The following is a 57,671-nucleotide window of genomic DNA, read 5'->3' on the forward strand; positions in this document are numbered from 1 at the left end:
GCAATTCATGCATCTAGACTATTTATCAAGGGAAAGATTAGCTGCAAAACAATCAAAAATCTTTTGTCTAAATATTTGACACCTATTCGTCCAAACAGAAAAGCAATCCGACGCAAGAAGAAAGATCGTTCTGTTATGAGTTTTAATTATAGATTGTCTTAATTCAACTAATACATATCTGCAACAGGCAGGGGGTATATTCCTGCCTATTTTGCATGTCCAAAAATATTTTTTCCGTACAATCATCCTCCTTACCATCATTAAAAACTTTGATTTTTGTAAGAAATACTCTAAAGTTAATGACATTGCGTTAGAGCGCGCCCATGGCGCGCAAACCTAATAAAGGCTCAAGATATTTAATTCTTGAGCCTTTACTTACATTTATGCTGTGTTAGCCTAATTCACGAACTTCTTAATCAGCATATCTAGTCCACTTTTATTTACAATGGTAACAATAAACCTCTTAATTGCCCCTTTAATATTACCATTTCCATATTTCTTTATCGCATTTTTATAACCATTAGTCTCATATTCATCCCAAAACAAATCATATTTATCACTCTTTACAGATGGTTTTTGCATATTAGCTTGAATATATTTTTTATAATCTGTCTCTATACACTCACAAGAATTTCTAATTGACTCAAATAGCTGCTTGCCCTTTTCTGTATTAAGCTGCATATAAGAAATGCCCCACCCATCGTTATTTATTTGTTCATTTTTAGGATAATAACAATCTCCCAAACTAATGTCTGCTACTCTGGCAACATTTGCATATTTGCACTCAAAGCAAGATGGTTTTAAAATCAAATTTTTAAAGAAATGATGATAGAAAATATCTTGGTTTGTTGATACAGCTATATACTGTTTACCATTTTCAAAATCAACAATAATATTTTGCCATTTACCTGGCATTGGTTTTCCTCTAAAATTAAATTTGATAATTTTAGATTTATATTTCTTTTCTAAACTCTTCTTATAGTCATCAAAAAAACGTGGACTTCCCACACCGTGGCATATTATGTCCTGGGTTATCAACTTTTTTGTATCACATTTTTTTCTATTTAAATAATTTATTAAACCTGAGACCTGGCATGCTGTTCCTGAAAAATATACATAGCGATCGTTTTTTAAATCATCTAAAACTTTTGTATATATATCTCCTATAAAGCTTTGAACATACTTTGAGCCACGGAAGGCTTTTAATTCCTCTGCTCTTTCCGCTCTTCCATGAACTATGTTCATCTGCTCGTCATACATTGCTCCATAAGCTGTACCACCTAATTCTACAACTTTTTTTGCCAACAAAATAAACATTCCACCGGATGAACTTTGTTTTCTATCTGATATCTCATTTTTTGCCAAATAAGTTAAAATGGGTTCATTATATTTGATATCATTTACATTATTCTCTGGACAAGTTTTTACACATAGTCCACACTCCACACATTTTGTAGTGTCTATATGTGGAACAAAAAAGCCTTTAGAAGTCTTTTGCATTTCAATTGCACCTTTGGGGCAAATTGAAATGCACGCAGCACAACCAGTACAATTTGTTTCACTTATTAATTCCATAGTTCCTCCTAGGTTTTTAGTTATATCTTCCCACCTCTATCAAATCACATATATCCTTCATGAGGCAAGAATAACGTTCGACATATTCAGCAATCACATAATCAGGACTAATTTCATCTAATAAATTAGCTTTATAAAAAGATCGGTGTAGAACATAAACATCTTCAAACTGTTCTCTCAATTCTGGAATCATGGAACTCCTAAATGAATCTCCTACCAGCAATATTGTTGACTTGTTTTCAGCATTATCATTATGAAAATGTGATACTTGTTCTGTCTCTTGTTCTTCCTTAAAAGAAGTCCAATCTACAGGAAGTGTTCCTTCAACTTCATACTCCACATCATCTGAAAGAACAGCTTTTAATCCTGCCAATTTTGCCAAGTCGTCTTCGGCACAGTAATGATAATTCTCTTTAAGCGGCTTCGATGTAATTTTTCGTTCAGTCAATTCAGGAATACTAATATCTAAGGCAGCTAGCGAGTCTCTTACTCCTATATAAGCACCTAATTGATTCCAATGAGTATCATAATGATAGTATAATTCCTCAACCAAATGATCATTTAAAAGATTATTTTTTGGTGATACAACATTTATGCCTTTACTTTTTAAATTATCAATCAAAATATCTGTACTTGTTACTTCTGCCTTAGTATAAGTATTTGGCATATATTCTGAGTATACATTTTCCTTATTAGGAGCTACCATAATTGTAAATTTAATCCCGCGTGCTTCCATTTCCTTTTGAACTAATAACGCAGACTCAGTTATATTGTTTATTTCATCCTGACTATATCTATTTGTTCCCTCATAATCTGCTATAGAATCTCCATCAGACTTAGATTTATAGAACAACCATCTATCATTACCTGAAAACACTTGAACTGATGATACTTCTCCTAAAACTGAATATGTAACTAATGAATCAACATTACTGAATTCCGAATTTTTATAGAGAGACCATTTTGAATCAATCTTATCTACGATTTCATCAAACTTATTACATTTTCTATCTATTAGTTCAAATATACTTTGCTTTTCAACCAGTTCTTCTCCATTAGAAGAATTAGTAGTGTTACTGGCAGCCATAGTAGTTGTATTTGTTTTTGCGCTCTGTTTCTGTTGAACTTTTCCTCCAATACGTATAGCGGAATAAATCCAAGAAGCTATTGATATTATTAAAATTGTTAATATAAGAACATAAATATACCAGTGATTTTTTTTCGCATTTATTTTTTCCATGACAAATCCCTCTCTAAAAATTACCATAAATATATGGTGTGTATGAAGAATTCATAGCTCCACAAATTGTTAAAAACACAACCAGAATTATAGTGACACCTCTAAGTACTACAAACCACTTTTTTTCTGCAATCCTTGATAAATATTGATTCCAAGGGAAACATAAAATAACTGCGATTATTACTAAAGGTAAAAATCTTACAGCCTTATTTTCCAACATACCTGATCCACCACCAAACATACCTCTTATATAGTTGAATGTAGTTGTAAGATTAGATGCTCTAAATGGAACCCACAACAAGTTAACAAAAAACAATGTATAAATATGTCCCTTAACTCCACACGCAAACTTTCTTAAAGATTCACTGTTCTTCTCTACAACAAGGAGAATAAAATAACCTATTCCCCATAATATAAATGACCAATCTGCGCCATGCCAAAGACCTGTAAGGAGCCATACTATAAGCATATTTGTAATATGTCGTGCCTTTGAACATCTATTGCCACCTAATGGAATATATACATAATCTCTAAACCACTGAGTGAGAGACTTATGCCAACGTTTCCAAAAATCAGATATACTTTGAGCCTGATATGGTTTATTGAAATTCTCTCTAATATCAAAACCTAACAGCTGTCCCATTCCAATAGCCATATCCGAATATCCAGAAAAATCAAAATATAACTGCAATGTATATGCTATTGAACCAATCCATAGTCCAGCTACTGAATAGTTTCTTCCACTGGCCACTCCATCAAAATAATAATCTGCAAGTACAGAAATCTTATCTGCTATTAGGATTTTCTTACTTAAACCAATTGCTATCCTTTCAACAGCTTCTGCAATATCAAAAGAATATGATGAACAATTTAATCCCTGCTCAAATTCATTGAATCGGATAATAGGACCAGATGTTACAGTAGGAAAGAACGTCAGATATAGATATGTGTCTATAAGTGATGGCCTTTTTTCAAGCTTATTCTGCTTAAGATCAACCAATAATGAAACAGCCTCAAATGTAACAAATGAAATACCCATTGGAACAATAATTTTAGACGTAGTAAAATTACTTCCTATAAATGAATTAAGTGATTCAATAACGAATCTCGTATATTTAATAAATAACAAAGGAGTTACCGCTAAAATCAAGCTTATGGAAAATATCCAATTTTGCTTAATCTTGGTAATCAATAAAGAAAAACACCAAATAACTACTGCGTAGAATAACAGCATTAAATAAGAAGCTAATCCACCCCATATTAAGAAAATACTGTTTGCAACAGCAAATAGTATTCTCCTACTCAATGTGTTGTTAGCGCATACCTTTCTATATAAAACGACAAACCAAGGTAATATTCCAATTAAAAAAATACCGCTTGAAAAGGTCATAACTTACAATCTCCTTTAATTATTTTATTTATAAATACATCAACAAATAATAAATTATCTTATCAATTATTTAACCAACCCAATAAAATCCTCAACTCAAAAACAGTAGGTACTGAAAAAGTACCTACCATCATACTTACTTCTTCAAACTAAGAATCTTAGTCTTTAAAAGTTTAAATTCATCTGTCTTCCAATATCTTACTAAGTAAACTATATTTACAATTATTACACAAACTAATGCCTTAATAATCCAAAATACTATATTGCTTCCATCCATATATTTCATTGGAATAAAACATAAACAAATACAAACTGCTAATATTAATGTATTAAATAGATACTCTAAGAAATAATTCTTTGGACTCACATTAAATACTTTTTTAAATAGAATTTGTGGCTCATACCAGAAATATGTTGATATCTTAGAAATTGAAGTAGCAAATAAAATACCGCTTATTCCTAACCACTTACCAAGTACAATAGATAGTATTAAGTTTAACAACGCAGTAACAAACATGATATATCTAATCTGTTTATACATACCTGTACCTTCTCTGAATGTCCATACAGGTCTCATGCATGTAGAGAAGAATATATTTAATACAATTGCTATGACAGTCAAGTTGTCCAAACGGTATTGGGCACCTACCCAAATACCTATAAAATCCTGTACAAGAAAGAGAATGCAAACAGCTACATTGCCACAAATCCAGAAGCTCACCATCTGCATTGACTTAAATGTAGAGTACCTTTTCTCACTTCCTGTTGTAGCAACAAGATTTCCAATGCTAGCAGTAAGTGAATTAAATAATAAAGCTATAAGCGTCTCTAATGTATTTGTAATAGTAAAGTAGTTTGAGTAAAGACCTACATAAATTGTTCCAACAATTACCGACATCAAAATATTGTCTGTTCCATTTAGCAGGCTCCATGCAATCTTATACAGAAATACTGAAGAAATATCTCCAAAAAGATTCTTCTTCTCTTCCTTCTCTAATCTAACAGTCTTATCAATAAACTTATACTGCTTGTCAGTCAAAGCTGAAATTATTATATTCTGAGCTGCTATGGCCAATACATCCAATAAGATAAAGCATAGGTAACTCTTTAACAGCCATACAACTAATAACTGCAAAACAATCTTAGAGAAGTTAACAACTATCTCTAAGCGATTAATCATATAAGTCTTTTGGTCGGCCCTCAGCAGTGAAGACTTATATACTAGCAAGTATGATACTGTGTTCTTAAACACAAACACCATATAATAAATGTAAAGATGTGGAATCGTTGAATCCATATTGACCAAATATTTCAAGAATGGAATCAAGCCTAACCCTATAACTGTAACAGCTAGTGCTATCATCCTATATATATACTTGAAATAATTAAGAAGTCCTGATATCTTACGATAATCATTCTCGGCAATTGGCTTATATAAGCTTACATTCATTGCTATGCCAATTCCCAAATCAGCCATACATAATAATGTCAAAACATTACTAAACAGACCATTGATTCCAAGATACTCAATACCAATATACTTAATAAAAAGTTTTCTACTAACAAATGTAAGAACGAGAAGTGCAATCTTGTTAGTAATCGCAGTTACAGCGTTTTTACCAGCACTCTTTGTTCTAGTTTCGCTATTTAATCCCATTTTTTTGCTCCGTCATTATTCACTAGCCAACAGAAATAGACCATAATTTTCTAATTTCTCCTAAACATACTTTTGTAAAAAAGCTTCTATTTCATTTCTAGTCGTTTTTACAAAATTATCTTTATCTATATTACGGTACTCTTCATCTACTGCCTTTTCAAAAGCTTTCATTGTATCCGAAACAGTTGAATTTGAATAATCAATAAATCTTTCAGGATATCCTATTATTTTACCAAACATTCTCTGCTTTTCATTCCATACGATTCCAATCGAAGGCACACCGTATGAATACGCAATGATACTAGAATGAAGTCTTGCACAAATCAATGCATCAAACGAACATATAATTTTACATAGTTCTTCGACTGTTGTAGGACGATTTGCTACTTCTGCGTTTACATTCAATGTTATCTCTAAATGTTTCTTCAATTTTTCAGCAAAAATCTGATCTGCCCCTAAACCATTAGTATAAATAATTGGCTCATAGCCTCTACTCTTGATTTCCTGATACAGAGAAGAATAAAGTGCAATCAATGCATCCTCATCAGCGTTAATTCCATTATCTACAAATAATCTACCGCGAACAACGCCTAATCCAACACGTTTATTCTTTGTATTTTTAATTTTATGAAGTCCGCTTATTACGCAAGCTGGGTCAGCAACCAACGCTGTTTTAATTGTGGCTGAGTCGACATAATTATTTGATAAACATTCTATATCATCTCTTGTTGTTATTACTTTTACACAATCAGAATTTATAACTTTTTTAAGTCTTTGACACTCAACATCATTCTCATCGTATCCTTCAATACCAACACCACAAAACATAACCGGTACATTATTTTTGTTAGCAAAATCAGTAATCATTTCAATTGCTCTTGAAAAGATTAGCTGATATTTATACTTAATAAGGCCTCCACCAGTAAAGATAATACATTTAGTATCTTTAGAAATATATTTCTCACAAAGTTTTTTTAAACGTGCCAGTTCATATTCATTTGGACCATATTTCATTCTGCGAATATGAAATCGAACCTTATCTACTAAAATATTTGAGTTGTTCTCAATTTTCTTTCGTCCATATAAATCAATTTTATCAAGAACAACATCTTGATTTTTCAAGCTGTCCTTAACTAAATACTCTGTTGATTCCGCAATTGCTTGATCACCTAAATTAGTATCAAAAAACAAACCTGCTAATACTATATTTCCCATTAATAATCCTTTCAAAATTATCATCTGGATAACAATCAATCCATTATGACAATACTACATATTCTAAATTTCTTTGTTCTGTTCTGACATGTAGCTAATAAGTTGCTGATACATTTCCTCTAATCCAGTCAACGGAGACCAACCAATGCTTCTAAGCTTTGCTGTATCCAAATTCATATGAAGTACCGGCGCATAGCCAAACTTAGACTCATCATCTATTTCAATACGAACTGCTATATCATTAGCACTTACTTTGCTGACAAGCTCAGCCATTTCATAGATACTACAATAAGTATCTTCGTTGGCTGCATTATATGCATTTCCATTTTCGCCATTAAGTAACACTGTAACAATTGCAGAAACAGCATCACCTGTGAAAAGATAATTTCTCTTTGTCTCACCCTTAGTGTGTAACACTATGTCATTACCTTCGATTGCATTTCTCGCGAATTCGGCAAATACTCTTCCATCATTGTAATTAACACCTGGGCCAAAAGTCTGTGTCAGTCTGATTACTCTCACTGGCACACCATACTCTGAAAAATAAGATGCACATAATGACTCACACATTCTCTTACTTTCAGGATATGAGTTTCTTGGACTCATTGTATTTAAGTCACTAGAATGTAATTCATCAATTTTCTCATCTGTCTTTGGAGCACCATAAACCTCCATAGTTGATAAGAATACAAGAGAGCTAACATTCTTTTCCTTTGCAACATTAAGGATATTTGTAGTTCCCTTTAATGCTGTGTTAATTGTCTCTACAGGCTCTTCCATAAATGCCTTGCTTGATGTTTGATTTGCACCATGAACGATATAATCAACTTCACCAGAAATTTCGATTTTATCTGTCACATCGCAAATAGCATATTCAACAGAATCACCAAATAAAGCTTCTGCCTTGGCTCTGTTTCTAACAACAGCTACAACCTTGATTGGGCATTCTAAATGCTTGCTAATCTCAACCAAAGTAAGTACAACGCTGCTTCCAATTAGACCTGTTGCACCAGTAATAGCTACTCGCTTGCCAGCCAATTTAGCTACATCTACTTCTTTATTATTAAGAATATAATCACTATATTTCTTTACTGTGTTTAATAAAACTTCTCTAGAATCCACTTCATTATCCTCACAAAAAATTAATCATCCAAACCATAAATCTGAGCATCTTCTCTAACCTGAAGAATTGCTCTCATAGTATAGAAATCATCTGGAGTAGTAATCTTGATATTCTCATAAGGACCATCAATCATGTGAAGATCGTAGCCATAATGCTGCATCATTGTACATGAATCAATGAAATTAGTAATATTCTCAGAAAGAGCTTTTCTATGAGAAGCAAGGATTTCATCTAACCAGAAACTCTGAGGTGCCTTTGCAACTCTTGAATGAGCTCTATCAGGGACCATAACTATCTTGCCTTCATCATCAATCTCAACAATTGTCTCTTTAACGATTCCGCTTGTAATACATGAACCATACTTTTCAACTGACTTGATATTTTCTGTTAAAAGCTTTGAGTTAATTAAAGGTCTAACTCCGTCATGAATGAGAACTACAGACTTTTCACCATTTGCAACTTCCTCAGCTGCACAGAGACCATTGTAAATAGATAACTGACCAGATTCACCACCTGGAACAACCTTTACTACCTTTTTTAATCTGTACTTATATACAAGCTCGTTAAAGAAATCAATCCAGTCCTTAACACATACAACAACTATCGCATCAATGTTTTTGTTCTTCTGGAAATACTCAATTGTATGCACAATAATTGGCTTGTTATAAATTTCCAAAAACTGCTTTGGGCGATCCTTGCTATGCATTCTTGCACCAACACCACCTGCAAAAATCAATCCTATATTCATATTCATATCCTCCCTAAAACCAATACTATTTTATATACAAATCAAACTCATGAGGAGCTACTCGTTTCTCCTCTGGTGGCAACTGCATGTAGTCACCATACATCTGCTTGAGGTACTGATCGTAACCAACAGGTGCCTGATATACTCTATCTTCAAAATGCATATCCATTGTCTTTTCAAAAGTCCAACGTTCTATTATTTCCTTTTCAACTCTGACACCAAATGTGCTTCCTACATACGCAGACTTGTAAAAATCATACTTTAAAGCTTTTTTGAGCAGTGAGTTATATGATTTTTTTCTACCTATAACAGTGTAAAGAATTTTCACTAGTTTTGTAGAAAACTTTAGTTCATTCCATGGAAGATATGCTCTTCCTATTCTGCACCCTGTATCGTTGATATAACGGATCTGATTCTTAGCTTCTTCTAAGTCATCACCAAAGCCATCCATAGGAAAGATATCTATAAACAAACCTCCCTGCTCTTTATTACCAACCTTTATTAAGGTGTTATTATGTACAATTTTGGCAAAAGGAATACCATAACCATCATCTCCAAATTTTACAACTGAAAGAAATCCGAAAGCTTCTTTATTATCTGTATATAAAGACAATAGCTTTTCATAATCTGGTCTAGGCATAGCAAGATCCACATCATCATCCCAAGGAATAAAACCCTTATGTCTGACAGCTCCTAACAAAGTACCACCAGCCAAAAAATAAATAAGATTATTGTCTTTACATATTTTGTCAAACTTATCCATCATTTCAAGCTGTATATTATGTAATTCTTGAATGTTCTCAATTTTCTTCATTAATTTCCCCTTCGTTTCCTAGAGCAATCGCCCATATTATTCCCAAAATTGATAAAAATATTCTATTATAAGAAATCTCTACGGTTGATATAAAAATAAAAATATATATCAAAATAATAAATGGATATATGACTTTTCTAATACTTTTATATTTATTTGCAAATGCAAACATATATGTCATAAAGCCAATTAAAAATATCGTGCCAATTACTCCAACTTGTGACATCCACTCAACTATTCCATTTTGTGAATCCGCGTATCCTGTAAAAAACATATAAACAGTATATGTTGTTCCAAACCCATACCCAAACCAAGGACGTTGGAGAAGAATTAAAGGTAACAACTCATAGATGTTTACTCTTCCAGTAAGTGTAAGACTACGCCCCAAATATTCTGTAACAACCTTTTGAACTAAAGCAGAATTCAAAACAAAGGTATAAGTGAAAGCAAAAGAACCACATATCAGCAAGAACAATAAATATACCCATTTGTTTCCCAAAATTGTGTATGCGTTTGTGAAAAACATATACATAACAACAAAAATGAAAGTACCAACAATTCCTGTTGCGCAGGAAATCCACAGACACAAGACTACCATGTATGACATAAATAAAGCGATTGTGCCCCACTTGATATTCTGTGTATCATGTAGATAAAGATAAAGCGCAATCCAAAACAAATGCCAATATACCACAGCAAATTTAGTTCCAAGAAGAAATGTAATATGATTATATCCACTTATAAATGCAATAATGTCATTACATATAAGAATACCAAACAAAAGTTTATAAAAAACATTTATAAAACTCTGCAATTTACCCTCTATGACTAAAAGATTTAACATCGCATAAATTTCAACTAGTGACAATGCATACTTTAACGAAGCCATAAAAATATCTTGATTTTGATATTCTACTCTGTGAACATATGAGGTCCCTATTGTTACTGCACAAAATAATGAAAGCAAAATCCACATCACATAACTGGTTTTTTTAACCAATTTAGGAATCATAATTAAAACATAAAGACCGACAATTATAATCAGCATTTCACGTATACTCGAATACTTCGGCACAAAAGATAGTGAGATTAGAGTGGCAAAAATCATCAATATTGACATTATATATGTCATGTCTATCTTTATATATTTACTCATAAAAAAACCTCACTACTAAATATGCTTACTACCTCTAACCAACAAAAAATATACAATATCAAAAAATCTTAAGCGCATCATTAATAGTAATACACTTTTGCCTAGACGCTTAAAATTAAAACCACCATGCTTTAAAGCCCTTTGACATTCATCACTTTTTATGCACTTTACAAGCATTTTTCTTTTTTCAATAAAACTTGCGTTATCAGCTGTTACAACCATTTTTAATGCAGCTATCATGAAAGAACTGTATAAGAAACATACACATTCTTCAATCAAAGAACCATAATTATATTCTTCTACTTTGCTTAATGTTTCTCTTAAAAAATAGTTAATTTTATCTATTCTGTCTGGTCTATACACATGTGTTAACGAAGCATCATTATCACAATAAAAATACATTGGCTTATCAATTATAGATACTACATTTACTGCTCTATAATACTGAAGCAAAGAATACACATCCTCAGCTATGATCACTCTCTCAGACACAAATTCCCAATTAATAGAATCTATCGTAGCCTTCTTGTACATACAGCACCAGGCACTCATCCAAAGTCCCGATACTGTTTTTCCTTTGCTAGCTAGCAATGCTGGGAGAACATCGTTTTTTATTTCCTCACCAACATAATGCTTCTTCTCAGACTGTGGCACATTACTCTTGTATACATTTCCATCTCTATCGACCCTAGAAAAGCCATATAATACCACATCAGAATCCTTTTCTTCCTGAATCCTCAAACATGACTCTACTAAATCTTCACTAACATAATCATCGCTATCTAAGAAGAATACAAACTCTCCATTTACATATTCAAGACCAGTATTTCTAGCCTCTCCCAAGCCAGCATTCTGCTTATGAACGACCTTGACTCTAGAATCTTTTTTTGCCCAATCTTCACACTTCTCAGGACAAGAATCTTTTGCTCCATCATCAACCATTATTACTTCTATATTTTTATATGATTGGTTTAGAACCGAATTCATACATCTATCTAAATATTTTTCCACATTGTAAATTGGCAAAATAATAGAAACCAGTTTCTCCAATGTAATCCCTCCATCTATTCCAGATTATAAATCCAGAGCTTTAACATGGCTTTCAACCATTCTTTCAATACTATATTGACGACTCTTATTAATAAGATACTCTGAATAATCTCTGATATCTGATCCTAAGATTTCTCTTATACCATCCAAAATTCCCTTATAGTCATCACTTTTAAATAAGTATTTTTCATACTGTGGACTCAGAAATTCTACTGCTGCACCACTACCTTCGGTAGAAATAATTGGTGTTCCGAATGAAGCCGCCTCATTAATTACAAGCCCCCAGCACTCTTTTCTGGATGGTAACAATAGAACTGCTGCCTCTTTATATGCTTTATTTAAATCTTCTTTCTGTAAAAACGAAATGACCTCTACGTTGGCCAAATCACCAACATGCTGCTCACTAAGGAACAGATTTGTTCGTTTACCCATACCTACGAATTTATATCTAATCTTTTGATCAAGCATGGCAATCTTAACTGCTATATCAAGCCCTTTATAATCGAAATACTGACCAACGACCAAAACATAATCATCTCTGTCTTGTTGTTCTACATCACTTTTGATTTCTGTTTTATCAAATGAGCTAAAGTAATATGGATAAACAGATTTATTACCGACAAGTTTTCTTATATTAGCTGCTGACACCTCTCCAGCTGTAAGATATTTTTCAGCACCCTTTATGAAAAACTTCTTAAGTTTGTTTTTAAATCCAGTCTCTCCAACAAATATCTCTCCATCAAAACTCAGAGTATATTTCATTCCCATCATCCTCATGTAAAGCATTGCCATGAGCTGAACTGGACTGTTAAAACAGCTGATTATTATTTCATCGTACTTTTTACTCAAATATCTGAAAATAGAAAGAGAAATGACATTTTCATTTTTATAATTCAATCCATTAAGATAGATTTTCTTATAATTTGTATCAATGCTTTTCGACCATTCCTCATTTCTGTTTCCAGACTTTTGACGTTCGTAAAGTACTGTAAGCTCAGACTTCTCTGCCAACTGATTAAAAAACTTTACTTTATATGGAACTTCTATATTAGTTATATAAAGAATTTTTTTCATATTAATTCAAAACCCTCGTCACTTTGCTTTGGCAATACATTCAGTAATAAAGCCAATTGCCTCCTTCTTCTGCTCTTCTAAAACTCTAGCGGCTTGAGTATAATCAATATCATTTTCAACATACATGATATTGTTCATATCTAATTCCCTATCTGTAATTCCAACAAGTTCTAGAAGTTCTTTTGAACGATTATTAACACTCTTTCCATTGTCTAACTCTATTGCAAACTTCTTCTTAAATAGAATAGAAAAAACTGTGCCATGGAATGAATTAGTAACAAAATATCTTGAATAATAAATCCAAGCCATAAAGTCTGCTGGAGAGCATTTTGCAAAAAACTCAGCACTCTTTTTTGCATTTATAATCTTGCAACCAGTCTTCTTAGATAACTGCTCTGCATAATTCAATAAATCCTTTGGCTCACGAATGTTATATACAAAAATATAATCTTCCTTCATAGGACGCTCGCCAACAACAGTCTCCCATTCCTTAGCACTTAATAGCAATGTGGGATCAACAACCACTCGGCAATCTTTTCCTGCAAATTCCTTGATTAATGTTTTTCCACTCTCTTCTCTAACTGAGATTCCAGAAAAATCGTCAAGTAACTTTTCGTAGTCAAACTTGTCATAATCTGGGCGTTTTTCGAAGCCAAAACTTGCAGCATACGCATTTTTCTTTTTACCATCAGACACAAAATCCAAAAAGTATGCTTCGTCTCCATCAGTACATGCATAATTCCATACCTGATCGCTACCTGAAAAGAAACAATCATATTTGTTATCCGCTTTTGCTATATCATTCGAAGTATATTCCTCTTCTGAAAGAGAAATATACTTTTTAATGAATGAATTAAATGCCTTGTTCTTTCTAATTCTAAAAAACATCTGAATAAACGACTTTATCCAATTGTCTCCGTTACGAAAACCTGCAAAAGGAGATACAACGTTTTCAATTTTGTCGCATTTATAATCAATTATGTCACAATCATGCCCCATATCCTTAATAGATTTATTCAAAGCATATGCCTGAAGAACTGCTCCATAATTTACTGCTCTATGAAATGTTAGTATTCCTATTCTCATCATTTATCCTCGTTATTTACTCATCTGTGCTGCGATATCAGCATCAACGATTTCTTCACCAGTCTTATCCTTAAGCTGCTCCATAGAAGCTGCTGAAAGACCGTTATTTACTGTTGCACACATATCACATGTACTGCACTTATCAAGATCTTCCTTTGAAACTTTACCATCGCGAAGATCACGAACGATCTTATTCTCATACATACTGTACTTCTTCTTTGTCCAGAACTTAGCCTTGTGACGAATTACCCACCAGAGTGGTACCCAGATGTACTTATGCATTGCTGGTGAAACTGAACCAATCATCCAGCAATCACGGTCACAGCATCTAACCTTTGAACGAACAGCCTCTGCCTCTGGAGAATTCCAAAGCTCATCCCATGACTGGTTATTAAGGTTACCCATAACCTCTTTGTCCTTTGTTCCGTTACATGGCATTACATCACCATATGGATCGATGAAGAATGTATCAAATGACATATCACATGGAAGAAGTCTCTTCTGTCCATAGATGTAATTGATAAGTCCATGGTTGAAGTAAGCTCTGAACCACTTCTTAGGGCTCTTGCTTGCAAGGAGCTCGTTAACAAGGTTCTCGAAGTTCTGAGCAACCATTGGACGATCCTTGATAATGTTCTTTGCCTCTACGAAATAGAAGCTGTTGTGAAGAGATGCTGTAGCAAACTCCATACCCATCTCATCAGAAAGCCTGTAAAGAGGTACAAGGTCAGGAGCGTTCTTATCTTGAACTGTCATACCAAATCCAACGTCTGTCATACCCATCTCACGAAGCTTCTTAAGTGTCTGGTAACCTCTCTGGAAACCATTCTCAAGACCTCTGATTTCGTTGTTTGTCTGCTCAAGGCCCTCGATTGAAATACGAATACCAATCTGTGGGAACTCCTTACAAAGATCTACAATACGATCTGTAAAGAAACCATTTGTAGAAATAACGATACGATCTGACTTCTTATAAAGCTCACGAACGATATCTTTGATATCTGTTCTGATGAATGGCTCACCACCTGTGATGTTTGTGAAATACATCTTTGGAAGCTTCTTGATTGTCTCAATTGAAATCTCTTCCTCAGGCTTAGATGGTGCCTTATATCTGTTGCACATAGAACAACGTGCGTTACATCTGTAAGTTACAATTACGGTTCCGTTTAATTTCTTCTCTGCCATTTCTAAACTCCTCTTTTCCCTATTTTTAAATAACGTGTTGGATAAACAATAAAATCCAAAGGTTTTATCTTTTCCAAAATAATCATTGCGACTATTGGGCCGCAGAAGCTTATAACCAATCCCATAACAATATGAATTGCTGGATTGCTAATACCCATCTTCGTTAAGACACTTCTAAATGGTGCTGCAAACATTGTATGCATCAAGAAGATTGGCATAGTATATGTAGCAAAAAACTGCCAATATTTATTTTGAACACCATCCTTAAAAGATGTGTGAACAATACTAATTAAAGAATAACAAGCGGTAAGCCCCAATAAAAAACCAATAATATCGTTATCAATATCTCTTAGCTGAACAAACAGACTTCCAAAGCAAAACAGAGCAAATAAAGTTATTCCAACAATCCGATTACACAGCTTACCAAGGTCATAAGCTAATGTCATTCCAAATACAAACCAAAACCAATTTGCAAGTACATTATCAACAAGAAATATCTTTTCTACAGAAGCTAATACACCGATACAATTAAGAATTTTCAATATCCCTGCAAGCGTTAACATTACTAGCTGACTTTTTAAGGTTCTTGTAGTTAATGTTATAACGAAGAGAAAAAACAATACATATAAATACCAGTATGGTGCACCTGGATGAACAAACAAAGTATCAACCAAATTTCCTGTTTCTTTGTTAACAGATGATGAGAACAAATTTTTCAATATCCATGTGATGATTGAAAAAACAAAGTATGGTACTCCTAAAGCAACCACTTTTTTCACAACATTTACTTTCCATGACTCAAAAGAAGACACTTTTGAGTATTTTTGGTACAAAAATCCACTACATATAAAAAATAGAGGAACATGGAAATAATAAATTGTATTGTTAAACCAATAAAACAAAATCGTTCTTGATATTATCTCCGCCTTTGCCATTGATTGAAAAAAATGTCCTAAAACGACTAGTATACATGCAACTACTTTTACATTGTCTACCCATACATCTCGAAGCTTTTTGTTACTATGGTCTAACATCCGTAAATCCTCAATACTTTCTCCAAATATTCATCTATAGTATCGAAGCTTAATTCTTTACAATTCTCATGCATATTCATTGCCTTATTATCATCCTGCCAGATAGTATGAATTGCATCACAAAGCTGATCAACATCTCCACTCTCATAAAGCAGGCCTGTTTCTTCTACTTTTATAAGCTCCGGAATACCACCTATATTAGCTCCAATAACAGGAGTTCCATACATCTGTGATTCCATTACAGAGAATGGGCAGTTCTCATACCACTCTGAAGAATACACTGACATCTTTGCCTTACGAATAAGATTTGCCAAATCATCTCCACTCTGGAATCCAACATTCTTTATGTTATCGATTCCCTTAAGCAAATCCTCAAGAGGACCCTTTCCTGCAAAAATGAAATTAACCTCAGGCATTCTCTTTGCAGCCTCAATAAGAGTACGAATGCCCTTTTCCTCAGAATATCTGCCAAAATAAAGAACATAATCTTCCTTCTCTGCCTCAATCCAAGGAATAGACTCTATAAAATTGTGAACAGCAACTGTCTTAGGTGCAAAAAGTGGATTGCTATCAAGCTTACTCTTCATAAACTCACTGCAGCAAATAAACTTATCAATGTACTTATATGTACCTTTAAGCTTCCAGAATGTAGCCTCAAGTGTACCGATGAAGCTCTTTGCTGTGCTACCATGAATACATTTGCCCTTTGTGCAATTCATAAAATGACCACTCAAGCACTTTTCGCAGTTCTCATGAGTGTTTGGATTGTTACACATGTGGTTTGGACAAACAAGCTGATAATCATGAGCAGTAAAAACAATCTTACAACTATGTCCTGTCTGCTTTCTCCACTTCACAATCTCCAAAATCATTGAAGGTGTAAGCTGATAATTGAAATTATTAAGATGAACAACATCTGGCTGGAAATCATCCAATACCAATCTAATCTTTTGACGTGCTTCCTTTGAGTAAATTGTTTTCAAAGGATATGTCATTTTTTCAAATTTACTTGCATCATGGAAATCCATATCCGAAGTGTATGCATCGACATTATTCCCAACGCATCTGCCTTCATGCTCCATTCCAAAATACTGAACCTGGTGCCCCTTAGCCATAAGTGCTTCACCAAGCTTAAAAATATATGTTTCTGAACCTCCATTTGGGTAGAGAAACTTATTTACCATAAGTACTTTCATAACAATCTCCATTTAATTTTTTGTATAGAACCCGTAAAATGCCATACTGTAAAATTATACAATTCCAATAGTAATGTTGACAATTGCTGATTAGTAAAAATAAGTGTCGTTTTTCCCGTTTAATTATGTAACTTTTCACAATTCTGTCACATTTTTAATAAATACAACATTTTTAATTATATTCCCCTCATTCACAATCTATGTTTAAATATTATAATTAAAATAAAAGTAGCCTGACAAACAATGCCAGGCTATGTACGCTATGCACTAAATAAAGTTTTAGTACTACTAAAACATTTTTGTAATCTTTTGTGAATAAACATAGAGATAACAGTTGATACTCCAATTATAACCACATACCAGATGATTGCAGGCATACTACTCCAGACATTGTAAAACTTCAAAATCTGAAACAATCCTACGTGTACCAAATATATCTCTAGTGACATCTCCCCATAGAATTTTAGCACATTGGTAATATAAACATTTTTCATCTTGGAAAGGATAACAGCAAGCAAAAACGAACTTGCCAATCCAAGAGCGGCCACTACATATCTATATGTAGCTGCTATAATAAAATTAGAAGCTATAGCAACCAAAGATATCACAACCACTGAAGTAATTATTATTATCTCCCAAACAGAAAATTCCTTCTCCTTTTCAATACTCCCACATAGAATGCCAAGCATAAACGCTGGTATTCTGGAAATAGCTATTTCGAAAAAAATCAATATATTATCATTTGAACTGTGCATATAAGGAGCAACCGCCAACGCCGCAAATAATATAATAATTGTACTAATGTGCTTAGTATATTTATCCATCTTAATCAATAGAGGAAATAGTAAATATGCCACTACAATAAATGACATATACCAAAATGGATACAATTCATTCTTAAACCAAAAACTAATAGTAAATACATCTAGAAAATAAAGCCACAAAGATTGTTTGTATATGACAAAATCATAAACAATAAAATACGGAATCGATATAAGAAAATATACTGGAAGTATTCTCCTAGCTCTTCTAACATAAAAATTCATAATACCATTTCCCATATTCGAAAATGTGAGTCCTAATGCTGAAAGGAACAAAAAAACATCTACTCCTGCATTTCCAAGCGCAAAAACCCTAGTTATCGCATGTCCAATCGGACCAAGATAATTAAATCCCACATATTTATTTATGTGATATAACATTATCGCTAACGCAGATATTCCAAATATTTCATTTCTATGATTTAGATAATTTTTCCATTTAATATTTGTTTTTTTCATAAATCTAACTTCCTTTTATTCACACATAAGTTAAAATACCATACATGTCCATGATATATATCATATAAAAATAGGGATTTGTACTTTTGTTATAGCAAAATCTTATTTACCCTGTTCATTATTCTGATAGCTAATATGTGCGTTACCATAGCAAATACTATTGTAACTACGATACTGACAAGTATAAACATACCTGAAGATAATAAATTATTTGACAGTTTTTCTACTAATCCAAAAACCATCCCATGGAGCAAATATATTTCAAATGAGATACTCCCAAGAAACTGGTTCACCTTATTCCCATAGCTGATTTTCACATTCGAAATAATAATGAACAAAGTGATACTAAATCCCAGTATTATTTTCAATAAATAATCCCCGAAAAATGGTACCGGCTTAAACATCAAATAAGATATGCCAAAAAATAGCGAAACACCACAACTAACAACAAGTTTTATCATCCACTTATCCTTAAAAAACTGATAAATCTGTGAATAAAACCAGGCCAATAAAATGCCCCAGATAAAACCATAGCACTCTGTGGACCACACCGTTTTAGTATATCCCCCCATAGAATGCATGTAATAAAAAATAAAACTAAATGCTATAACCAGTGTAAAAATCAAAAAATTGCATATAATCTTATTTTTCTTAAACACAATATGTGCTACCCAGAAAAATAAATAACAAGCCAAAAGCCATCTTACCCAAAGATCTATTTTTAGAAGCGAAAAAAATCCAGTGGAACTGCCGCCAATCAACAAAAAAATGATTGCATACATAATATTTATTACCCAGCATGTGATAACCAGCTTAGGTAAACGTCTTTTCCAAAAAGATTTTATGTTATCTGGCTTTTTCTCCATACTCAATGATAAGCCATATGCAGAAGTCATAAAAAAGAAGGTAACGCCTATGTACCCAAAGCTGCTAATCAAATCCTGAATTCTATTTCCATAGGTTGCAGGTATATGGACCAGAATGACTACCAAACACCAAAACCCACGCATAGCGTTTGAATTTTTTTTGTCAAAAAAATGTTCTCCTGTTTCATCCAACTTTGCCTTGCCAGCCATAATATATATCATGAACAAAACCAAAAGAAGCATGATTATATCAGTCATAAAATTCCCCTTCTATGAAAATAGCTAGGTAGTCAAACCAGGCTACCTAGCCATATACACCTTTAGATTATTTATCTAAAACAATATTTTTTTCTAAACAATAATCCTTAAAGCTTGCGTTAACCTTATCCTTATCAGATAAAATCAAATCTTCTTTTGTCATTCCTTCAGGAATAGGCCACTGTACATTGATATCTGGATCATCAAATGCAAGACCACCCTCATCATTTGGATGATAGAAATCTGTAACCTTATAACAAAACTCGGCGAAATCACTTACTACTAAAAATCCATGAGCAAATCCCTTTGGAATAAGGAACTGCTTCTTATTCTCAGCAGAAAGAAGGATACCATAATGCTTTCCAAATGTAGCAGAACCCTCACGAAGATCTACAGCGACGTCATAAACCTCACCTGAGATTACGCGAACAAGCTTATCCTGTGCGTAATTCTTCTGGAAATGAAGTCCGCGAAGAACACCCTTCTTACTTGCTGACTGATTATCCTGAACAAAGTCATAGTGAAGGCCTTCTGCCTCCATGTCATTTTTATTGTATGTCTCTACAAAATAGCCACGGTCATCGCCAAAAACCTTTGGTGTGATAACGCATAAGCCTTCAATACCATTAACATTTTTCTCTACTGTAATAGCCATTATAATCCTTTTGAAACCTCCACTAAATATTTACCATAGTCTGTCTTCATAAGTGGCTCAGCAAGCTTAAGAAGCTGCTCTTTATCGATGAAACCACGCTTGTAAGCTATTTCTTCAATGCATGATACATACATTCCCTGTCTCTTCTGGAATGTACTAACGAACTCAGCTGCCTGAAGAAGCATATCGTGATTTCCAGTATCAAGCCATGCAAATCCACGACCAAGTGTCTCAACATGAAGGTTTCCGCGCTGTAAGTATGCGTTGTTTACAGCTGTGATTTCAAGCTCACCACGAGCTGATGGTTTGATTGTCTTAGCAATCTCTACAACTGAGTTGTCATAGAAGTAAAGACCTGGAACAGCATAATTACTCTTTGGATTCTCTGGCTTTTCCTCGATAGAAATAGCCACACCGTTCTCATCAAACTCTACAACACCGTACTCTCTTGGATCACGTACATAGTATCCAAAGATTGTTGCTCCTGGCTCAGACTCTGTTCTCTGTGCAGCTGAAAGAAGCACCTTAGAGAATGACTGACCATAGAAAATATTATCACCAAGTACAAGTGCAACTGCATCGTTTCCGATGAACTCTTCGCCGATAATAAATGCCTCAGCGAGACCATTTGGAGCCTCCTGAACAGCATACTGAATGTCCATACCTAACTGCTTTCCATCGCCAAGTAGCTCCTTAAATACAGGAAGATCTCTAGGTGTAGAAATAATGAGCACTTCTCTGATACCTGCCAACATAAGTGTTGATAATGGATAATAAATCATTGGCTTATCATAGATTGGCATAATCTGCTTACTAATAGCCTTTGTTAATGGATAAAGTCTTGTTCCTGAACCGCCTGCTAAAATAATACCTTTCATTCTAAGCGTTCTCCTTCCAGTTAATTTAAATATTCTTTTAATGCATCTTTCCAATCAGCCATCTTATAGCCGCTTGTAAGACGAAGCATATAGTTATCTAAAATTGAATAATGTGGTCTGTCTGCACTAGCAGGATTCATCTTCTTGTATTCCTCGCTAGTAACATGATTAACCTTTACATTAATTCCCTTGAGTCTGAAAATCTCTTCTGTAAAATCTGCCCAGTTTGTATCTCCCTCGCATGTACCGTGGAAGATTCCATAATTTTCTGTAGGTTCCAAATGATGAATCATTCTAGCGAGCTCAACTGCTGATGTTGGTGAGCCGAGCTGATCACATACTACTGAAAGCTCATCATGAGTCTCTGCAAGGCTAAGCATAGTCTTAACGAAATTCTTTCCATCTCCATATAACCATGCTGTACGAACAATAAACCACTTATCTGCAAACTGCTGAACAAATTTTTCACCCTCGTACTTTGTCTTGCCATATGCACTGATAGGTCCTGGCTGATCAAACTCAGTGATTGGCTTTGTAGCATTGCCTGGAAATACATAATCTGTACTAACATGAACAAGCTTTGCACCAACCTTTGTTGCAGCTATAGCAAGGTTTCTAGGACCAAGAGCATTAAGCTTATAAGCAAAATCCCAATCCTTCTCACAACCATCTACGTTAGTAGCTGCTGCGCAGTTAATAATTACATCAGGCTTCTTAGCTTCAACAAAACTAAGCACCTCATCTAAATCCATAATATTAAGTGGAGAAATCTTCTCACCTTCCACAACATCAGTAAGGATAAATTCAACCTCATCCTTATACTCATTCTGAATAGCACGACCTAGCTGGCCATTGCAACCTGTTACTAAAATCTTCCTCATAATGTGCACCTATTTTATTTTCCTGAATACATATCGTTATAGTACTTCTGATAATCACCAGATGTTACATTCTTCATCCAATCTTCGTGCTCGAAGAACCAAGCAATTGTCTTCTTAATACCCTCTTCGAAGCATGTCTCTGGATACCAGCCAATCTCAGCCTTGATCTTGTCTGGAGCGATGGCGTAACGTCTGTCGTGACCCTTGCGGTCTGTAACGTACTTAATAAGCTTCTCTGATACGAGCTCCTTACGTGGGTCGCCCTCTGGGAGCATCTCCTGAAGTGTATCAAGGATGATATGGATAATCTGGATGTTCTGCTTCTCGTTGTGACCACCGATATTGTATGTCTCAAAGAGCTTACCCTGCTCCTGAACCATATCGATTCCCTTAGCGTGATCCTCTACGTATAACCAGTCACGTACATTCTTTCCATCGCCGTATACTGGAAGGTCCTTGCCCTGAAGCGCATTGTTGATGATAAGTGGAATGAGCTTCTCTGGGAACTGGTAAGGGCCATAGTTGTTAGAACAGTTTGTAATGTTTGCAGGGAACTTGTATGTATCCATGTAAGCCTTTACAAGCATGTCTGAGCTGGCCTTTGAAGCTGAGTATGGTGAATGTGGATCGTATGGTGTTGTCTCATAGAAGAATGCGTTGTCATCATCTGGAAGTGATCCATAAACTTCGTCTGTAGAAACGTGAAGGAATTTCTTGCCTTCCTTGAAAGAGCCATCTTCAAGCTCCCAAGCTTCCTTAGCACAGTTAAGCATTACAGCTGTACCAAGTACGTTTGTCTGAACGAATACCTCTGGGTTTACGATTGAACGGTCTACGTGAGACTCTGCTGCAAAGTGAACTACACGGTCGATATCGTTCTCCTGAAAAATCTTTCTGATAGCTTCCTTATCGCAGATATCTGCCTTTACGAATGTGTAGTTGTCGCGGTTCTCGATATCCTTAAGGTTCTCGAGGTTACCAGCGTATGTAAGCTTATCAACGTTGATGATTCTAATCTCGTTGTCATACTTCTTAAACATGTAGTGAATGTAGTTAGATCCGATGAAACCTGCTCCACCTGTTACTAAATAAGTTCTCATAAAATTATCCCCTTTTTATAAAATATAATCTATTTTTATTTATAAGCATATAAAAAGCCTAATGTATTATATATGTCTTTTTTACAAATTACTATCCATAAAAAATTTTCTGTGAATTTTACATAATCTCGACAAAATAATCCACACTTTAATAATCATTTTCAACAATATCATAAAAGCTCTAAGAGTTAATCCTTAGAGCTTCATCATAAAATATAAAATATTTAATTTACTGCTTTTAGCTGCTCGATTATTTTGAGCGGACTAAAATAATCACTGTCTTCATATTTGACCACTATGTCCTTATTGATAAAATCAAGGTCAATCTCCTCTGGATTCTTGAAAACCTGCATATAACGTTCATCATAAAACGGCATAGATAACAAACTCTGATTATTTGTGATTAACTTTTTATTAAATGCAATAGCCTCACAGGTTCTAAGAGATACACCCGTTTGTCCCTCTTTTACAACTTCAACCACACAGTCAGTGTTATATGCCATCTGAAGTTCTTCATCATATGACATTCTATGGTTGTAAATTACATCAGGAATACTTTTCTGTTCTTCAGATTTTACACCTGCTATATAAAACTTACAGCCTTTAACACCAGCCGTTATTTTTGCAAATGTATTCTGCAAAATCTCCAGTCTTCCAACTCCATAGCCTATGAAGAAACATTTAGATTTTTTGGTCTCATCCTCATATACAAAATCAGGTCGTGAGAAAGTTGAATAAATATGCATAAATCCATGTCTCTCACAATCTCCCTGATCAAATGAAAATACATAATCAAAAATAGGTATCATTCCGATAGAACGTTTTGCTGATTTATTACTAAAGCTATCATACATAATCATAACAAGCTTTACGTTCGGATGATTTTTCTTGAAATCAAGGAGATACTTCTCATCAAAATGATATTTCAAAGAACCATTCATAAACAAAACACGATATTCTTCATTTTCATCAAAATTGTATTTATGAAGACGATAACAAGGTTTCCAAAGCATCTTAGCAGGAAGCCAAATTCGACGATTAATCTTGTCGTTGATATGTAACTTATAAAGCCATTTAAGCCCCGATGGAACCACCATTCTTGGAATCTCTTCTATATCATATGGTCCCTCTTTAAAACAATCAGAAAACATCCTTTTATACAAAGCATGTTCATCATCTATAAATATATACTTCATTGTTATTTTCTCCTTTACGTTTACATACCTGATTTAGTCTACCAAAAAATTACCTGTTTGTCATTGTGTTATATATGCTCTCGTCTTCTCTTCAGATGGCACAAGCGCTTTCACATTAATCTTCCCGTTTATTATTCCATGCCTATACATCACATTTGTAAATCTTTCTGAAGCATAAGTTCCATATGGCCAATTATCTTTCGTGTCAAATTTTGGCACCACTAGTTCTATTTCTGTCTGGCCATTTTCTTCTGCCACTTTGAACTGAGAAATAATATCATCCGCCAAAGCCTCACATTTCTCGTATGAAATATTGCAATAATTAATTTCCTTATATGAATTGCTTACATAAATTGTGCAACACAAAATTACTACTGCCAATACTGGTAAAATAGCATTGCTACTATTTATGTTTCCAGCTAAATCACTTACAAAAAGCATTAAAATGAGAAGCATCCAGAATCCGCCGGCAAACATTACATCTACTCTTGTTACATATTCACTGCTTACCACCGCACTTAATAATACTAAATATATTGTAGTAAGCACAAATCCCAGTAAATATTTCACAATCGCGACTGTCTTTTTCTCTTTGGCAAGTAAGCACCAGAGAAGGATTACCACACCAGCAAATATTAAAAATACTATATTGAACAGACTTCCCCATACTTTTAAATTCGATATTGCCTGTATCAAACTTTCAAAAAAATCTGTAGTCTTCCCTTCAGATCTTATACCAGTTTTTTCAATTGCTAACGAACAAAACCACACAAGCAGCACAATCAAATTTTCTTTATTATTCTTGTAAAAATCAGCTAATCCAAACTTTTTATTCTCGCAATCACTTATCATTGCCATCATAAGCTCAATCCCAACATACACAGCCAAAATGATACTGGTATATAAGTTAGAAAAAATAGATAGGTAAACCCATACAGCTATCAGGAACTTATATTTCTTTGAGTACTCGCTAAATTTCCCAAACCCTCCGCACCTAATCATGTGCATAACCAGTGCAGCGTTTATAGCTGTGCATAACGTGTAATTATAAATACATGTCATATCATAGGCATAAAACAAAAAGATATTATCCTTATCACCGTGAGCAAAAATAACAAAATGCAGACATATGAAAATAATGCTGATGGCAACACTTTTAATGCTAGAGAATCTATATTTATCTTGTATAAGTAAATGGAATTCTAAAAAATAGAATGCAATCGCCAGAGATATAAAAATCCCATTGGAAACAGATAATGCAAAGCAATATCTACCTATAATAGGATATAACAAATAGGCCCCTGCATAAGAAAAGAAAATCATAGAATCCTCAGGAAATACCTTTATAGGATTCCACGCCTTTATCAGTGGAAATGGTAATCTCAAGTGCTGGATGTTTTCCCAATCATCAGTATCAAATATCGCAATCGGATGTAACACAACAAAAAACATAGCCATGCACAAAAATACTATAATAAAATAAAGCAATGCCTTAGACTTTTTCATTAACAAACTCCCTTAAAAAACCTTTTTAGCAGAATAATTATAAACTCTTTATACCTGAGAATGCCATAGTGAATTTGACTATAATTTTAGACAAAGAGAAATCGCGACAACATTGCCGCAATTTAAATAAATCTATTATTGTATTACTCAATAAAATTCAATTGGAACTCTGCATTATAAATTTCATCGTTATCATTTGATACGTTAATACTAATCTTCCCCGAAAGATTAGGTACTATTTCCGAAATAATATCCTTATAATAATCAGAAGAATCCGACGGTGTTATTGACATTAACAGACGACAAACCTCTGGTTGATTACTAACTTTTCCCACATAATGAATCCTTGCAACCGGAGCATTTTCTACAGTTCCAATTTTGATTTCAAACTCTTCATCTGTATAAACAATATCATTAATAGTATTATCTTCTGGTAAACTTAATCCTTCAAGTTCTGTTTTCCTTTCATATAAGTGCTTCATATTATGCCTAAGCTTCTGAATTTCATTTAAACATTCCTGTGGAAACTCTATACTACTTTTCCATATATCCATTAATTCAAAAGGATCAGAACCATTATATAAAGAATGACTTGATTGGTGAAGAGCTGCAATTTGAATATCTAAATCTTCTAGAAGTTCGTCTATATCGTCTATATCTTCTGATATTGTCTGCATCTCTTCTTTTAAAACCAAAATTTTCTCTATATCTGGATCCATACTATAAAGTTCATCATAGTATAGTGATTCAATTCCGTTATATTCAGTCTTTAGCTCTGTCCATTTTTTGTAAGTTTCGTCATAATATTTTACAAGAGCCTCCCATTGTTCTTCATATTTTAAAATACAATCTTGTATCTTGTCTACGCTTCCGTATGTCACATAAAACCATTCGCAAACTTCTGGTGTAGTTTCAAGTCGTTCTATATAATAGTTTATCAAATATTTTTCGTTTTCTATTCCTTTAAGAATTATATTGTATTCTTCCATATTTTCAGGAGTCACTCTATTGATTGTAGCATTATCTAATTTAGCATTATGGAGCTCAGAAGCCTCTGTTCTCATGGAAATCAGTGAAAGCAAGATAATAATAGTACTAAATACAATAATAGACTTTATATTACTAATTGTATTTCTTTTCATCTTTCAACCTCCTCTCATTTATTTTTCTATTCTATACACCGAACATTATAAACTTCACAAAAGACCCTTATATCATTTTTGATATAAAGGTCTTTTTATCTTAATTCTATCGGATATATTAATAGCTTTATAAACCCATTTTCATTTAGTCTATAAAATCTACGTCCAGTTGTTCTGAATATACTACGCCGTAAACACCTGAAATTTCTACATCTATATGGCCTGAAAGATCAGGAATTACCTTAGAAATAACTTCAATATAATTATTGCTGGTTGGTGTTACTGTCATTAGTAAACGTGCAACTTCAGGCTGATTTCTAACCTTACCAACAAAATGAATCTTTACATATAAAGATAATTGCTCGTTTCCTATTGGAAATTCAAAAGTTTCATCTGTATAAATAATCTCATCTATAGGTTCATCTATTGGCTCATCTGGTTCTTCAAGCTCTGCCAAACGCTTATAAAGGTCTTCAAGTGTCCTCTCCAAATCAGCAATTAAATCTGCGTAATGTTGTTTGGTTGCTTCAATTTCATTAAATGTTGTCATCAAATCATCTGGGTTTGCCCCTCTATAAACATAAGAACTCGGATCCAAAAAATACTCAATATAATCCAATGCTGGTCCAGCAATAGAATCCCAATAAGATATTTCAGCAGTGATTTTCTCTATTTCTTCTTTTATCACATTTGCCGTATCATAATCTCCATCATTATATGCGCTACGGTACTTACGCTTAAGTTCATCCTTTTTTTCTTCTAATACCTGCGCTTCCCCCATCGCAGCGCTGTATGTGGCCATAGCAGCAACATAATCCTCTTCGCGTTTATTAATCCATGCTTCAAGTTCTTCTTTAGTTCCATATTGCCAGAAAAACCATTCATACTGCTCCAGATATTCAGCAAGTTCAGTATCATACTTGTCTATTCGAAATTTTACTAAATCAATATTATCAAGTATCCCATTGTATTCTTCCATATTTTCAGGAGACACTTTGATGATAGAGATATTGCTCAATTCAGCATTCTGAAACTCAATAGCTTCAGCCCTTACGGAAGTCAGTGAAAACCCAACAGCAATAACACTACATACAATAATTGACCTAGCAATCTTCTTTGCGCTTTTTTTCATATTTCTTCCTCCTATAGAGCATTAGGTTTTACTATTAGTCTGCAAAGTCTACTTCCAACTGCTGTGAGAATACTACGCCATAAACACTTATGAGTTCTACATCTATTTGTCCTGAAAGATCAGGGAGTACTTTTGAAACAACCTCTAGATAATTGTTGCTGGTTGGTGTTACTGTCATAAGTAAACGAGCAACCTCTGGCTGATTTCTAACCCTACCGACAAAATGAATCTTTACATATAAAGAGAACTGCTCACTTCCCATTGGAAATTCAAAAGTCTCATCTGTATAAATAATCTCATCTGCAGGTTCTTCTATTGGCTCATCTGGCTCTTCAAGTGTTGCTAAATATTTATAAAGTCTTCCAATCTCCTCCTTTAGACTATCAATTTGATCTGTATAATCCTTCTTTTTTTCTTCAATCTTATCAAAATCATCCATCAATAATTCTGGATCCATACCCCTGTATACATATATTTCATCCCTTTCATAAATATAGCGTTGATATTCATACCAAGCACCTTGAACATAATTTATTTTTACTTGTAATTCTGCCAATTCTTTTTCCATTTCTTCAATTTTATCCCAATCAGGTTCCCACATCCCCTTTTCCTCGCGTATCCAGAGGTAAAGTTGATCATATTGCTCCTTCAGATCACCTAAATCTCCATACTGAGCTACAGCCTCACCATAGGCTTTTTCTGCAGCAGCCTGATCTTCATTAAATTTTCTTATCCATGCTTCTAATTCCTCTTTAGTGCCATATTGATTGTAAAACCATTCATACCCTTCCAAATATATATCAAGTTCTGTTTTTATCTTGGATATCATGATTTTTTTCAATTCTATATCAGCAAGTACTTCATTGTATTCCTCCATATTTTCAGGAGACACTTTACTGATTGAGGCATTACTCAATTCAGGAGTCTGAAGTTCCGCGGCTTCTGACCTTACGGAAATCAGTGAAAAAATAATAGCAATAGCACCACATATAACAACTGACTTAACGATGTTCATTACATTTTTTTTCATGTTTCTACCTCCTCCTATAAAATATTAAAGTTACCTTTAACCATCATAGTATGGAATATTCAACACATGCAATATATTGTCTAATTGTTCATAAAATGTTCATAAAAAAGAAGCCACCTAAGTGACTTCTTAATAACTAATCTCTCTTGAATATATCTCTTGTGTAAACCTTGTCGATAACATCGTCCAAACAAGAATCATATCTATTTGCGATAATGCTGTCGCTCATTTCCTTGAACTTTGCCAAGTCATTTACAACAACACTTCCGAAGAAAGTATCTCCGTCATTAAGGGTTGGCTCATAGATAATTACTGTAGCTCCCTTAGCCTTGATACGCTTCATGATTCCCTGAATAGAACTCTGTCTGAAATTATCTGAATTAGATTTCATGGTGAGACGATATACACCAACTGTAACCTGCTTTTCGCTTGCAGCATTCCAGGTGTTACCTTCAGAATATCCATAGTAACCAGCCTTCTGAAGAACTCTGTCAGCAATGAAATCCTTACGGGTTCTATTGCTCTCTACAATGGCTGACATCATATCCTGTGGAACATCCTTATAGTTTGCAAGAAGCTGCTTTGTATCCTTTGGCAAGCAGTAACCACCATAACCAAAGGATGGATTATTGTAATGTGAGCCGATACGAGGATCAAGGCAAACGCCATTGATAATCTGCTGTGTATCAAGGCCCTTCATCTCTGCATAAGTATCAAGCTCATTGAAATATGATACGCGAAGCGCAAGATAAGTATTAGCAAAAAGCTTAACAGCTTCTGCCTCTGTGAAGCCCATAAAAAGTGTATCAATATCCTCTTTGATAGCGCCTTCCTGAAGAAGTCCTGCGAAGGTATGAGCAGCCTTAACAAGTCTCTCGTCCTCTAAATCTGTTCCTACAATGATCCTTGAAGGATAAAGATTATCATATAAAGCCTTGCTCTCACGTAAGAACTCTGGGCTAAAAAGGATATTCTTTGAGCCATATTTTTCTCTTACTGACTTTGTGAATCCTACTGGAATAGTAGATTTGATGACCATGATTGCATCAGGGTTATACTTCATTACAAGCTGAATAACATTTTCAACCGCTGATGTATCAAAGTACTGGGTCTGAGAATCATAATTTGTAGGTGCTGCAATAACAACAAATTCAGCACCTGTATAAGCCTCCTCTGCATCCAAAGTGGCTACCAGATTCAATTCTTTTTCTTTAAGATATTTTTCGATATATTCATCCTGAATAGGAGAAATCTTTTTATTTAACTTCTCTACTTTTTCAGGAATAACGTCTACAGCATGAACCTCATGATGCTGTGCAAGCAAAGTAGCAATAGAAAGACCTACATAACCTGTACCTGCAACTGCAATTTTCATAATCATCTCTCTCTTTCTAGTCAAAAAATATTAATACTAATCCTTGTGTAATTTCACAAATACAACCTCTCTTGGATTGTTCCAACGAGGTATTCTGGCATCTCCTAAACCCGAACTGCATACCATTGTGGAGTTCTTTTCCTGATATACTCCATGGTCATATGTAGGAAAAAAAGTGTAATCCGATGCAAATACACCACCCCCAATAGGCACACGCACAAGCCCTCCATGAATATGACCAGTGAATACTAAATCATATCCATACTCAGATAGAAAATTAAACTTTGCCGCATTGTGATACAACAAAATATTGAAATAATCAAGATTAGCATATCCAATAACATCTCGCATATTTGCTTCTGACCTGTTCCAATCTAAACCACTAATCAGAATCTTAGTGCCATCCTTTTCTATCTCGGCGGTCTTATTATCCAAAATATTAACACCATTTTCTATACATATTTCACGAAACTCATCATAAGGTGCTCCTCCTAATGGTCCGTTTGTATAGTACTCATGGTTACCTGTGACATAATACATCGGGGCAACATCTCTAAGTCCCTCTAAAAGATACTTAGCATTGTCCACCGTATGCTCTTCATCAACAATATCTCCTGTAAGAACAATCAAATCTGGATTCGTCTTTTTAACCATCCTTATTAAGGATCTCTCATTTTTTCCAAATTCCTTACAATGAAAATCACTTATTTGAACAATCTTATATCCATCAAATTCTTCTGGAAGCGTAGAAAAATGCAAATCATATTTAGTTACTTTTAATGGACTGATAAAGCCCAAAGACAATAAGATAAGAATAGTTATAAATATCTTCAGCCCTATTCTCTTCTTTTTCTTCATCATATATATCAATTCCTTCGATAAAAGTACCCATACTTTACATGGTACAGTTTAGCACGAATTTATGCACTCTTTGTGTACTTCTTGCCAAAGAACTTTGCCTGAAGGAACCAATATCCCTTTTTTATCCAATTGATTTTCTCTGAGTATGCTGCAGTGACTTCTGTAACAATCTTTCCCTCAGATTGAATCTTAAGAATCCAAACATTCATAAGAATCTCACTAACACGACCAAAAAGACGTGCTTGGAAGTCTGTTAATCCTGTTACATCCACGCACTCTTCCACTCCTTTTAGCAATGCAAAAAGCCACTCGCTATATTCATCAAAGATATCCTTTTTCATGATACACATGTTATACATGCTACCATTTGTTCTAGAAAAAATAGCATCCATGTATTTCAAATCCTCTGGATAAATCTTCGCCATCACGTCTCGGGCCACATCTAGATGCATGCCATCCATGGTATGAGCATAGTGACTGTATAGAGTCTCAATGAAATATTTATTTCTCTTAGGAATGACAACATCCGCTTCTGCCATGAGCTTCTCAATTTCGCCTTCTGTAAGCACATTTTCAAAAGGGGCTGCTTCTGTTCCCAAGTTCTTTTTATTTGCAAAGTATCTTCTGTAGTGGCAAAGCCCTACTACATCTGCTGTAATATTTTTCCATATATAATATGTGGCTGTCAGTTCACAATAATAAGGATTCTTTTGAGAGATATTCTCTCCACCATCATCACGAATTATATCTCCTGTTCTTTCCGAAATGCCTACCTGGCTATATGAAATTGGATCCTTTCCTTGGGCTCCAACCTGAATCGGATAGTAACAAGGCTGTTCTGGCAGCTGACAAGGCTTATGTGTAGCTATAAATATTTTGATATCCAAGCTCTAGTCTCCCATAAAAAAAGACGCCTATAACCATAGACGCCTTTTGTAATCATAATTGGATTATACTAATCCTCTTCGCCGTCCTCTTCGTCTACAATTGCTGCCGCAGCACCTGAAACCGCAGATACCACTGCAATAACTGCAACAATGACAACTAACAATATTAACGCAAAAAAGAAAATTAAAAAACCGCCCTCAGTCATGTTAAACCCTCCTTCTCACTAAGGCAATTATATCTCTTTTATATCACAAAATCAAATCTACACAAAAAACAAGGGCGAGCACCTGCGGCTCGCCCCATAAATCTATATGTTTTTACTCAGCAGAATTATCTAACTGCTTCTCATTTGGCTGTACGAATCCGTAAGGATCTCCGTCAAATGTATATGTTACTTCGTAATTGAAACCAGTCTCATCATTTGAGATTACTGTTGTAACAACAGCGTTACCATTCTCATCTTCAGAAGTGATTGTACCTACCTCGTATTCTGTGTCAGCAGTACCGTTCTCATCGCCACCAACCTGAGCATTATCCATGTAAATTCCATTTACATAATTTGTCATTGTTCTCTGGTGATTAGACTTGAACTCTGTTGGCTTGAGATACTCTGCATTCTCAATATTGTTGTCTGTTGGGAATACTACACCCTCTGTTCCGATGATGTTTCCTTCCTTGATATCGAAAGTCTCGATATCATACTCCTCACCTTCGCAAAGAGCATTTGCCTCCTGTGCTGTGAAGATAACAGCTGGAATAAAACCTACGATTCCCTGCTGATTGATTTCTGTATCTGTAATAACATCCTGGATGTCATTATAGAACTTTGAAGAATAGCCTGAACCTGAAGCATTCTTATAAACTAAAATCATAACCTCACGATCATCAGATAATGAAATTGTTCCAGCAACCTGATAATTTGGATCGTTCTTTGCAAGTTTCTCAGCAACCTCTTCTGTGGCAATAATTACGCTCTCCCCGCTGTTCTCTTCTGTCTCAGAAACTACTGGAGTCTCCTCTGTTGTAGAAGTCTCTGTTGTAGAAACCTCTGTGCTCTTAGTCTCTGTCTTTGGAAGATTAACAATTGCTGCACCATTGTTCGCTGCAGAATTAGCTGCCTTCTGAACTGTTGCGTAATCATTTGTTCCAAGAAGTCTTGAAGCTGCATAAATTTCTGTAGAAACAAAATCATCCTCATCAAAGAGTGAGATAACCTTGATTCCAGCCTTCTCACAAGCTGCGATTGTTGTAATATCACGCCCCTCGTTGATACCCTTTGTGTAGTAATGTACGAAATACTTTACGATATCACGACCAAAAAGATCCTTTAACTCTGGATATGCACTAGCGTAAGCTGAAGCATTAAAAGTAGGCCATCCTTCTCTTCCTTCAAAGATACCGCACTTTACAAAATGCTCTAAAAGAAGAGCCTCGTCTGTGCCAAGGGCCTCAACCACATCATCATACTTTGAAGCATAGTAAGCTGCATCAAAATACTTGTATACGATTTCGAGCTCCTGCTGTGTAAGTGTTCCGTAAGTAACCTGTGATGGTGTATCTGCCTGAGTGTATGGTGCCGCAACCGATACAAATGCAGATGTACCAACTGTCCCCGCAGCTATAGCCATTGCACAAGCTACAGCTAAAAATCTCTGTTTTTTCATTCTCTTATTCTCCTCTGTTTTCATAACATTAAAAAAAGCCATCATATCCATAAATTCATGGATAAAATGGCTTCATACTACTACTCCCTTTATATAAAGTTTTTGGTATTGCCTACTTCCTGAATTAATAGATATTGCCTAATTCGTTATAGAATATAACACTCAAAAATTTGGTTTTCAAGGGATTTCGTTATAATACATAACGCTTGGCAAAATCTTCCAAATTCTGGCAAATCTACCTTAACTGCTTAGCTCTATTAAACACTCCTGGGAAATAATGCTTTGTGTATTCCATTAACCTTGCACGCTTAAGAGCTGTTCCAAACATTCCTTCCGCAAGTGGCTTGTATAACATCTTTATAGTACGAGAATTATCTGGCAGATACTTTCGCATCTCCTTGTAAATTGGAGTCGCTGCCTCATTCTTGCACCACTTCAAAATCTCATCAGTTTTTGTCTTGGTCTCCAGCTGGCGAACCATAGCAGACTGAAAGCTTCTGAAATACTCTTTTGATAAAATTCCAAGAGCCTCAAAATCACAGGTCTTCCATTTCTGCTGCTGATCAAAAATTCTCTTAACGCGAATCTTCTGAAGCTCAAAATAATCATCAATATCTCCACCAGTCAAACGCATCTGCCCCTGATTTCTATAGTGGTAAAGAACATCATTTAAGATGGTAAGTGACTCTGTGAAATCTAACATGTCGCAGTTAAATAAAATATCCTCCACATGCTTTATCTTCTGAAAACGAAGATTATTATTCTTAATCACACTGGTCTTATAACACTTGTTCCATGGATAACCAAGCATGGTTATTTCTTCCATCTGCATGGCTAATCTATGGATGGTAACTGGATCATTGGTGGTGAGCATATCGTCATCATAATCCAAAAGTTCCAGAGTGATTCCCTTCATATATTCAATTTTTCCTGATTCGTAATTACGATAATCTTCTGTAAAACTATAAACCAAAAGATCAACAGGATTTCGTTCCAAGGCTGCTGCACAAACTCTCAAAAGATTCTTTTCATATAAATCATCTGGATCCAAAAAGAGAATATAGTCTCCTGTTGCATGCTCAATACCAGTATTTCTAGCAGCAGAAACACCCTGGTTTTCAGGATGTTTTATATACATAAATCTGTCATCACGATTAATGAAACTACGAGCAATATCAGCACTATTATCAGGTGAACAATCATCCACAATAATAACTTCAAAATTGTCATAGGATTGCATCATGAGACATCCTAATGCATCACCAATATATTCACCCACTCCGTATGTAGGCATTATAACGGAAAACTTTATTTCTTCGCTCATATTGACATAATACTCAAAAACCCCTATGCTGTCAAAGACATAGGGGCTGGATTTCTATTTATTCTGTTTCCACTTATATTTTTCAGATACCTTTACAATCACAATTCCATCCATTTAATGTTTTAAACCTAAAAAATAGGACATCCTTGGGATGCCCCATTAATTTTTATTTTCCAATCATAGTTCCAGTCTGTCCGCCAACAGCATTTCCAGCGTCAGAAAGCTTTGTGATCAGCACCTTACGGATAGCTGAATCACCAATATAATCAATAGCTGCCTGAATCTTTGGCGCCATATCTGTCGCACCAAACTCACCTGCTGCAAGCATCTTCTTTGCATCAGCTACAGAGATGTAATCCAGCGGCTCCTCATCAGCCTGTCCAAAGTTCTTGCAAACCTTTGTAACTGATGTAAGGATAACAAGCATATCTGCATCAAGCTCTGAAGCAAGAAGACCTGCTGCTGTATCCTTTTCAACTACTGCCGAAGCACCCTTTAATTTGTTGTCCTGTGTGAGGACTGGGATGCCGCCGCCACCTGCAGCAATAACTACCTGATCTGCATCGCAAAGTGCCTTGATAGCATCAATCTCTACAATCTCCATAGGCTTTGGAGCTGCCACAATTCTGCGGAAGCCTCCTTCTACCTTAACTGTATGATTACCCTTAGCCTCCTCAGCCTCGGCCTCTTCCTCTGTAAGGATTCTTCCGATAATCTTTGTTGGCTTATAAAAAGCTTCATCATATGGGTCTACAGTAACCTGTGTAAGTACTGTGGATACTGGCTTGTAAATGCCACGTCCTACAAGCTCAGAACGAATAGCCTGCTGCAAATCGTACCCAATGTAACCCTGACTCATTGCCGAACAAACCGACATTGGTGTAGGTGTGTAATCAGGATGATTCTGATAAAATTCTGAAAGTGCTGTATGAATCATTCCAACCTGTGGGCCATTGCTGTGGGTGATGACCACCTGATAATCCTGCCCGATAAATTCTGCCACTGCTACCGCTGTGCGTTTTGTAGCGTTCCACTGCTCCAGCACAGTTGTGCCAAGTGCGTCATGTCCAAGTGCAATAACTATTCTCTTTTTGCTCATATGATGCCTCCGAATCGTTTGCCATAACTATTATTTTTTATGTAATAATTCTACCATAACAGTACCCAGTAGACACTATTAATATGCTCTTTTGCCTCTTCTGTTTCCAATAATCGCAAGTGTTATTAAAATACCAAGGGCTGCGCCAGCTGTATCAATCCACATATCTGATACCTGACCTGAACGACCCTCTACAAAAAGCTGAATTGTCTCATCAATAAATGATGCTGAAAGCGCAAATGCAACAGGCTCAAAAAATCTTCTAAGCCATCCCTTCACAAAATAAGCCAGCTCAAGCGCAAGTAATACACCCAAAATTGCATACTCTGTAAAATGAGCTGCCTTTCGGACATAATGTTCTCCATTTTCACCTTGCAAAAATGGGAAAATCTTTGATAGTACTTCGAGCCATTTTCCACTCTCACCAGCTGAAACTACTGCCGGCTGCATGCTGTGGCCCCAAATTACTGCGAGCCATCCAATAATTAAAATCCCTAAAATAATCTTATTCTTTTTCATAAGGAGTATTCTAACATAAGAAAAGGCTTCCCCTCAAGGGGAAGCCCTGTATTTACTGAACCTTATCAATTCTACGTGTCAAGGTAACCTTAATTGTCTCTTCCTTGTAGTCATTGTCATGTCTTGCTACTGTCACATCAACAGTAGTGCCTGCTGAAATGTACTTCATGATATTGTTCAATGTGTTTACTGATGTTACTGTACGTCCGTTGAAGCCAGTGATAACATCCTCTACCTCGATGCCTGCCTCATCAGCACCTGAGCCAGAAACAACCTGTGCTACATAAACACCAACTGGTACATTGTACTGCTCTGACATTTCTGAAGTGATATCCTTACCAGCGATACCAAGGTATGAAGCATCAAGCTCTGATACTACATCATTGTCTACCATCTGCTGGATGATTGACCATGCAAAAGAAATAGGGATTGCATAACCCATTCCTTCAACCTCTGCATCTGCAAGCTTAACAGATACAATTCCAATAACCTCTCCCTTAGCATTCAAAAGAGCACCACCTGAGTTACCAGGGTTAACCGCTGCATTTGTCTGGATAAGAGAATTTGTAACTACATTTCCATCATCGTCCTGAACTGAAACCTCGCGGTCCTTAGCAGAGATAATACCGTTTGTTACTGATGTTCCATATCCCAAAGCATTACCAATAACGATGGCTGCCTCACCAACTACTGTGGAATCAGAATCACCAAGTGTTGCCACCTTGATAGATGAAAGTGTATCTGATGGAATATCCTTTACTGCAACTGATACTACTGCAAGATCACATGAAGAATCTGTTCCCTTGATTGTACCCTCTACAGCCTGGTCATCATTGAAGGTGATAGTAAGTGTCTCTGCACCGCTGACAACATGATTGTTTGTAGCAATGTAAATGTAATCATCATCCTGTGCAACAATGATACCTGAACCAGCTGACTGTGTAGGCTGCTGCATTGTACCAAAGAATGTCTGGTATTCTTTAATACCAACATTTGTTACCTGTACGATTGCTGGGAGAACATTCTCTGCTATCTCAGAAACATCTGTAGTAATCTTTGTAGCTGTGGTAGTACCTGAAGCTGTGCTTGTAGATTCTACCTTAGAGTCCTTGTCCTCAGTCTTTGTAGATTCGATAGCTGTTTGATTTGCATCCTCCAGCTTCCAAAGTCTATTGGTAACTGCCACAACTGACTGGAATGCCAATCCTGCTACAAGACCGAATACCAACGCAATGGCTGCTGCATTTCCAAGCTTCTTGCCAAAAGTGCTAGTCTTCTTTTTCTTTACTCTATTGCCATCATCATAAGGCGACCACTGATAATATGATTCACCCTGATTAATCTCGTCCTTCTTGTAAGAGTATGTTCCTGAGTTTTTCTGCTCGTCTGTGTTAAAGTCATTGTTGTTATTGAAGTAATCACTCATTTAACTCGCCTTCCTTTCTCATTACATGCCTGTAGTTTAAACCCGTAATGTGATAAGTAAGTGAAAGGTAGTAGTTCTTTTTGCGAAAAACTACTACCTTTATAAATCTTTTTATTCTACAGTAACTGATTTTGCCAAGTTTCTTGGATGATCAACATCGTAGCCCTTACCAACTGATACGTAATAACCAAATAACTGCAATGGAATAATTGCAAGTGAGTTAGTAAAGTATCTGTTTGTCTGAGGGATATACATTACAGAATCTGCAACCTTCTCGATATCCTCATTTCCAATTGTAGTAACAGCGAGAATGTAAGCTCCACGAGTCTTGCACTCTACGATGTTAGATACTGTCTTAGCATAAACATTATCCTGTGTAGCAACTGCTGCAACAAGAGTACCATCTTCGATAAGAGAGATTGTACCATGCTTTAACTCGCCGGCAGCATATGCCTCAGAATGAATATATGAAATTTCTTTAAGCTTGAGTGAGCCCTCCATTGAAATAGCATAATCGATACCACGTCCAATGAAGAATACGTCCTTAGCTGCAACAAATCTGTTAGCAAACTTCTGGATACGCTCCTTATTTCCAAGAAGCATCTCGATCTGATCTGGAAGCTTCTTAAGATCCTTGATAAGCTCCTTCATCTCCTCTGGTGAAAGAAGGCCTCTAACCTCTGCAAACTTCATTGCAAGAAGATAGAAAGCGATGAGCTGAGCACTGTATGCCTTTGTTGTAGCAACAGAAATCTCAGGACCTGCCCATGTGTACATAACCTTCTCAGACTCACGAGCGATTGAAGAACCTACTACGTTAACGATAGCAAGTGTCATATTGCCCATAGCACGAGCCATACGTACAGCTTCCTTTGTATCAGCTGTCTCACCTGACTGAGAAACAGCAATAACAAGCTCATTCTCCTGAAGGATTGGATTACGATATCTAAACTCTGAAGCGATATCAACCTCTACAGGAATACGAGCTAAATCCTCGAATACATACTTTGCAGTAACACCTGTATGATAAGCAGAACCGCAGGCTACGATACGGATACGAGAGATTGCCTTAATCTCCTCATCTGTCATACCAAGCTCCTCGATATCTACCTTATCATTCTTGATACGTGGATTAAGAGTATCACGAACAGTCTTAGGCTCCTCGTGGATTTCCTTAATCATGAAGTGGTCATAACCACCCTTTTCTGCTGCATCAACATCCCAATCGATTGTCTTTGATTCCTTCTCGATTGGCTGTCCATCTACATCATAGAACTCAATGCTGTTCTCAGTAAGCTTTGCAATCTCCTCGTTCTCGATGAAGTATACCTCACGAGTATACTTAAGAACTGCAGGAACATCTGATGCAATAAGATTTCCATCTTTGCCCATTCCAACGATAAGTGGACTGTCCTTACGAACTGAGTAAATCTCATCTGGGAAATCTGCAAAAATAATACCAAGTGCGTAAGCACCCTCAACACGGTGCATAACCTTTGTTACGCATGTAAGTGGGTCGTTGCCCTGCTTGTAATAATAATCAAGAAGGTGAGCAACTACCTCTGTATCTGTCTCTGACTTAAATGTATATCCACGCTTAATAAGCTTTTCCTTAAGCTTAGCGTAGTTCTCAATAATACCGTTGTGAACAACAGCGATTGTCTCTTCCTCGTTAAGATGAGGATGAGCATTTGTCTCACTAGGCTCACCGTGTGTAGCCCAACGTGTGTGGCCAATACCAATAGTACCCTGCATTGTGGCACCATCGTGAGTCTTCTCACTAAGAAGCTTTAAACGTCCCTTAGCCTTCTGGTACTCAATCTTTGCACCATCATATACAGCCATACCAGCTGAATCATAACCTCTGTACTCCAACTTGCTAAGTCCATCAAGCAAAATAGGTGCTGCCTGTGACTTTCCTACATATCCAACTATTCCACACATAATTTTAATCCTCTTATAAAACTGTTAATTAGCTCCGTCTGTAGCCTGAGTTATTTCAGCGCTTGATTCAGTTAGACCTGTTTCTGACTTAATGTGGTCGCTGATAACATCAACCATATCATCAGTAGGATCATAATCATCCTGATCATACAGGAACTTATGAAGCTGAACAACATTTGATGTAAGTGTACAAGGTACAACAACACTACCTGTCTTCTTACTTACTGTCTTTGTCTTAAGAGCAAATGGGAATCCTGAAGACTCTGCCATGTTGTACTTACCAACATCTGTAGCCATTCCTACACACTGTGAGAATGAAAGGCTGGTAGCAATCTTAGGGAATACCTTATCTGCAATATCATTTAACTGTGATGGAGAAGCATGCTTAGCCTTCTCAACAATCATCTTAATTACCATACGCTGATTCTCTGCACGACCGTAATCGTTGTTTACAGCGTATCTGTTTCTACAGAAACCAACTACCTGAGCACCATTTAAGTGATATGTTCCTGGGCTGTCAAAGTAGCAGTCTGAATGCTTCCATCCCTCTTCCTCTTTTGGATAGTAATTAAGGATGTTCTCAACCTCTGCGATGTAACCTGCAAGAGCATTCTGTCCTGTCTCAGGGTTGTTTGTGTCAATCATCTTCTGAGTGATTTCAAGATCGAGACCATCGAGACAGTCTACGATAGTAGCAAGTGCATAGAAGTCAACTGCCACATATCCGTCAATCTTGATATCAAGGTTTGTGTTGAGCATCTCAAGTGCCTTCTCAACACCACCGTGGTTATAAGCGTAATTACACTTACGATAAAGATCATCGTCAACACGAAGGTAAGTATCGCGCTGAACTGAAAGCATCTTAACATCCTTTGTATCATTATTGATAGAAACAAGGATGATAGCATCTGAGTTACCACTATCGAGCTTTCCGTTAGAACGGTTATCTACACCGAAAAGGGCAATAGTCTTGTAATTGCTAAGAACCTCTTCTGTAGCTGCATCGAGGTTGTTAGTCTCGATATTATCAATATTGATGTTGTCCCAATTTACCTTGCCGAACTTGCTCCATAAGAAGAATACCAATGCAAGGATTAATAAGATAACAATCTCAACTATAATAATTGTTCTTCTCTTCTTTTTCTTCTGTGCTGCCTTACTCATCTTCTTTCTTCCGGCTGGGCGGCTGTTAGATGGGCGGCTACTTCTTCTATCTGCTGCAGCTCTTGAAGATGCTCGACCACCATCTGGACGAGTCACTGATGGACGTCCGTTTCCTGAGCGTGAGCCTGAAGGACGACTGCCGGCTGAGCGAGAACCCTGTGGGCGGCTACCCTGTGGACGTCTTGCTGCACCCTGGCGTGACTGGCTGCTTCTAGAAGCTGCTGGACGAGAGCCTGCTGGGCGACGTGCACCGGCTGGTCTGCTACCTGCTGGTCTTACTCCCTCTGGGCGTCTGCGTCTTACATCTGGATCATAATCATACATATCTAGTTCATCATCGAGATCTAATCCCCTCTGGGAATCATAATCTCTGTCCAAGTCAAAATCGTAATCGTCAAAATTACTCATCGTACTTTATATTCTCCATTCCTTTTTCACCAAAATATTATGCTGCCATATAATATGACAGCATTATGGTTAAGTCTACTCTAAAGCTTTGTTAGTTGTCAAGGAATCTATCATATTTAAACAATTCTTAAGAATTTTTAAGAATTACTCTGCTTCCTTGGTTTCCGGTTGTTTTTCAGTACCTGGAAGGATATAGTTTTCCACGCCTATAGGCAGATTTTTATTGTAAAATCCATCTCCCTTTTGAATCATCTCACCATGTTTTTCCATCAGCCTTTCATGGCTACTTTGGGTGGATTCCACATTTCTTTCTTTAAATCTAGCAATTACCCTTGGCACAACAACAGTCCTATAGCCCCTAGCTTTTGCCCTCAGACAGAAATCCAACATGGCATCCCTGCCACTAAGATTTGGATCAAAGCCGTGAAGCATTCTGTACACCTTGGAGTCAATCATGCAACATCCGCCATCTACCATAGACACATCTCTTGGCATGCTACCCAGGCCATCATAGGTATCCCTGAAAATTCTCTGTCCATGAAAGGCAGGATACTCGGTGCCACTTTCGTCAAAAATATAGCCCGCATTATCATAGGTAAATCCCCTACCTAAAAAACGCACTCCAACTACAGCCACGTCTGGCTGACAAAGGTATCCGTACAGCTTCTTTACGTTATTTCTCGTGAAAAGCTTTACATTCTCTTCACGTAAAAACATATAGTCCTTTCCAAAACGTCTGAAGGACGTGTCATCATAATCAATGTGCCATTTCTTTAGGGACTGGTCCACTCTGCCTGAGCATACCACACCGGTGTTTCGTAAATACGATAATGCCAGTGCCAGATGCTCCTTGCAGGAATATTCTGCTTCTTTACGCTCCTCCTTATTCATTCCTTTTAAGGTAGTTCTCTTATGATAAAGAAGGGAAGGCACGTGAGCTATTTCCTTTTTCTTGAAGGCAGCCCTTAAAATATATTCATATATATAGGAATATTTTGCTTTTTCATTGAACTCTCCAATCTGCTTGATAAGCTTCTTGGAAATACAGATAAACTCTCCTATATAATTCATCTGCAAAAATAATTCCTTATTAAAATCGCTCTTAAAGTGTGGGTTCATTCTATCAAGGCCCACCAATTCATCATGATCACTGTAGATGATATATTCCTCTGTTTCGAGAGACTGAAGCTTCTCATTAAGAGAGCTTAAGGTATTCCCACTCAGACGGTCGTGCTGTCCGAGAAATACCACATGGTCACCTTCAGCAAAATGAATTCCAACATTGTAAGCATAGGCTCCGCCATTTTTCTTTTTCAGCCTGCGATAATGAACCTTGTCCACGATATCAGGGAAGAACTCCTTGATGGTAACCTCCAGCTCATTTGTTGGATTGTTGTCCAAAATATATAATTCGAATTCACGATAATCCTGCTGATCTATGGACTCCAGCATATCCTTAAACTGATCCATATCAGTATCGTAAGTCCAGACAATCAGTGAAAAATAAGCATCGCTCATTATTTCGAACCCTTTCCTCCAAGCACAACAGCAACAGTTTTAAGTAATATCTTCAAATCCAGGCCCAACGACCAGTTGGAAATATACTGGGTATCAAGAGCCACAACATCTTCGAAATCCTTGATATCGCTTCGCCCACTTACCTGCCACATTCCCGTAAGCCCCGGCTTGATAGAAAGTCTTGCCTTGTGGTGCAAAGCGTAATTTTCATATTCGTCCTCCAGTGGTGGACGTGTGCCAACAATTGCCATGTCGCCTTTTAGTACATTCCAGAACTGAGGCAGCTCATCGATGGAGTACTTGCGCATGAAACGTCCGATTGGGATAACACGTGGGTCGTTTTCCATCTTGAACATATTTCCGGTCATTTCGTTCTGGTCCATCAGCTCCTGCTTTCGTTCCTCAGCATCCATGTACATGGTTCTGAATTTATAGAACTTAAACTTTCTTCCGTTTTTACCGATTCTGGTCTGGCTGAAAAATACAGGTCCCTTGGACTGGAACTTTATTATTGGTGCAAAAATAATGAAAGCAATCACTACCAAAACAAGACCGATAATCGAGCCTAATATATCGCCAAATCGTTTACAAAATGCCTGTCGATTGTTAGCGATATGCATACTAGTGGTAAGTACAATGTATCGGCCATAAGTCTCCATTATTCTGTTAGGCATAAGATGGTCTGTGTGAATAAGGGACACATGAACTGTCAGTCCCTGTTCTACCAAACGTCCTGCAAGACTTTCCTCACTGGATATGGTGTTACCATCAAGGAAAACCTCATCAACCACGTTGGTTCTAAGATATTCAAATAAAGTATCAGCTGCGGCCACAACAGGAATCCCCTGTATTTCCTGTCCAGTCATATCCTTGTCCACAACAACCACACCGTTTACCTTAAATTCGTAATATGGGCTGTGTCCAAGGTCTTCCAGACACGCATCTACAGTGGTAGATTCTGCCACCACAATAAGGGATGCCTTATTGACATCCTGAAGCATTCTTTTGCGAATGACACGTTTCCATCCACATCGGAAAATATATGAGATAACTACCATTGCACCGCCTGCTATACCAAGAGCAAATCTTGAGTAGAAGAAGGTAGTCTGCATTGCCTGCATGTATAACAGAATTCCAAGTACATTAACCAGACAATGACCTATGGTAGATACCGCTTCCTGATATTTGTTTCGTCGTAAAATTCCCGTGTAAGTCTCTGTAAAAAGAACTCCTGCCAAATCTATGAATGGCAAAAGCATCGCCATATCCTCATATAATGGATAATGGTCGAATCTGCTAATAAAGATAACTGCGCCTTCAAACTTAATGAAAACACCCATAAAAAGTGCAAGCTCTGCAGCTACCATGTCTAGCAAAATAAAGTCCAGATGCTTTACCCACGAGCGCTTCTTTTTCTTGTACAAGATAACTCTCCCCAACACACTAAATATGTAAAAACCTGATTACTTCCCCAAGTAATTTATTACCTTATATTATAAATGTTATTGACCTTATTATCTACTCAAATGAATAGTCAAATTTTGTCAGTGAAAGATTTGGATTGTAGTAAGGATCACCCTTCTCATACACTTCCTTCCACTTAGACATAAAGTACTCTGTCTCCTTGTCCATACGGGCTTTCTTCTCTGGATCCTCATGGTCTAAACCACGACTAAGTGACTCCAAGTGATACCACTCTGAAAATGGAGTGTACACGCAGAGCAAATCCTTTGCTCTAAGCTTCAGACAGTAATCCACATCGTTAAAGGCCACTGCAAGCTTCTCATCAAATCCGCCCACGCTCTGGTAGTCAGCCTTGCTGGTAAGAAGACATGCACCAGTTACAGCAGATAAATCCTGCACACAGGTGCTTCGATAGAAATATCCTACCTGCTCTCTTCCGCTTCCATGGAATTGAGAATTTGCCACACCGCCAAGTCCAAGAATAAGTCCTGCGTGCTGAACGGTGTTGTTGCCATAGTATAATCTGGCACCTACTGCACCCACATCATTTCTTCTGACAAATCCCATCATCTCTGAGATAGCGTTTGTATTAATCATTCGTGTGTCGTTGTTCAAAAGGAGAATGTACTCTCCGTCTGACATTTCCACGCCATAATTAACAAGAGCAGAGAAATTAAACTGGCCCTTTGTCTCAGGATGTGCCGCTGTAAAATCAACCACCTTTGCGTTGATGTCTGTTCTGATTTCCAGCTCTTTATAGTAATCAAGCAACGCTGCTTCAGTGGAATTATTTTCCACAATAACGAACTGAATATTCTTGTAGTCTGTGTGCTCATGAATGCTGTCGATGCACTGCTGCAAATCCCTGCAATGATTCATGTTAGGAATTACAATTGACAAAAGCGGTGTATCTGGCCACTCGTAAATAGTGCGGTAATATCCCAAATGTGTATCAAGCTCCACGCGGGCTGGCACACCTATTCTCTTGTAGTGCTCCTCTACTGCGCGACGACCATTCTCATATGCATACATCTTTGCCTCTGGATGATCCGCTGTAGAAAGAGGATGTGTACGCCAATGATACAGCACTCTTGGAATGTGATAAATATTCTTACACTGCTCAAGAATTCTAAGATCAAAATCGTGATCCTGAGCGCCATCAAACTCAGACTTAATGCCGCCGCTTGCCTTAACCAAATCAGCTCTGGCAACAAAAAGATGAGTGATGTAATTGTGTGAGCACAACAAATCAATATTGAAATCTGACTTGAAATGAGGAAGGAAATATTCCTTGCCTTCCATGTCAATTTTATCCTCGTCAGAATAGATAGCCTCGATGGTACTATCCTCATTTAAAGCCTTTGCTATATAAAACATTGCATCAGGTGTGATGAGGTCATCATGGTCGGTAAAGCCAATGAAAGAACCAGTGGCAAGCTCCAAGGCTGCATTAGTATTTCCGGCAATTCCAGTATTGCCCTCCAGCTTCTTGTAGACAATTCTGTCGTCCCACTGTCCGCCAGTAGCCTTAAGAATAATATCCCTCAAACCTTCCTTTGGACTTCCATCACCAAGGCAAAGCTGCCAGTTTGGATAGGTCTGTGCTGTGAAAGACTGAATTAACTCCACCAGGAAATTCTCTGGTGTATTATAAAGGGGAATGACTATACTGATTACAGGATTATACGTAAATACGGTATGGCGCTGCTTATCAAGCTCCGCCTCTGTAACAGGATGTGCCTTCAAAAATTTACGATAGCTATAGTGCTCCTGATCGTGACCGATAGCCTTTAAAAAAGTCTTGGTAACGGTTCTACGAACACCGTAGTGCTGAAGATACATCAGCCCCTTTTCAATTTTATTAGTTGGTTCTTTGTACTCTTTAATCTCGTTCATAATATTCCTTATTTTAATTTCAGTAATTGTTTTTCAAAGCAATGCCAGCTGATAAATGCCAATGGCACAACAACAAGTACAGATACCACAAAATTAAGATAGGTATCCATATAGTATGCGCGGTAGCCGTATGGGATTTCACCCAAGTATTCAATGACACGCTGCTGCACGAAGAAGGACATGATGTACACGCCGTAGGAAATATCTCCCACCTTATTGTAGTACTCAGAAATCTTCCAGTAGCTAAAGCCTATACACATAAGAATGTAAGTACCAAATAACGCAAATACGATTTCATAATCAAGGAAGTAGGAGCCAACAATAAATGCCACAACCTTCAGCCAAAAATATCTGTAGCGAAGAACTATTCTCTCACGATAGATGTAGTAGAGCACACCCATCTCAAAGTGCATTGTAAGTCGACCAAGATTTACCAGCACGTCTTTCGACAAGATAAAAACGGTAGCATCTGTCCATAGATAATTAAAATACAGATATACACCACCTGAAAAAGCTACCAGCAAAAATATAAGCTTGTTGCACTTCTTTAAAAATGGGAACAATACAATTACCAAAAGGTAGCAAAGTACTTCGTACTGCAAAGTCCAGATACTTCCGTTGGAGCTGCGATTAATATGGTTTGCAAATACTCCCGGAAGGCTGGTCTGAGATGAATTAAATACTAAATTCATCAGATAACCTTTTATATCTCCGGCAAAATATTCCTTCATAGAAAGACTTGTATAAATCGGTCCAAAAATAAAAGCTGTAACTAAAATAAAAAGCGCTAAAAGAGGCCAGATTCTAAGGAATCTAGCTCTAATATATTTGACTACATCGCCACTTCTTTCATAGCTTCTATAAATTAAAAAACCGCTTATTACAAAGAAAATATCTACGCCCACCTGACCAGAAAGTGCCTTGTGGAATGACAACGTGTACATAATATCTGCCTCAAGATTTGCCTGACATAAGGCAAAAGAATGCATGTACATAACCATCAAAGCGGCTATCAGTCTAACCAGATTTAAGTTGTTATTAGTGCCTTGTGACAAGTCTGCTAATGTGCGTTTATTCTTCATTAATAATTCCTTTAAATTGCATATTTTTACGTGTGTCATTTTATCATATACCCAGACCACATACAAATTTACCTATTTTTTCATAGGTCACTATAGTATAATCACAATGAGTTAATTTTGAAATTTACCATCACATTTTGAAGGGAATAATATAAATGAAACAGTCCAAAAACAACGCAATTCAGGGACTTCGATTCTGGGCTATCACCCTTATCATCCTGTCTCACTGCGGTTTCCTGGCTCAGGGTGGATTAGGAAATAATATTTTCTTTGCCATGAGCGGTTTTTTCGTTTGTCAGCCATTTACACAAGACAATTTCGAATTTAATTACTTTACCCCAAAGGCATTTGGTCACTATTACCTAAAGCGTTTCATGCGTATCATCCCAGCCTGCTGGCTGTGCATGTTCTTCGGTACTTGGGGGCTAAACTTTTTTGATTTTAGAAATTTCCAGACTGACAATAGTCTTTTGTTAAATATGTTTTTCATCAAGAGTAAGAACCACCTCTGGTTCCTTCAGCAGGAAGTATTTTTCTATCTGGTAGCTCCATTTATAATTTTGATTATTGCTGCCTTCAAAAAGCTACTCGGAAAATTAGGACTTGCTGCGCTTCAGATGAACCTTGCAGTATTTGCATTTTTAAATCTGCTTGTATTTGTAAGCTATCAGCTTTTGCCAAAGGCACCAGCCCTTTTCCTGAATGGAAATGGTTATGCCTCTCCACTCAGACTGTGGCTCTTCCTTATAGGTATGTCCTTTGCCTACATGCTTAAGCTTGTAAAGCTTTTGGCACCTAAGGTATCTGCCGCTGGAGTTCGTACTTTAGAGATTGTTGGTTCAGTTTATGTAGTTATCTGCCTTATGCTTTCTATTGTCAGCTCCGTGGATATTCTGACTCTTATAGATAAGCGTCTGTCAGATTGCTACGTTGGATGGGAGCATCCTGTTCTCATCACTTATATGGCAGCTTTGGCGATTATGATTTTATGTCTTCTTTCTGAGGTAAATATCGTTCGTCGCTTTATGGGTAACAGAGTTTTCACTCTCGTTGGAAATGTAAGCTTTTCAATGTACCTGCTGCACTTTATGCTGATGCTTCACTTTTCTGACCTTTCAGCTTACAGAATTTTCGTGGTTGTTTATCTGCTTTCACTGGCTATGTCTATCGCCATTTATAACTATGTGGAGCAGCCACTTATTAACAAAACAAAGGAGTACCTGAATTGATTTCACGCCTCAAAGATAAAGCCTTCAGACGAGGGCTTTTCACAATTATAAAGTTCATACTTGCCGTAGTTCTGACAGTAATGACTTACTTTACTACAAGACATCTTGCATACGTTACTGTTGGACTTGCTGAGCTCGCACTTATTTTCATTATTTATAATCTAATCGTGGAGAAGAAATGGGGGCGAATCCTTGCCTGCATACTATTTTTCATCTATGTAGGACAGATGACTGTGCTCTATTTTGGAAACAGCTACGTGACTCTTACCATGCTTAAGAATGTAAAGTTTTTACAGGATTTAGGCGGACGAGCTGTTGCTTATATCTTAGGAACTGTTTTAGCACTGGCAATAATTTTCCTTCCTGGAAAAGCTGTCATAAAGTTAAATAAAAGAATTATCCTTTATTTTGTTGTTGCACTTCTTATTGTGGAAGTAGCCGTAAACATTGAGTATAAGCGCTTTAGTCCCGTACAAAGCTTCGCTACAATTTTTGTAGATCAGCTTCGTTACCAGCATGTTAAGCGTGCAGCTGCAGACCCACAGGTAGCTCTTGCCACCTTCCATAAAGACTCTGTTGAGGATGGAATAAATAAGCCAGAGAGCTTGCCTGAGAAGCCAAATATTATTGTTATTTTCACAGAAGGTCTTAGCTCAAACATTATTTCAGACGAACGTGAAATAATGCCAAGTGTGAGGGAGTTCGAGAAATCCTGCATCTCTTTTAAGAATTATTACAATCACACCTTTCCTACACTCCGTGGTGTTCAGGGTCAGCTCTACAGTGGTTATAAGCTGGATGATGACAAAAAGGCTAACAATCTTATCTCCCTTCAAAGTGTTTTAAAGGACCAGGGATACAGAACAGCCTTCGTAAATACGGAACCCTTTAATGAGGAGTTCACTCAGTATTTAAATAATCTTGGCTTCGATGAAATTGTTGAAGATAAGGACAATGTTACTGGCCTTGCTGATGGCATGACAGATGGAGAAGCTTACAGACTTCTCACTCAGACAGTTCATGAGATGGAAGAAAGTGATGAGCCGTTCCTCCTTGGAATTTATACCTTTGGCACCCACGTTTCCTTCAACTCAAAAGAGTATCAATATGGTGACGGCGCCAACGGCTTTTTAAATAAGTTTTACAACTGTGACCAGATGTTTAACTACTTCTTGGAAGAGTTCAAATCATCTAAGCTGGCAGATAATACAATACTGGTTTTCACCACAGATCATTCTACTTACGCTGATCAGTCTTACACAGATTTATTCCCTGACCACAAGCGTGAGTGCACAGACTTAGATGAAATGCCATTGTTCATCTATCACAAGGATATTCAGCCACAAGAGATAGATGTAGAGGGACGCAATTCTCTTTGCTTCACTCCTACTATTTTGGATTTGCTGGATATCAATACTGAGAACTACTTCCTGGGCACCAGCCTTTTTGACAAGAACGCCAGCAGTTCTTTTGATAAAATGTTTTATGATGCCTCTTATCTTATCAGTACAGAGGACGCCCAGATACGATATCTGGAAGAGCTGGAAAAAGAAGAATTCCTAAGCCAGGTGTTAGCTTACTTTAGCGCACTGGAGGCAGAAAGATAAATAAAAAAGAAGAACCTGCATTTTCGCAAGTTCTTCTTTTTTTGTTTTCTAGAATTAAGCACTCTGCTTCTCGTTGAAGTAAGACATTTCCTTCTCAAGAATCTTAGAGATATCATTAAGATTATTTGCCTTCTCTGAAAGCTTGCTTACTGTCTCAGCAAGTTCAATCATAGATGCACGAGTTTCCTCTGTGCTTGCTGCATTTTCCTGTGAGATAGCTGAAAGTGAATTAATTGTATCAGCAAATACCTTTGTAGCCTTATCAGACTGGTCTACGCTTTCAACAATCTTCTTTGTTACAACAAGTGACTCGTCAATGTTACCAATCATAGTGTTTACAACATCGATCGTTCTGTTAAGAACCTCACCCTGCTTCTCAACTGACCCCTGTACCTGGCCTGCATTAGTCATTGTAGCCTGTGAATCAGCAGAAAGAACATTCATGATTTCCTCGATATTCTTTGCCGCTGTAGCTGACTGCTCTGCAAGACCACGAATCTCGTTAGCAACTACTGAGAAGCCTCTACCAGCCTCACCAGCTCTTGCTGCCTCGATACTAGCATTAAGTGAAAGAAGGTTTGTCTGAGCTGCGATAGAATCGATGATTGCAACTGCCTCTACTACAGACTCAACAGCCTTGTTTGTCTTGTCAATCTTAGAAACGATATCCTCGATTGCGTTAATTGTCTCCTCAGTAGAAGCCTGGAGCTCCTGTAAAGCAGCTGAGCTTGTCTGAGAATTATCCTGCATGTAACCTGCAAGCTTGTTCATGTGATTTGTATTATCAGTGATGTTCTGGATAGCATCATTGATTTCTTCAACACTTGCAACTGCTTCCTGTAAAGAATCAGCCTGATTTGAAGCACCGTAAGCAACGTGATCTACTGCACTTGTTACGTTCTCAGCTGTCATAGAAATTGTCTCAGCTGTAGCTGAAAGGTACTCTGCTGATGTATCAAGCTCTGAAGATGAGTTTTTAGCACTACCAATTACATCTCCAAGCTTATCCGCAAGGGAAATAATAGCTCTTGCAGTCTGTCCAAGCTCATCACGTCTACGTACAATCTTCTCATTAATTCTTACTGATAAATCACCTGTAGAAAGCTTATCAATAGCCTTAACATTTGCCTTAATAGCATTTGAAAGCTTAATTGCTGCATAAATAGCTATTGAAATAACAATTGCCATTGCAACAAGACCTGTTATTAATGTCTTTAACATCATGCTATTGATGTATGAAAGAAGTGTAGTCTTTGGCATACCTACAAAAGCCATTCCATAACATACATCGTTATAAATAAGTGGCTGGTAAACTACCATGTAATCTACGCCATTAATCTCAGTATTTGCATCAGTATATGTCTGATATTTACTTAAAACTGCATCGGCGATTTCACCTTCAATGACGCCGCCTTCACCACCTTCTATTGTTGTACGCTCAACCTTGTTTCCAAGAAAGAATGTGTACTCATATCCGGTAGAGTCATGTAACTCCTTCTCAAGAGTAGAGTTATCTACGTTTGCATTATGCTCTGTTATATTTAGCACCTGCTTATATGTAAGAGATGCAGCCTTGAGTCCCTGCATAGTCTGGTACTCAAGACCATCCTTCAAATTCTGCGCACCAAAAAACAAATTGATTAATTCAAGAGTACCAAGTGTGAATATTACCATACCAATTAGTACTACTTTAACCGATTTTACTGAAACTTTCTTCATGATATTACCTTTCAAGTTTTGTCTAAATTACTAGTTAATACACAACAAAAGGTAATATACACAGTTTCGTCACAATATACTATGGTAAAAATATACAAAAAGTTATAGATTGCATGCAATTTTATTATTGATACTCAATCTATAACTTTTTACTCTTAGCATATATTTAATTTTTCCCCTCAAGGGGAAGCCTCTATTCTTCTTTTAATCTATACCATCCATCAAGGATTGAGAGATTTGGATTGTAGTAAGGATCCCCTTTATCCAGAATATCTGGCCATCTCTTCTCAAGCTTTTCAACCTCAGAATTAAATCTGGCAACCTTCTCTCCTGTGTCCTCATATCCACGTGACTTTGACTCATAGTGGTAAAGCTCTGCGTGTGGATTGTAAACAACAAGATATCCCTTATCGCGAACCTTCATACAGAAGTCCACATCATTAAAGGCTACAGCCAGCTCTTCTGTGAGCCCGCCAACCTCTTCAAACACATCTTTACGAACCATCAGGCAGGCAGCTGTAACAGCTGATAAATCCTGAGTTGTAACGGCACGAAACATGTAACCTGGCTCGCTTCTCTCAAGGCCTACAAAGGTGTGACCTGCGATTCCGCCGATTCCCATTACAACGCCCGCATGCTGAACTGTATTGTCAGGATAGTAAAGGAGCGCTCCGCAGATACCTACGTCTGGGCGGAGACAAACATCTACCATCTCTCTGATACAGCCCTCGTTGATAATCTCTGTATCGTTATTTAAAAGAAGGTACATCTCACCACTGGCTGCCTTTGCACCGCAGTTGTTGATTGCAGAGAAATTGAAGCCTGGTGTCTCATAGCGGACAATCTTTACATCAGGGCGCCCCTCGATTGACTTGTAGTACTCGAAAGTCTCTGGTTCTGTGGAATTGTTCTCCACGATAACGTACTCGATATTCTTGTAATTGCTCTTCTTATCAATTGACTTAATGCACTTATCCAAATCATCTGTGTGATCCTTATTAGGAATGATGATGGAAACTAGTGGCTCCTTATCCCACTGATAAATTGTGCGGTAACATCCGTAGAAGGTATCCTGCTCAACCTTAGCTGGGATGCCAAGTCTGTCGTAGTGTGCCTGAACTGCACGAACTCCAGCATCAAAAGCGTAAAGCTTGCTTTCTGCCGACATGGCTGTAGATGCAGCATGGCTTCTCCAGTGATATAGAGCCTTTGGAACGTGATGAACATTTCCAGCAGCCTCACAGCAGCGGAGAATGAAATCATGATCCTGAGCACCATCATATTCTTTATTAAATGCGCCCACCTTCTCATAGATATCTCTTCTGAAGATGAAAAGATGACAGATATAATTTACGGAACAAAGTAAATCTAAGTTGTAATCTGGCTTGAACACTGGCTCAAAGTATTCCTTTGAGTCCATAGAAATCTTGTCCTCGTCAGTGTAGATAACATCGATGCTGCGGTCCTTGTTGATAGCAGCCACGCACTCGTACATTGCGTTTGGAGCAAGAGTGTCATCGTGATCTGAAAGAACGATGTAATCACCTGTAGCAAGGGCAATGGCAGCATTTGTGTTATCTGAAATGCCAAGGTTTGCCTCAAGGTGTGTGTATTTGATACGGCTGTCGCTGCCGTATTTCTTCTCAATAAATTTACCGATGGTATCATCTGGACTTCCGTCTGCAAGACAAAGCTCCCAGTTAGAATATGTCTGAGCAACGATTGAATCCACAAGCTCTACCAGGAACTTCTCTGGAGTCTGATACATTGGAACCACAATACTCATAAGTGGATTGTAATCAAACTTCTCGTCGCGCTGACGCTGAAGCTCTACCTCTGTAGGGCCAAAGCTTGTAAGGAAATCCATATATGTGTACTTTGGTGCATCAGCATTCTTGAATTTATCAATGGCATGCTTGATTGTAGCGCTAAGTCCGTTGTCCTGACGGTAAAGCTCGATACGCTCCCACAAGGTCTTCTTTGGAAGAAGATTTCCTCCTGTAAGCACATGTGGTGTGTCTACCTTGCAATCATAGACCTGACCATTTGCAGTAATTGTAAGGCGAAGCTTCTTGTAATCACCCTTATCAAAAACGATTTCTAATCCTGAATCGCACTTTTCTGTAAGCTCTGGATAAACACCGTAAACATCCTTTCGAAACATACGCTTTACGGAAATTGGGATCTCTTTGTTTCCATCGTAAAGGTGGAACTCCTCAGGAACATTTCCAATTGCCCAACCAAGAATCTGAATCTTGTCATCTGTAACAGCTGCACGCTCGAGATTATACTCATATTCCTTCTTAAGCTTTTCAAGGTCGCGGCCAGTAGCCTTATAAACCACGCTTCTTGTATCACCGAGGACACAGATAAGCTGTAAAGACTTCACATCCTTTAAATTCTCAGGAAGTGCAATCTCACCCACATATTCCTTTGAAACACTCTTATGAGCTGCGATGTAGCGGCGGCGAACCTCATTACCCTCGTTGATGGTGATATCCATCTTGTAAGGCTTTCCGTTCATCTCTGCTACAAGGTCGTAGCCCTTAGGGTTATCAAATGGATAAAATCCCTGAAACAATAATGTATTTTTCTTAGTCAGATGGTATCTGATAAATACCACATTAAAAGTATCTCTCAAATTAATCTACCTTCCATTTACCGGTTTCTACGTCAAATCTCTGGACACCTCCACGAGAATATCCGTCCTCTACAGTGAGAGACTCTGCAATCTCGGATGTTAAAGTGCCAGCCGCTATTATATCATAGAATAAATCTTCTACAAGTGCCGAGTCGGTTACCTGCTCGCCAGCCATATGCTTTGTAGAGATGGCATACTGAACAACATAGTCCAAAATACCCTTCTGTAGCTGCTTTACTTCGTCACTGACAAAGTCATCTCCCTTGAAGGATGGCTTTGGCTTGCCATTTTCCATAGTGAAATTAATAAGCTGGCCAAATGGCGCAGATAAAGCATTCTCAAGGAATAGCTGATATCTCATCAGCTTGCTGTCATCTATCAGACGTCTGTCTTTAATTTCAAAAATTGCATCAGCCTTACCGCCGATTCGCTCTGGCTTATTAGAATGAAGAGCTAGATAATGTCCTCTAATATCACGTCCTGTAAGCTTCATAAGGAAGTATTGAATTGTTCCTGAAAAGCCTACATCTACAACTGCAATATCCTTTGAAGTAGCAAGGAAATCCTCGGCATAATTCAGATATGCAGTCTTTTCTGTGGAAGCCTTGGCAAAAATCTCTGCCTTATATGGCTCTAAGGCCGCCATCAATTCCTCTGGCTTTGTCTCGTAGTCAAATTCACGGTCAGCATCATCAGCGTGAAGCTCCAGTCCGAAGCGCTCCACAAGAAGATTGCTAAAGGTACCCTGATATTTCTGAGAGACAAGCTCTCTGATATCTTCATCATTTTCAAGAGCTGGTACTGCACAGGCTCTGCGTGAGGTAAGGAAATAATGGATATCTGGAACCTGGATTCCCTTTCCCTGACAGTAGCCACGGATGAGCTGCTCCAGCATATAGCCTTCGCGGGCCAAAAGCAGTAATCTCTCGCCACTCCTTTTATTTTCCTCGACTACCCACTCAATGAAACGGGCCATAAGAGGACCCATAGTGGTGTAGCCCATGTCATACATATTCTTAAAGTGAAGCTTTCCATGCTCATCAAAGGCAAATGGAGAATTGAAGATACCTCCATTTATGGCCTGTCCTACAACTACCGAGTCAGCCAGACTTCTCTTTGCGAGCTTATCAAAATAAGCAAAATCAGAAAGCGCAAGTAAATCACGTGGATTCAGCACAATATGAGTAGCCACATGTCTATCCATAAGAATCTGTGAGTCTGAACGGAAGTTATCTCCTACGTGGATAAAGGTGTTTGCAGGCACATTTGAAAGTACCAAATTCCACATAGAACCATCATCCTTGCGTGCGCCTACCTCGCAGGAAATCAAAAGCTCATCATAATAAGCTATGCCACACTTGTGTAATAATCCCACAACCTCCACGCGGTTAAGGTACATGTCACTGACGAGGATAACACGCTTGCCCATTGATTTCAGAGCATTGTAAACCTCCACCATGTCCTTTCTAGGAATGCATACTGCAGTCTCCACTTCGATTTCCAGCTTCTTAATATCCATGGCGATATCGCCAATAGTCTTGTCCTTGGAAACCTCTACATAAATCTTATCGATTGTAGTAAGCGCGCCATACTGGGCGGTAGCAGCTGCTTCAGCTGATTTTCTAAGCTTAACAAAATCTACCTGCTTGCCAAGTTTATTAGCGATAGCTTTCTCCACGATTCTAAACACATCATCAGGCTCATAAACCGTTCTGGTGATAAGTGTATCGAAAATATCAAATGAAATAGTCTCGTATGCAGAAAGCTTCATAATAAGAAGCTCCTTGTCCACCTTGAAATTGCTAAAGAATGGACGAAGACTCTTATTTACCTGCGTATCCTTGTCCTCTAAGTAGAGGATGTAATCGTCATAACCCTGCTTTCTTGAAACAAATGGAAGGATGCGCTCCAAGGCGTGAGCAAGTGTGCCATCTGTCTGACCTGCTTCCTCAGGGAAATCCTCGTAGGTATAACCGTGGTCGAAGACTGGCTTTAAAGCATCCGTACACGCCCAGAAGAAGGAGCCTGCTGGATAATTGAATACAGAAGGCATATCGCCAAGGTCGTACTCAGCAAAAAGCTGCTGACCCAGTCCTGCATTTGCAAGCCATGAGTAGGCAATCATTGGCACTTCCTCATGAATATCTGGGTATACCAAACCTGCATTTTTATTCTTAAATAAATCAAATATAGAATTAACTTTCTCAGGAGAGCCTAATAAAATCTCTAAAGAAAACTGTCTCCAGCCGTCCTTTTCCTGACCTGAGTAAAGTGATTTCTTACTATGTACATGAAGGAAATAATCGTGCTGCTTTATCTCCTCAGCAAAAGCTACGTAAAGTGGCGCAAGGTCTCGTCCTCTGTTCTGAAGAGGGC

The 57,671-nt window shown here is 37.1% G+C and carries 46 protein-coding genes (1 of these 46 running past the window's edge); 2 read left to right on the forward strand and 44 right to left on the reverse strand.

Annotated elements, in window-relative coordinates; genetic code table 11:
• Nucleotides 1-396: 396 nt before the first annotated feature.
• From BMZ41_RS13710 to BMZ41_RS13905, 41 genes are all read right to left on the reverse strand, one after another.
• Nucleotides 397-1,575: a Coenzyme F420 hydrogenase/dehydrogenase, beta subunit C-terminal domain gene (locus tag BMZ41_RS13710; protein WP_090530608.1), complete on the reverse strand. Its 1,179-nt coding sequence runs from the start codon at nt 1,573-1,575 to the stop codon at nt 397-399.
• 16 nt (nt 1,576-1,591) lie between these two features.
• On the reverse strand, nt 1,592-2,815 hold the full coding sequence (locus tag BMZ41_RS13715; RefSeq protein ID WP_177184239.1) for an alginate O-acetyltransferase AlgX-related protein: 1,224 nt from the start codon (nt 2,813-2,815) through the stop codon (nt 1,592-1,594).
• 13 nt (nt 2,816-2,828) lie between these two features.
• A complete protein-coding gene (locus BMZ41_RS13720) occupies nt 2,829-4,205 on the reverse strand; it encodes an MBOAT family O-acyltransferase (RefSeq protein ID WP_090530613.1) in 1,377 nt (458 codons plus the stop codon).
• 136 nt (nt 4,206-4,341) lie between these two features.
• A complete protein-coding gene (locus BMZ41_RS13725; protein WP_090530616.1) occupies nt 4,342-5,862 on the reverse strand; it encodes a lipopolysaccharide biosynthesis protein in 1,521 nt (506 codons plus the stop codon).
• 60 nt (nt 5,863-5,922) lie between these two features.
• Nucleotides 5,923-7,077, reverse strand: coding sequence for a polysaccharide pyruvyl transferase family protein (locus tag BMZ41_RS13730; protein WP_177184240.1), 1,155 nt, complete (start codon nt 7,075-7,077; stop codon nt 5,923-5,925).
• Between the two features lie 63 nt (nt 7,078-7,140).
• Nucleotides 7,141-8,199 carry an NAD-dependent epimerase/dehydratase family protein gene (locus tag BMZ41_RS13735; RefSeq protein WP_242942072.1) on the reverse strand — a complete coding sequence of 353 codons (1,059 nt, stop codon included), beginning with the start codon at nt 8,197-8,199 and terminating at the stop codon, nt 7,141-7,143.
• A 20-nt stretch (nt 8,200-8,219) separates the two neighbouring features.
• Entirely contained in the window at nt 8,220-8,948 is a 729-nt protein-coding gene (locus BMZ41_RS13740; RefSeq protein ID WP_090530622.1) for an IspD/TarI family cytidylyltransferase, read from the reverse strand.
• 25 nt (nt 8,949-8,973) lie between these two features.
• Entirely contained in the window at nt 8,974-9,762 is a 789-nt protein-coding gene (locus tag BMZ41_RS13745) for a LicD family protein (protein ID WP_090530625.1), read from the reverse strand.
• Nucleotides 9,749-10,918: an O-antigen ligase family protein gene (locus BMZ41_RS13750; protein ID WP_090530628.1), complete on the reverse strand. Its 1,170-nt coding sequence runs from the start codon at nt 10,916-10,918 to the stop codon at nt 9,749-9,751. Before BMZ41_RS13750 ends, BMZ41_RS13745 begins: the two co-directional genes overlap by 14 nt.
• A gap of 15 nt (nt 10,919-10,933) precedes the next feature.
• Nucleotides 10,934-11,968: a glycosyltransferase family 2 protein gene (locus BMZ41_RS13755; RefSeq protein ID WP_207646151.1), complete on the reverse strand. Its 1,035-nt coding sequence runs from the start codon at nt 11,966-11,968 to the stop codon at nt 10,934-10,936.
• A gap of 24 nt (nt 11,969-11,992) precedes the next feature.
• Nucleotides 11,993-13,042 (reverse strand): glycosyltransferase family 4 protein, encoded by a 1,050-nt coding sequence (locus tag BMZ41_RS13760; protein WP_090530632.1) that lies wholly within the window; start codon nt 13,040-13,042, stop codon nt 11,993-11,995.
• 18 nt (nt 13,043-13,060) lie between these two features.
• Entirely contained in the window at nt 13,061-14,131 is a 1,071-nt protein-coding gene (locus BMZ41_RS13765; protein WP_090530635.1) for a polysaccharide pyruvyl transferase family protein, read from the reverse strand.
• A gap of 9 nt (nt 14,132-14,140) precedes the next feature.
• Nucleotides 14,141-15,313: a radical SAM protein gene (locus tag BMZ41_RS13770; protein ID WP_090530638.1), complete on the reverse strand. Its 1,173-nt coding sequence runs from the start codon at nt 15,311-15,313 to the stop codon at nt 14,141-14,143.
• 2 nt (nt 15,314-15,315) lie between these two features.
• A complete protein-coding gene (locus BMZ41_RS13775) occupies nt 15,316-16,347 on the reverse strand; it encodes an acyltransferase family protein (protein ID WP_090530641.1) in 1,032 nt (343 codons plus the stop codon).
• Nucleotides 16,341-17,543: a glycosyltransferase gene (locus tag BMZ41_RS13780; protein WP_090530644.1), complete on the reverse strand. Its 1,203-nt coding sequence runs from the start codon at nt 17,541-17,543 to the stop codon at nt 16,341-16,343. Before BMZ41_RS13780 ends, BMZ41_RS13775 begins: the two co-directional genes overlap by 7 nt.
• Nucleotides 17,544-17,803: 260 nt before the next feature.
• Entirely contained in the window at nt 17,804-18,823 is a 1,020-nt protein-coding gene (locus tag BMZ41_RS13785) for an acyltransferase family protein (RefSeq protein WP_090530646.1), read from the reverse strand.
• Nucleotides 18,824-18,912: 89 nt separating this feature from the next.
• The gene (locus BMZ41_RS13790; protein ID WP_143071356.1) at nt 18,913-19,947 is read right to left on the reverse strand and encodes an acyltransferase family protein; all 1,035 of its coding nucleotides are present in this window, start codon (nt 19,945-19,947) and stop codon (nt 18,913-18,915) included.
• Between the two features lie 67 nt (nt 19,948-20,014).
• On the reverse strand, nt 20,015-20,602 hold the full coding sequence (rfbC, locus tag BMZ41_RS13795; RefSeq protein WP_090530650.1) for a dTDP-4-dehydrorhamnose 3,5-epimerase: 588 nt from the start codon (nt 20,600-20,602) through the stop codon (nt 20,015-20,017).
• Nucleotides 20,602-21,480, reverse strand: a complete 879-nt coding sequence (gene rfbA, locus BMZ41_RS13800) for a glucose-1-phosphate thymidylyltransferase RfbA (RefSeq protein WP_090530653.1) — start codon at nt 21,478-21,480, stop codon at nt 20,602-20,604. The genes rfbC and rfbA overlap by 1 nt, the downstream gene beginning before the upstream one ends.
• A gap of 20 nt (nt 21,481-21,500) precedes the next feature.
• On the reverse strand, nt 21,501-22,361 hold the full coding sequence (gene rfbD, locus BMZ41_RS13805) for a dTDP-4-dehydrorhamnose reductase (protein ID WP_090530656.1): 861 nt from the start codon (nt 22,359-22,361) through the stop codon (nt 21,501-21,503).
• A gap of 14 nt (nt 22,362-22,375) precedes the next feature.
• A complete protein-coding gene (gene rfbB / locus BMZ41_RS13810; RefSeq protein ID WP_028247399.1) occupies nt 22,376-23,461 on the reverse strand; it encodes a dTDP-glucose 4,6-dehydratase in 1,086 nt (361 codons plus the stop codon).
• Between the two features lie 224 nt (nt 23,462-23,685).
• Nucleotides 23,686-24,657: a WaaS/CpsH family glycosyltransferase gene (locus BMZ41_RS13815; protein ID WP_090530659.1), complete on the reverse strand. Its 972-nt coding sequence runs from the start codon at nt 24,655-24,657 to the stop codon at nt 23,686-23,688.
• A 60-nt stretch (nt 24,658-24,717) separates the two neighbouring features.
• Nucleotides 24,718-26,163, reverse strand: coding sequence for a hypothetical protein (locus tag BMZ41_RS13820; protein WP_090530662.1), 1,446 nt, complete (start codon nt 26,161-26,163; stop codon nt 24,718-24,720).
• 143 nt (nt 26,164-26,306) lie between these two features.
• On the reverse strand, nt 26,307-27,305 hold the full coding sequence (locus BMZ41_RS13825; RefSeq protein ID WP_090530665.1) for a hypothetical protein: 999 nt from the start codon (nt 27,303-27,305) through the stop codon (nt 26,307-26,309).
• Nucleotides 27,306-27,450: 145 nt separating this feature from the next.
• The gene (locus BMZ41_RS13830) at nt 27,451-28,437 is read right to left on the reverse strand and encodes a hypothetical protein (protein ID WP_090530668.1); all 987 of its coding nucleotides are present in this window, start codon (nt 28,435-28,437) and stop codon (nt 27,451-27,453) included.
• 34 nt (nt 28,438-28,471) lie between these two features.
• The gene (locus BMZ41_RS13835; RefSeq protein WP_090530671.1) at nt 28,472-29,467 is read right to left on the reverse strand and encodes a hypothetical protein; all 996 of its coding nucleotides are present in this window, start codon (nt 29,465-29,467) and stop codon (nt 28,472-28,474) included.
• Nucleotides 29,468-29,603: 136 nt separating this feature from the next.
• Nucleotides 29,604-30,842 (reverse strand): nucleotide sugar dehydrogenase, encoded by a 1,239-nt coding sequence (locus tag BMZ41_RS13840; protein WP_090530674.1) that lies wholly within the window; start codon nt 30,840-30,842, stop codon nt 29,604-29,606.
• A gap of 36 nt (nt 30,843-30,878) precedes the next feature.
• On the reverse strand, nt 30,879-31,703 hold the full coding sequence (locus BMZ41_RS13845) for a metallophosphoesterase (RefSeq protein ID WP_090530677.1): 825 nt from the start codon (nt 31,701-31,703) through the stop codon (nt 30,879-30,881).
• 59 nt (nt 31,704-31,762) lie between these two features.
• Nucleotides 31,763-32,590, reverse strand: a complete 828-nt coding sequence (locus BMZ41_RS13850; protein ID WP_090530680.1) for a DUF4422 domain-containing protein — start codon at nt 32,588-32,590, stop codon at nt 31,763-31,765.
• Nucleotides 32,591-32,658: 68 nt separating this feature from the next.
• Entirely contained in the window at nt 32,659-32,796 is a 138-nt protein-coding gene (locus BMZ41_RS15720; RefSeq protein ID WP_015550308.1) for a hypothetical protein, read from the reverse strand.
• Between the two features lie 112 nt (nt 32,797-32,908).
• Nucleotides 32,909-34,255, reverse strand: coding sequence for a hypothetical protein (locus BMZ41_RS13855; protein ID WP_143002039.1), 1,347 nt, complete (start codon nt 34,253-34,255; stop codon nt 32,909-32,911).
• A 235-nt stretch (nt 34,256-34,490) separates the two neighbouring features.
• Nucleotides 34,491-35,579 (reverse strand): glycosyltransferase, encoded by a 1,089-nt coding sequence (locus BMZ41_RS13860; RefSeq protein WP_090530683.1) that lies wholly within the window; start codon nt 35,577-35,579, stop codon nt 34,491-34,493.
• A gap of 166 nt (nt 35,580-35,745) precedes the next feature.
• Nucleotides 35,746-36,678, reverse strand: coding sequence for a carbamate kinase (gene arcC, locus BMZ41_RS13865; protein WP_028247472.1), 933 nt, complete (start codon nt 36,676-36,678; stop codon nt 35,746-35,748).
• 78 nt (nt 36,679-36,756) lie between these two features.
• Complete coding sequence (locus tag BMZ41_RS13870) at nt 36,757-37,197, reverse strand: VanZ family protein (RefSeq protein WP_090530686.1); 441 nt, start codon at nt 37,195-37,197, stop codon at nt 36,757-36,759.
• A gap of 52 nt (nt 37,198-37,249) precedes the next feature.
• Entirely contained in the window at nt 37,250-38,623 is a 1,374-nt protein-coding gene (locus BMZ41_RS13875; protein WP_090166783.1) for a S1C family serine protease, read from the reverse strand.
• A 111-nt stretch (nt 38,624-38,734) separates the two neighbouring features.
• Nucleotides 38,735-40,567, reverse strand: a complete 1,833-nt coding sequence (glmS, locus tag BMZ41_RS13880) for a glutamine--fructose-6-phosphate transaminase (isomerizing) (protein ID WP_090166785.1) — start codon at nt 40,565-40,567, stop codon at nt 38,735-38,737.
• A gap of 24 nt (nt 40,568-40,591) precedes the next feature.
• Complete coding sequence (locus tag BMZ41_RS13885; RefSeq protein ID WP_090530689.1) at nt 40,592-42,139, reverse strand: LCP family protein; 1,548 nt, start codon at nt 42,137-42,139, stop codon at nt 40,592-40,594.
• 144 nt (nt 42,140-42,283) lie between these two features.
• The gene (locus BMZ41_RS13890; RefSeq protein ID WP_090166789.1) at nt 42,284-43,657 is read right to left on the reverse strand and encodes a glycosyltransferase family 2 protein; all 1,374 of its coding nucleotides are present in this window, start codon (nt 43,655-43,657) and stop codon (nt 42,284-42,286) included.
• The gene (locus BMZ41_RS13895) at nt 43,657-45,081 is read right to left on the reverse strand and encodes a sugar transferase (RefSeq protein WP_090166791.1); all 1,425 of its coding nucleotides are present in this window, start codon (nt 45,079-45,081) and stop codon (nt 43,657-43,659) included. The genes BMZ41_RS13890 and BMZ41_RS13895 overlap by 1 nt, the downstream gene beginning before the upstream one ends.
• Before the next feature lie 94 nt (nt 45,082-45,175).
• Nucleotides 45,176-47,017, reverse strand: coding sequence for a glycosyltransferase family 2 protein (locus BMZ41_RS13900; protein WP_090530696.1), 1,842 nt, complete (start codon nt 47,015-47,017; stop codon nt 45,176-45,178).
• Nucleotides 47,018-47,025: 8 nt separating this feature from the next.
• Nucleotides 47,026-48,099, reverse strand: coding sequence for an acyltransferase family protein (locus BMZ41_RS13905; RefSeq protein WP_176754450.1), 1,074 nt, complete (start codon nt 48,097-48,099; stop codon nt 47,026-47,028).
• A gap of 155 nt (nt 48,100-48,254) precedes the next feature.
• Here BMZ41_RS13905 and BMZ41_RS13910 point away from each other — a divergent pair, with 155 nt between their 5' ends.
• Both BMZ41_RS13910 and BMZ41_RS13915 read left to right on the forward strand, forming a co-directional pair.
• Complete coding sequence (locus BMZ41_RS13910) at nt 48,255-49,328, forward strand: acyltransferase family protein (protein ID WP_090530703.1); 1,074 nt, start codon at nt 48,255-48,257, stop codon at nt 49,326-49,328.
• Nucleotides 49,325-50,935 (forward strand): LTA synthase family protein, encoded by a 1,611-nt coding sequence (locus BMZ41_RS13915; RefSeq protein WP_090530705.1) that lies wholly within the window; start codon nt 49,325-49,327, stop codon nt 50,933-50,935. Before BMZ41_RS13910 ends, BMZ41_RS13915 begins: the two co-directional genes overlap by 4 nt.
• A 54-nt stretch (nt 50,936-50,989) precedes the next feature.
• Here BMZ41_RS13915 and BMZ41_RS13920 read toward each other — a convergent pair whose 3' ends face one another.
• The 3 genes from BMZ41_RS13920 to BMZ41_RS13930 form a co-directional block, all read right to left on the reverse strand.
• The gene (locus tag BMZ41_RS13920) at nt 50,990-52,654 is read right to left on the reverse strand and encodes a methyl-accepting chemotaxis protein (RefSeq protein ID WP_090530708.1); all 1,665 of its coding nucleotides are present in this window, start codon (nt 52,652-52,654) and stop codon (nt 50,990-50,992) included.
• Nucleotides 52,655-52,847: 193 nt separating this feature from the next.
• Complete coding sequence (locus BMZ41_RS13925; protein WP_242942073.1) at nt 52,848-55,295, reverse strand: glycosyltransferase family 2 protein; 2,448 nt, start codon at nt 55,293-55,295, stop codon at nt 52,848-52,850.
• A gap of 1 nt (nt 55,296) precedes the next feature.
• Nucleotides 55,297-57,671, reverse strand: partial view of a rhamnan synthesis F family protein gene (locus BMZ41_RS13930; RefSeq protein WP_090530711.1) — the 3' portion only. Its footprint extends 1,156 nt past the window's final position; only the last 2,375 of its 3,531 coding nucleotides appear in the window; the start codon falls outside the window, past its right edge; the stop codon is at nt 55,297-55,299.

This window comes from Pseudobutyrivibrio sp. UC1225 (assembly GCF_900115215.1).
Taxonomy (GTDB): domain Bacteria; phylum Bacillota; class Clostridia; order Lachnospirales; family Lachnospiraceae; genus Pseudobutyrivibrio.

What these genes read in the sequence shown, in the direction of transcription:
- BMZ41_RS13710 (WP_090530608.1), bottom strand. Translation starts at nt 1,575, where the DNA reads ATGGAATTAATAAGTGAAACAAATTGTACTGGTTGTGCTGCGTGCATT.
- BMZ41_RS13715 (WP_177184239.1), bottom strand. Translation starts at nt 2,815, where the DNA reads ATGGAAAAAATAAATGCGAAAAAAAATCACTGGTATATTTATGTTCTT.
- BMZ41_RS13720 (WP_090530613.1), bottom strand. Translation starts at nt 4,205, where the DNA reads ATGACCTTTTCAAGCGGTATTTTTTTAATTGGAATATTACCTTGGTTT.
- BMZ41_RS13725 (WP_090530616.1), bottom strand. Translation starts at nt 5,862, where the DNA reads ATGGGATTAAATAGCGAAACTAGAACAAAGAGTGCTGGTAAAAACGCT.
- BMZ41_RS13730 (WP_177184240.1), bottom strand. Translation starts at nt 7,077, where the DNA reads ATGGGAAATATAGTATTAGCAGGTTTGTTTTTTGATACTAATTTAGGT.
- BMZ41_RS13740 (WP_090530622.1), bottom strand. Translation starts at nt 8,948, where the DNA reads ATGAATATAGGATTGATTTTTGCAGGTGGTGTTGGTGCAAGAATGCAT.
- BMZ41_RS13745 (WP_090530625.1), bottom strand. Translation starts at nt 9,762, where the DNA reads ATGAAGAAAATTGAGAACATTCAAGAATTACATAATATACAGCTTGAA.
- BMZ41_RS13750 (WP_090530628.1), bottom strand. Translation starts at nt 10,918, where the DNA reads ATGAGTAAATATATAAAGATAGACATGACATATATAATGTCAATATTG.
- BMZ41_RS13760 (WP_090530632.1), bottom strand. Translation starts at nt 13,042, where the DNA reads ATGAAAAAAATTCTTTATATAACTAATATAGAAGTTCCATATAAAGTA.
- BMZ41_RS13765 (WP_090530635.1), bottom strand. Translation starts at nt 14,131, where the DNA reads ATGATGAGAATAGGAATACTAACATTTCATAGAGCAGTAAATTATGGA.
- BMZ41_RS13770 (WP_090530638.1), bottom strand. Translation starts at nt 15,313, where the DNA reads ATGGCAGAGAAGAAATTAAACGGAACCGTAATTGTAACTTACAGATGT.
- BMZ41_RS13775 (WP_090530641.1), bottom strand. Translation starts at nt 16,347, where the DNA reads ATGTTAGACCATAGTAACAAAAAGCTTCGAGATGTATGGGTAGACAAT.
- BMZ41_RS13780 (WP_090530644.1), bottom strand. Translation starts at nt 17,543, where the DNA reads ATGAAAGTACTTATGGTAAATAAGTTTCTCTACCCAAATGGAGGTTCA.
- BMZ41_RS13785 (WP_090530646.1), bottom strand. Translation starts at nt 18,823, where the DNA reads ATGAAAAAAACAAATATTAAATGGAAAAATTATCTAAATCATAGAAAT.
- BMZ41_RS13790 (WP_143071356.1), bottom strand. Translation starts at nt 19,947, where the DNA reads ATGACTGATATAATCATGCTTCTTTTGGTTTTGTTCATGATATATATT.
- rfbC (WP_090530650.1), bottom strand. Translation starts at nt 20,602, where the DNA reads ATGGCTATTACAGTAGAGAAAAATGTTAATGGTATTGAAGGCTTATGC.
- rfbA (WP_090530653.1), bottom strand. Translation starts at nt 21,480, where the DNA reads ATGAAAGGTATTATTTTAGCAGGCGGTTCAGGAACAAGACTTTATCCA.
- rfbD (WP_090530656.1), bottom strand. Translation starts at nt 22,361, where the DNA reads ATGAGGAAGATTTTAGTAACAGGTTGCAATGGCCAGCTAGGTCGTGCT.
- rfbB (WP_028247399.1), bottom strand. Translation starts at nt 23,461, where the DNA reads ATGAGAACTTATTTAGTAACAGGTGGAGCAGGTTTCATCGGATCTAAC.
- BMZ41_RS13815 (WP_090530659.1), bottom strand. Translation starts at nt 24,657, where the DNA reads ATGAAGTATATATTTATAGATGATGAACATGCTTTGTATAAAAGGATG.
- BMZ41_RS13820 (WP_090530662.1), bottom strand. Translation starts at nt 26,163, where the DNA reads ATGAAAAAGTCTAAGGCATTGCTTTATTTTATTATAGTATTTTTGTGC.
- BMZ41_RS13825 (WP_090530665.1), bottom strand. Translation starts at nt 27,305, where the DNA reads ATGAAAAGAAATACAATTAGTAATATAAAGTCTATTATTGTATTTAGT.
- BMZ41_RS13830 (WP_090530668.1), bottom strand. Translation starts at nt 28,437, where the DNA reads ATGAAAAAAAGCGCAAAGAAGATTGCTAGGTCAATTATTGTATGTAGT.
- BMZ41_RS13835 (WP_090530671.1), bottom strand. Translation starts at nt 29,467, where the DNA reads ATGAAAAAAAATGTAATGAACATCGTTAAGTCAGTTGTTATATGTGGT.
- BMZ41_RS13840 (WP_090530674.1), bottom strand. Translation starts at nt 30,842, where the DNA reads ATGAAAATTGCAGTTGCAGGTACAGGTTATGTAGGTCTTTCTATTGCT.
- BMZ41_RS13845 (WP_090530677.1), bottom strand. Translation starts at nt 31,703, where the DNA reads ATGATGAAGAAAAAGAAGAGAATAGGGCTGAAGATATTTATAACTATT.
- BMZ41_RS15720 (WP_015550308.1), bottom strand. Translation starts at nt 32,796, where the DNA reads ATGACTGAGGGCGGTTTTTTAATTTTCTTTTTTGCGTTAATATTGTTA.
- BMZ41_RS13855 (WP_143002039.1), bottom strand. Translation starts at nt 34,255, where the DNA reads ATGAAAAAACAGAGATTTTTAGCTGTAGCTTGTGCAATGGCTATAGCT.
- BMZ41_RS13860 (WP_090530683.1), bottom strand. Translation starts at nt 35,579, where the DNA reads ATGAGCGAAGAAATAAAGTTTTCCGTTATAATGCCTACATACGGAGTG.
- arcC (WP_028247472.1), bottom strand. Translation starts at nt 36,678, where the DNA reads ATGAGCAAAAAGAGAATAGTTATTGCACTTGGACATGACGCACTTGGC.
- BMZ41_RS13870 (WP_090530686.1), bottom strand. Translation starts at nt 37,197, where the DNA reads ATGAAAAAGAATAAGATTATTTTAGGGATTTTAATTATTGGATGGCTC.
- BMZ41_RS13875 (WP_090166783.1), bottom strand. Translation starts at nt 38,623, where the DNA reads ATGAGTGATTACTTCAATAACAACAATGACTTTAACACAGACGAGCAG.
- glmS (WP_090166785.1), bottom strand. Translation starts at nt 40,567, where the DNA reads ATGTGTGGAATAGTTGGATATGTAGGAAAGTCACAGGCAGCACCTATT.
- BMZ41_RS13885 (WP_090530689.1), bottom strand. Translation starts at nt 42,139, where the DNA reads ATGAGTAATTTTGACGATTACGATTTTGACTTGGACAGAGATTATGAT.
- BMZ41_RS13890 (WP_090166789.1), bottom strand. Translation starts at nt 43,657, where the DNA reads ATGAGCGATGCTTATTTTTCACTGATTGTCTGGACTTACGATACTGAT.
- BMZ41_RS13900 (WP_090530696.1), bottom strand. Translation starts at nt 47,017, where the DNA reads ATGAACGAGATTAAAGAGTACAAAGAACCAACTAATAAAATTGAAAAG.
- BMZ41_RS13905 (WP_176754450.1), bottom strand. Translation starts at nt 48,099, where the DNA reads ATGAAGAATAAACGCACATTAGCAGACTTGTCACAAGGCACTAATAAC.
- BMZ41_RS13910 (WP_090530703.1), top strand. Translation starts at nt 48,255, where the DNA reads ATGAAACAGTCCAAAAACAACGCAATTCAGGGACTTCGATTCTGGGCT.
- BMZ41_RS13920 (WP_090530708.1), bottom strand. Translation starts at nt 52,654, where the DNA reads ATGAAGAAAGTTTCAGTAAAATCGGTTAAAGTAGTACTAATTGGTATG.